The 57671-nt window shown below is 42.1% G+C and carries 52 protein-coding genes (2 of these 52 running past the window's edge); 24 read left to right on the top strand and 28 right to left on the bottom strand.

All coding sequences use genetic code 11. The annotated features are described in order from the left end of the window. The 4 genes in view from OQY15_RS08800 to OQY15_RS08785 are tightly spaced (at most 36 nt apart) and all read right to left on the bottom strand, a layout consistent with a single transcriptional unit that may run on beyond the window. Positions 1 to 535: the start of an amino acid ABC transporter substrate-binding protein gene (locus OQY15_RS08800; protein WP_265790304.1), read on the bottom strand. The gene continues 635 nt to the left of window position 1, outside the view; only the first 535 of its 1170 coding nucleotides appear in the window; its start codon is at positions 533 to 535; its stop codon lies off the left edge, out of view. Between the two features lie 19 nt (positions 536 to 554). Continuing rightward, positions 555 to 2084 carry a glutamine-hydrolyzing GMP synthase gene (gene guaA, locus OQY15_RS08795; protein WP_265790302.1) on the bottom strand — a complete coding sequence of 510 codons (1530 nt, stop codon included), beginning with the start codon at positions 2082 to 2084 and terminating at the stop codon, positions 555 to 557. A gap of 8 nt (positions 2085 to 2092) precedes the next feature. Continuing rightward, complete coding sequence (locus OQY15_RS08790) at positions 2093 to 2512, bottom strand: dCMP deaminase family protein (protein WP_265790451.1); 420 nt, start codon at positions 2510 to 2512, stop codon at positions 2093 to 2095. 36 nt (positions 2513 to 2548) lie between these two features. Further along, the gene (locus tag OQY15_RS08785; RefSeq protein ID WP_265790299.1) at positions 2549 to 4156 is read right to left on the bottom strand and encodes an MFS transporter; all 1608 of its coding nucleotides are present in this window, start codon (positions 4154 to 4156) and stop codon (positions 2549 to 2551) included. A gap of 149 nt (positions 4157 to 4305) precedes the next feature. On the opposite strand from OQY15_RS08785, the gene OQY15_RS08780 reads away from it, so the two are divergent. Next, positions 4306 to 4932, top strand: a complete 627-nt coding sequence (locus OQY15_RS08780) for a LysE family translocator (protein ID WP_265790296.1) — start codon at positions 4306 to 4308, stop codon at positions 4930 to 4932. A gap of 64 nt (positions 4933 to 4996) precedes the next feature. Here OQY15_RS08780 and OQY15_RS08775 read toward each other — a convergent pair whose 3' ends face one another. The 14 genes from OQY15_RS08775 to ubiE all read right to left on the bottom strand — a co-directional run bounded on the left by OQY15_RS08775 (position 4997) and on the right by ubiE (position 18780). After that, entirely contained in the window at positions 4997 to 6898 is a 1902-nt protein-coding gene (locus tag OQY15_RS08775) for a class II glutamine amidotransferase (RefSeq protein ID WP_265790294.1), read from the bottom strand. A 184-nt stretch (positions 6899 to 7082) separates the two neighbouring features. Further along, entirely contained in the window at positions 7083 to 7907 is an 825-nt protein-coding gene (murI, locus tag OQY15_RS08770) for a glutamate racemase (protein ID WP_265790292.1), read from the bottom strand. A 59-nt stretch (positions 7908 to 7966) separates the two neighbouring features. Beyond that, a complete protein-coding gene (locus OQY15_RS08765; protein WP_265790289.1) occupies positions 7967 to 8548 on the bottom strand; it encodes an OmpH family outer membrane protein in 582 nt (193 codons plus the stop codon). A 42-nt stretch (positions 8549 to 8590) separates the two neighbouring features. Beyond that, positions 8591 to 9121, bottom strand: a complete 531-nt coding sequence (locus OQY15_RS08760) for an OmpH family outer membrane protein (RefSeq protein WP_265790287.1) — start codon at positions 9119 to 9121, stop codon at positions 8591 to 8593. 31 nt (positions 9122 to 9152) lie between these two features. Then, positions 9153 to 11738 (bottom strand): POTRA domain-containing protein, encoded by a 2586-nt coding sequence (locus OQY15_RS08755; RefSeq protein ID WP_265790284.1) that lies wholly within the window; start codon positions 11736 to 11738, stop codon positions 9153 to 9155. A 63-nt stretch (positions 11739 to 11801) separates the two neighbouring features. Beyond that, the gene (locus OQY15_RS08750; protein ID WP_265790282.1) at positions 11802 to 12542 is read right to left on the bottom strand and encodes an isoprenyl transferase; all 741 of its coding nucleotides are present in this window, start codon (positions 12540 to 12542) and stop codon (positions 11802 to 11804) included. Positions 12543 to 12664: 122 nt separating this feature from the next. Next, positions 12665 to 13462, bottom strand: coding sequence for a DUF6089 family protein (locus OQY15_RS08745; RefSeq protein ID WP_265790280.1), 798 nt, complete (start codon positions 13460 to 13462; stop codon positions 12665 to 12667). Position 13463: 1 nt separating this feature from the next. Beyond that, positions 13464 to 14345 (bottom strand): NAD kinase, encoded by an 882-nt coding sequence (locus tag OQY15_RS08740; protein WP_265790277.1) that lies wholly within the window; start codon positions 14343 to 14345, stop codon positions 13464 to 13466. A gap of 48 nt (positions 14346 to 14393) precedes the next feature. Next, positions 14394 to 15056: a CBS domain-containing protein gene (locus tag OQY15_RS08735; protein WP_265790274.1), complete on the bottom strand. Its 663-nt coding sequence runs from the start codon at positions 15054 to 15056 to the stop codon at positions 14394 to 14396. 3 nt (positions 15057 to 15059) lie between these two features. Continuing rightward, complete coding sequence (locus OQY15_RS08730; protein ID WP_265790271.1) at positions 15060 to 15824, bottom strand: alpha/beta hydrolase; 765 nt, start codon at positions 15822 to 15824, stop codon at positions 15060 to 15062. Positions 15825 to 15983: 159 nt separating this feature from the next. After that, positions 15984 to 16430, bottom strand: a complete 447-nt coding sequence (locus OQY15_RS08725) for a GatB/YqeY domain-containing protein (protein ID WP_265790269.1) — start codon at positions 16428 to 16430, stop codon at positions 15984 to 15986. 15 nt (positions 16431 to 16445) lie between these two features. Then, positions 16446 to 17201 (bottom strand): SDR family NAD(P)-dependent oxidoreductase, encoded by a 756-nt coding sequence (locus OQY15_RS08720; RefSeq protein WP_265790266.1) that lies wholly within the window; start codon positions 17199 to 17201, stop codon positions 16446 to 16448. Positions 17202 to 17290: 89 nt separating this feature from the next. Then, positions 17291 to 18040 (bottom strand): outer membrane beta-barrel protein, encoded by a 750-nt coding sequence (locus OQY15_RS08715; RefSeq protein ID WP_265790264.1) that lies wholly within the window; start codon positions 18038 to 18040, stop codon positions 17291 to 17293. A gap of 5 nt (positions 18041 to 18045) precedes the next feature. Beyond that, positions 18046 to 18780, bottom strand: coding sequence for a bifunctional demethylmenaquinone methyltransferase/2-methoxy-6-polyprenyl-1,4-benzoquinol methylase UbiE (ubiE, locus tag OQY15_RS08710; protein ID WP_265790262.1), 735 nt, complete (start codon positions 18778 to 18780; stop codon positions 18046 to 18048). Positions 18781 to 18832: 52 nt separating this feature from the next. Here ubiE and yihA point away from each other — a divergent pair, with 52 nt between their 5' ends. The 4 genes from yihA to OQY15_RS08690 all read left to right on the top strand — a co-directional run bounded on the left by yihA (position 18833) and on the right by OQY15_RS08690 (position 24065). Continuing rightward, the gene (gene yihA, locus OQY15_RS08705; protein WP_265790260.1) at positions 18833 to 19462 is read left to right on the top strand and encodes a ribosome biogenesis GTP-binding protein YihA/YsxC; all 630 of its coding nucleotides are present in this window, start codon (positions 18833 to 18835) and stop codon (positions 19460 to 19462) included. Between the two features lie 5 nt (positions 19463 to 19467). Continuing rightward, the gene (locus tag OQY15_RS08700; protein ID WP_265790256.1) at positions 19468 to 20334 is read left to right on the top strand and encodes a UbiA-like polyprenyltransferase; all 867 of its coding nucleotides are present in this window, start codon (positions 19468 to 19470) and stop codon (positions 20332 to 20334) included. A gap of 4 nt (positions 20335 to 20338) precedes the next feature. After that, positions 20339 to 22054: a M3 family oligoendopeptidase gene (locus OQY15_RS08695; RefSeq protein WP_265790254.1), complete on the top strand. Its 1716-nt coding sequence runs from the start codon at positions 20339 to 20341 to the stop codon at positions 22052 to 22054. 61 nt (positions 22055 to 22115) lie between these two features. Beyond that, positions 22116 to 24065, top strand: coding sequence for an amino acid permease (locus OQY15_RS08690; protein WP_265790252.1), 1950 nt, complete (start codon positions 22116 to 22118; stop codon positions 24063 to 24065). Here OQY15_RS08690 and OQY15_RS08685 read toward each other — a convergent pair. Continuing rightward, positions 24062 to 26014: a KUP/HAK/KT family potassium transporter gene (locus OQY15_RS08685; RefSeq protein WP_265790250.1), complete on the bottom strand. Its 1953-nt coding sequence runs from the start codon at positions 26012 to 26014 to the stop codon at positions 24062 to 24064. The genes OQY15_RS08690 and OQY15_RS08685 overlap by 4 nt on opposite strands. Before the next feature lie 164 nt (positions 26015 to 26178). Between OQY15_RS08685 and OQY15_RS08680 the strand changes: the two genes are divergently transcribed. From OQY15_RS08680 to OQY15_RS08640, 9 genes are all read left to right on the top strand, one after another. After that, complete coding sequence (locus tag OQY15_RS08680; protein WP_265790247.1) at positions 26179 to 26697, top strand: T9SS type A sorting domain-containing protein; 519 nt, start codon at positions 26179 to 26181, stop codon at positions 26695 to 26697. Positions 26698 to 26791: 94 nt separating this feature from the next. After that, positions 26792 to 27403, top strand: coding sequence for a fumarylacetoacetate hydrolase family protein (locus tag OQY15_RS08675; RefSeq protein WP_265790244.1), 612 nt, complete (start codon positions 26792 to 26794; stop codon positions 27401 to 27403). A gap of 5 nt (positions 27404 to 27408) precedes the next feature. Beyond that, on the top strand, positions 27409 to 29124 hold the full coding sequence (locus OQY15_RS08670) for a M23 family metallopeptidase (protein ID WP_265790240.1): 1716 nt from the start codon (positions 27409 to 27411) through the stop codon (positions 29122 to 29124). A 4-nt stretch (positions 29125 to 29128) separates the two neighbouring features. After that, positions 29129 to 29593: a thioredoxin-dependent thiol peroxidase gene (gene bcp, locus OQY15_RS08665; RefSeq protein ID WP_265790238.1), complete on the top strand. Its 465-nt coding sequence runs from the start codon at positions 29129 to 29131 to the stop codon at positions 29591 to 29593. Positions 29594 to 29696: 103 nt separating this feature from the next. Further along, positions 29697 to 30542 (top strand): transketolase, encoded by an 846-nt coding sequence (locus tag OQY15_RS08660; protein WP_265790236.1) that lies wholly within the window; start codon positions 29697 to 29699, stop codon positions 30540 to 30542. Positions 30543 to 30609: 67 nt separating this feature from the next. Continuing rightward, positions 30610 to 31566, top strand: coding sequence for a transketolase family protein (locus tag OQY15_RS08655; RefSeq protein ID WP_265790234.1), 957 nt, complete (start codon positions 30610 to 30612; stop codon positions 31564 to 31566). 3 nt (positions 31567 to 31569) lie between these two features. Next, on the top strand, positions 31570 to 32130 hold the full coding sequence (locus OQY15_RS08650; RefSeq protein WP_265790232.1) for an RNA polymerase sigma factor: 561 nt from the start codon (positions 31570 to 31572) through the stop codon (positions 32128 to 32130). Positions 32131 to 32185: 55 nt separating this feature from the next. Further along, entirely contained in the window at positions 32186 to 32848 is a 663-nt protein-coding gene (locus OQY15_RS08645; protein ID WP_265790230.1) for a hypothetical protein, read from the top strand. 10 nt (positions 32849 to 32858) lie between these two features. Continuing rightward, positions 32859 to 33308, top strand: coding sequence for a hypothetical protein (locus tag OQY15_RS08640; protein WP_265790228.1), 450 nt, complete (start codon positions 32859 to 32861; stop codon positions 33306 to 33308). Here OQY15_RS08640 and OQY15_RS08635 read toward each other — a convergent pair. Beyond that, positions 33305 to 34225, bottom strand: a complete 921-nt coding sequence (locus tag OQY15_RS08635; protein WP_265790226.1) for a DUF58 domain-containing protein — start codon at positions 34223 to 34225, stop codon at positions 33305 to 33307. The genes OQY15_RS08640 and OQY15_RS08635 overlap by 4 nt on opposite strands. 50 nt (positions 34226 to 34275) lie before the next feature. On the opposite strand from OQY15_RS08635, the gene OQY15_RS08630 reads away from it, so the two are divergent. Next, positions 34276 to 34707 carry a hypothetical protein gene (locus OQY15_RS08630; RefSeq protein WP_265790223.1) on the top strand — a complete coding sequence of 144 codons (432 nt, stop codon included), beginning with the start codon at positions 34276 to 34278 and terminating at the stop codon, positions 34705 to 34707. Positions 34708 to 34761: 54 nt separating this feature from the next. On the opposite strand, the gene trxA is transcribed toward OQY15_RS08630, so the two are convergent. The 3 genes from trxA to OQY15_RS08615 form a co-directional block, all read right to left on the bottom strand. Further along, complete coding sequence (gene trxA / locus OQY15_RS08625; protein ID WP_265790220.1) at positions 34762 to 35079, bottom strand: thioredoxin; 318 nt, start codon at positions 35077 to 35079, stop codon at positions 34762 to 34764. Positions 35080 to 35152: 73 nt separating this feature from the next. Beyond that, the gene (gene dnaE, locus OQY15_RS08620; RefSeq protein WP_265790218.1) at positions 35153 to 39586 is read right to left on the bottom strand and encodes a DNA polymerase III subunit alpha; all 4434 of its coding nucleotides are present in this window, start codon (positions 39584 to 39586) and stop codon (positions 35153 to 35155) included. 135 nt (positions 39587 to 39721) lie between these two features. Further along, positions 39722 to 40204: a lipocalin family protein gene (locus OQY15_RS08615; RefSeq protein ID WP_265790216.1), complete on the bottom strand. Its 483-nt coding sequence runs from the start codon at positions 40202 to 40204 to the stop codon at positions 39722 to 39724. A 192-nt stretch (positions 40205 to 40396) separates the two neighbouring features. Here OQY15_RS08615 and OQY15_RS08610 point away from each other — a divergent pair, with 192 nt between their 5' ends. Beyond that, positions 40397 to 41335, top strand: a complete 939-nt coding sequence (locus OQY15_RS08610) for a malate dehydrogenase (RefSeq protein WP_265790214.1) — start codon at positions 40397 to 40399, stop codon at positions 41333 to 41335. Beyond that, entirely contained in the window at positions 41335 to 41766 is a 432-nt protein-coding gene (locus OQY15_RS08605; RefSeq protein ID WP_265790212.1) for an aspartyl protease family protein, read from the top strand. Before OQY15_RS08610 ends, OQY15_RS08605 begins: the two co-directional genes overlap by 1 nt. A 49-nt stretch (positions 41767 to 41815) precedes the next feature. Here the strand turns inward: OQY15_RS08605 and gyrB are convergent, their stop codons facing one another. After that, positions 41816 to 43774: a DNA topoisomerase (ATP-hydrolyzing) subunit B gene (gene gyrB / locus OQY15_RS08600; RefSeq protein ID WP_265790210.1), complete on the bottom strand. Its 1959-nt coding sequence runs from the start codon at positions 43772 to 43774 to the stop codon at positions 41816 to 41818. Between the two features lie 176 nt (positions 43775 to 43950). Between gyrB and OQY15_RS08595 the strand changes: the two genes are divergently transcribed. Further along, positions 43951 to 44556: an OmpH family outer membrane protein gene (locus OQY15_RS08595; protein ID WP_265790203.1), complete on the top strand. Its 606-nt coding sequence runs from the start codon at positions 43951 to 43953 to the stop codon at positions 44554 to 44556. 55 nt (positions 44557 to 44611) lie between these two features. Here the strand turns inward: OQY15_RS08595 and OQY15_RS08590 are convergent, their stop codons facing one another. Then, positions 44612 to 45022 (bottom strand): S4 domain-containing protein, encoded by a 411-nt coding sequence (locus OQY15_RS08590; RefSeq protein WP_265790201.1) that lies wholly within the window; start codon positions 45020 to 45022, stop codon positions 44612 to 44614. A gap of 77 nt (positions 45023 to 45099) precedes the next feature. Here OQY15_RS08590 and OQY15_RS08585 point away from each other — a divergent pair, with 77 nt between their 5' ends. The 6 genes from OQY15_RS08585 (at position 45100) to miaA (ending at position 50788) form a co-directional block, all read left to right on the top strand. Continuing rightward, on the top strand, positions 45100 to 45918 hold the full coding sequence (locus OQY15_RS08585) for a 2,3,4,5-tetrahydropyridine-2,6-dicarboxylate N-succinyltransferase (protein ID WP_265790199.1): 819 nt from the start codon (positions 45100 to 45102) through the stop codon (positions 45916 to 45918). Next, the gene (locus tag OQY15_RS08580; protein ID WP_265790197.1) at positions 45918 to 47042 is read left to right on the top strand and encodes a glycosyltransferase family 1 protein; all 1125 of its coding nucleotides are present in this window, start codon (positions 45918 to 45920) and stop codon (positions 47040 to 47042) included. Before OQY15_RS08585 ends, OQY15_RS08580 begins: the two co-directional genes overlap by 1 nt. A 30-nt stretch (positions 47043 to 47072) precedes the next feature. Next, positions 47073 to 47639 carry an L-threonylcarbamoyladenylate synthase gene (locus OQY15_RS08575; RefSeq protein ID WP_265790192.1) on the top strand — a complete coding sequence of 189 codons (567 nt, stop codon included), beginning with the start codon at positions 47073 to 47075 and terminating at the stop codon, positions 47637 to 47639. Between the two features lie 103 nt (positions 47640 to 47742). After that, complete coding sequence (locus tag OQY15_RS08570) at positions 47743 to 49158, top strand: HD domain-containing protein (RefSeq protein ID WP_265790186.1); 1416 nt, start codon at positions 47743 to 47745, stop codon at positions 49156 to 49158. Between the two features lie 41 nt (positions 49159 to 49199). After that, complete coding sequence (locus OQY15_RS08565; RefSeq protein WP_265790183.1) at positions 49200 to 49862, top strand: hypothetical protein; 663 nt, start codon at positions 49200 to 49202, stop codon at positions 49860 to 49862. Continuing rightward, positions 49862 to 50788: a tRNA (adenosine(37)-N6)-dimethylallyltransferase MiaA gene (gene miaA, locus OQY15_RS08560; protein WP_265790182.1), complete on the top strand. Its 927-nt coding sequence runs from the start codon at positions 49862 to 49864 to the stop codon at positions 50786 to 50788. Before OQY15_RS08565 ends, miaA begins: the two co-directional genes overlap by 1 nt. Here miaA and OQY15_RS08555 read toward each other — a convergent pair. The 3 genes from OQY15_RS08555 to rpoB form a co-directional block, all read right to left on the bottom strand. Then, on the bottom strand, positions 50785 to 51099 hold the full coding sequence (locus tag OQY15_RS08555) for a DUF3467 domain-containing protein (RefSeq protein ID WP_265790180.1): 315 nt from the start codon (positions 51097 to 51099) through the stop codon (positions 50785 to 50787). The two genes, miaA and OQY15_RS08555, sit on opposite strands and share 4 nt — an antisense overlap. 102 nt (positions 51100 to 51201) lie before the next feature. Beyond that, positions 51202 to 55488, bottom strand: a complete 4287-nt coding sequence (rpoC, locus tag OQY15_RS08550) for a DNA-directed RNA polymerase subunit beta' (RefSeq protein WP_265790178.1) — start codon at positions 55486 to 55488, stop codon at positions 51202 to 51204. Positions 55489 to 55563: 75 nt separating this feature from the next. Then, positions 55564 to 57671, bottom strand: the 3' portion of a protein-coding gene (rpoB, locus tag OQY15_RS08545; RefSeq protein ID WP_265790176.1) for a DNA-directed RNA polymerase subunit beta. The gene runs 1696 nt beyond the window's last position; the window shows 2108 of its 3804 coding nt (coding positions 1697–3804); its start codon lies beyond the right edge, outside the window; it ends in the stop codon at positions 55564 to 55566.

Here is a 57671-nt window from a genome sequence, read left to right as displayed (position 1 = left end):
TTTTAGCGATAAATCCGGACATTTTTTCTGCATGGAGATCAATATTATTAACTACAGAAATCAGATTGGGATTTAGGAATTCATCGGGATGCGTAGCCGCCAGCGGTGAAACTACCGGAATACCATTGGAAACAGAATAATTGGTGATCTGCTTCACTCCATCCGGAAACACCGGACCAACAATCAGATCGCTGCCCGAGAGCTGCCCGGATTTCATCAGGGAATTCAGCTGTTCAGTATTATCTCTGGTGTCAAGTACTTTCAGCCGAAAGTTTAAACCTGATGCTGCAGCAGAATCTACTCCCATCTTAAATCCCTGGTAAAAATCGATAGCCATAACAGATTTCTCCATTTCGGCCTTTGTACCCGACTGAATATTTGTAGTATTGAGATTAAAGGGAATGAGTAAAGCGATGCTGGCATCAGTAAACTTTTTCTCAGTTTTAACTACTGCTGCCGGTTGAGCTCCTGCATCTTTTTGAGGTGTCTTACGAGTTGTTACCTTTGGCGAACAGGCCATCAGGAAACAACTCATAAAGATTATACACCAAAATTTATTCCCACTCAATTGTTGCTGGTGGTTTTGAACTAATGTCATATACAACTCTGTTAATACCTTTTACTTTATTGATGATTTCATTAGAAATTTTCGCAAGCACCGGGTATGGTAAATGACACCAGTCTGCTGTCATACCATCAACAGATTCCACTGCACGAAGGCAGATCACGTTCTCATAAGTACGCTCATCTCCCATTACTCCAACCGACTGTACCGGAAGGAAGATCGCTCCTGCCTGCCACACCTGGTCGTATAAACCTGCTTCTTTAAGGTTGTCTATATAAATTTTATCAGCGTCCTGAAGGATGGCTACTTTTTCTGCTGTAACATCTCCGAGGATACGGATCGCCAAACCCGGACCCGGGAAAGGATGACGGCCAAGGATAAAGTCTTCAAGACCGAGAGACTTACCAACTCTTCTTACTTCATCTTTAAATAACGTATTTAGCGGCTCCACAACTTTCAGTTTCATGAAATCTGGTAATCCGCCAACATTGTGGTGCGATTTAATGGTTGCCGAAGGACCTTTTACCGAAACAGACTCAATCACATCCGGGTATATCGTGCCCTGAGCAAGCCATTTTACATCCTGAACTTCATGTGCAGCATCATCAAATACCTCGATGAATACACGCCCAATTGCCTTCCGTTTCAATTCAGGATCTTTCACTCCTGCCAGCTGACTCAGGAATCGGTCTTTAGCATCTACGCCCTTGATGTTTAATCCCAGATGTTTATACTGTTCAAGAACAGATTCATATTCATCCTTACGGAGTAAACCATTGTCTACGAAGATACAGTGAAGGTTAGCTCCAATGGCTTTGTGCAGCAGGATAGCGGCTACGCTTGAATCCACGCCACCTGAAAGGCCGAGAACCACCTTATCGTTTCCTAATTTTTCTTTAAGTTCTGCAATGGTCGTCTCCACAAAGGCATCCGCTGTCCAGTCCTGGCTGCATCCGCAGATGTCTACCAGAAAGTTTTCAAGCAGTTGCTTGCCGTCGATACTATGTGTAACCTCAGGGTGGAACTGGATAGCATAGGTTGAGGTATCTTTCACGTGGAAAGCGGCAACCCTTACGCTGTCAGTACTTGCAATCACTTCGAATTCTGCCGGGATGTCTGTGATGGTGTCACCATGTGACATCCAAACCTGAGAACCAATATTGATATTTTTTAATAACTTATTGTCTGCCTGAATATAATTAAGATTTGCTCTGCCATACTCACGTGTTGAAGAACGCTGAACACGGCCTCCGGAATGTTGTGCGAGATATTGGGCACCATAACAAACTGCCAGAACCGGTTGTTTCTGATGGAAACGGGCAAGGTCTATCTGTGGGGCATCTTCCTGAAGAACAGAGTAAGGACTACCAGAAAAAATTACACCTTTAACATCTGCTGTAATTTCCGGAATATTATTAAAGGGGTGTATTTCACAATAAACATTTAACTCGCGAACCCTGCGGGCTATCAACTGCGTAAATTGAGAGCCATAATCTATAATTATGATTTTTTCTAGCATGGCCAAAGTTAGTATTTATTCACCTCAACACCGAATCTTTTTAGGAAATCTACACCTTCATCACTGGGCAGTCCTTTATAGGCTGCATAGGAGTCTTTATAAAACACTACTTTAATGCCTGAGGACAGGATCAGCCTTGCACAGGCAATACATGGGGAGAGTGTTGTATACAATGTTCCGCCTTCAAGTTTAGATCCGTTTCTGGCAGCATAAAGAATTGCATTTTCCTCTGCATGAAGGGCCAGAGAACAACTTCCCTTGGAATCCCGCGCACAACCGGTATCAGGCCATTCCTCATCACAATTGTGGGTCCCGGCCGGAGGGCCATTGTATCCTATAGAAATAATACGGGTATCTTTGGTGAGCACGGCTCCTACCTGTGCCCTTACACAATGAGACCTGGCAGCAAGATCCACCGCCAGGTTCATATAAATATCATCAAATCCAGGTTTTATACGTACCAATTAGTGACCTCCCTCCGCTGCAATACTCTCTAAATTGATACCTTGTTTCTTTAGTACGGCACTCACTTTCCAGGCAAAGAAAATCAGATAAGCAAAACCGATTGCAGGAATAATATACGAGTGGTGTATCCCCTGCGCATCAGCAAGCTTACCCTGTACAGGAGGCAGAATAGCTCCGCCAAGAATCATCATGATCAGAAATGAAGAACCCTGACTGGTATATTTTCCCAGTCCGGTGATCGACAGTGCAAAGATAGATGGCCACATAATAGAACAGCATAAACCACCACTAATAAAGGCCAGCGTAGCTACTTCACCCGTGTTCAGCAGGCCTACAATCATCGCGATTACGCCAAGAGTAGAAAATATAGCCATCGTTTTTGCCGGCTTTTCCTGTCCAATAAAAAACCCTACCACGAGTATCGCTACGCAAATACCATAGATATAGAGGTTGCTTACATCGGTTCCTGTCAGATGGTTTACTAAAAGGATGATACCGAAGGCAACAAAAGGAACAATGACAGTGAGTACGATTTTGGCTACCCTGCTGAGACTAAATGCACTTACAGCGCCCGTCCACCGGCCTACCATCATACTTCCCCAGTACAAGGCAATATAAGGTTGAATATCGGATTCACGGAAACCGCCAAACTCTTTCAGGTTGAGCAGGGCACCAAGGTTACTCTGGATGGTCACCTCTACACCTACATAAGTAAAAAGGGCAATCATTCCCAGAATGAGTTGCGGATATTGCATAGCACCCCACTGATTTAAATTGTCTTTTTTCTTTACATAAACGAAAAGTAATGCACCAATAATGATCACCAGTGAGGAATATACAAAATTAGCTTCTGCAACACCTGTGAGGCGTGATAAGGGTTGCGCAGCAAGCACCATCAGAAAACCGAGAATAATTACTACCAGAGGTCCGTTTGATTTTGGACTGGCCTCCAGTTGTTCATCACTGGTTACCTTTGGCAGGTCGCTGATCGCATAAAAGCCTGCTACCAGCAGAAATAGTCCGGCCAGGGCGTAGTATAAGGTGGTAATTGAAGCGATATCAACGACTTTAGCTACGGCATCGCTTGCGGAGCCGAAAAGCACTATACTCACGATCACCGGCCCCATTAAGCCACCAAAGTTATTGACACCGCCAGCAAGGTTTAACCTGTGTGTGCCGCTTTCAGGGGCTCCAAGTGCTACCACGAAGGGCTGGGCAGCTGTCTGCTGCAGGGAAAAGCCTATTGCGATGACAAAAAACGCAACAAGGATAAAGATAAAGGAGCCTGAATGTACCGCAGGCACCATCAGTAATGCCCCACATGCAGAGATAGCAAGTCCGGCGATAATCCCGTTTTTATACCCCATTTTATTCAGAATATCGACTTTACTGGCCTGGGAGGCAAAGTACAGAATCAGTGAGCCAATAAAATAACCGCCGTAGAAAGTAAAATCAATCAGCTGCGATTCAAATTGTGTAAGGTTGAAATGGGTCTTGCAAAAAGGAATAAATATCCCATTTGACGCGGCCACAAATCCCCAGAAAAAGAACACCGTAATAATTGTGTACAAGGCTGTCCCATAGTTTTTTTGTGTATTGTTATCCATATAAATTGGTTGCTGCAAAGTTTGAGTTTATAAACATAAATAAAATAAACTGTTTGATAAAATGCAGATAGAGCACAATAAATGAAGGAAAAAAAATGGGACTACTTATATATTTAAATCGGATATTAGCACGAAATAGAATGAGTTGAATGATTGAAGCAATATTACAGGGGATTGGTGCGGGTATTTTGTTTTCGTTTTTAACAGGGCCTGTTTTCTTTTCCATGATAAAGACCAGTATAGAAAAAGGTTTCAAAGCCGGCTTTTCTCTGGCAATAGGAGTAGTACTGAGTGACATCATATTTATTACTTTTACGATCTTTAGCTCTCAGTTCGTGAATTACAACCCTGCATACAATAAATATGTGGGGATAGTTGGTGGCCTTTTTCTTTTGGGTATAGGTATATACTACCTGGTCAGTAAAGTAAAAATTAACTACGAGATCTCAGAAATACTCAAAGTAAGCAGAAGCGGTTATATCCTGAAGGGCTTCCTGATGTGCCTGCTGTCACCCACTACCCTTATGTTTTGGGTGGGTGTAGGGGGCTTCGTTTCCGCGCAGTTACACTACGCATTAAATGAAAAGATTGTATTTTTTGTGATCGCAATGGCTACACAGCTGTTTGTTGATTCCCTGAAAACCTATTATGCTGCAAAACTGAGATACAGGATCAAGGAGAAAAATATCAAAGTACTCAACAGGGTAGCCGGGGCAGTAATCATCATTTTCGCAATGCGTATCTTTCTGGAAGTACTCACCAAGTACTACAAATAAAAAAAGGTATTGTGAAATCACAATACCTTTTTTATTAGCGCCATAGAACACGGCTTCAGATTCTTTAGTAAGCTCTCTGGTTGCTTCCTTCTTTCCAGTTAACAAAGGCTTTATTTACCACCTTATTACCACCAGGAGTTGGATAATTACCAGAAAAATACCAGTCGCCCTTATGATTAGGAATTGCAGCATGCAGATTATCCAGGGTCTGATAGATTACTTCTACATCTGCAACCGTTTCTTTAGGAGTGATGATCTTCGCAATTTGTGCCGAGATCTCTTCCTGTTTAAACGGTCTGTATATTTCTTTTACATGGTTTACGATCTGATCTTTTGGCAACAATAAAGAGGCCTTACACTTTTCATAAACCTCATCAATGATATGCGCCATTCCACGCTCTTTCAGCAACTGAATTGCCGCTTCAAAAGCTACAAACTGACCCATCTTAGACATGTCAATACCATAACAGTCAGGATAGCGTATTTGAGGTGCCGAAGATACAATGATGATCTTCTTAGGATGCAGTCTGTCAATGATCTTGATGATACTTTGTCTCAGTGTAGTACCTCTTACAATCGAATCATCAACAGCAACCAGAGTATCAACGTCATTTTTGATGACACCATAGGTAGTGTCATAGACGTGTGCTACCATTTCCTTACGGTCTGCATCAGCAGTAATGAAAGTACGCAATTTAACGTCTTTGATCGCCAGCTTCTCTACCCTTGGAGTCATGGAAAGTAACTCATCCAATTCTTCTGTGCTAAGGTTTTCCTTACGCTCAATCAGTGTTTCTTTCTGGATTTTTCTGATATGTTCATGTAAGCCATCAACTAAACCGTAGAAAGAAATTTCAGCGGTATTAGGAATGAAAGAAAACACTGTATTTTTAAGATCAGATTTCACTGATGCAAGAATCTGATCAATCAGTAATTTACCCAATTCTTTTCTTTCAGTATAAATTTCTGCATCACTTCCGCGGGAGAAGTAGATACGTTCAAAAGAACATGATCTTTTTTCAAGAGGTTCTCTAAACTGCTCCATACTTACTGTACCATCCTTTTTTACAATCAGGGCATGTCCCGGAAGAACTTCTTTCACCTCACCAAAAGGAATGTTGAAAGCAGTCTGAATTGCAGGACGCTCTGAGGCTCCTACAACGATTTCATCATCCTGATAGTAGTAGGCCGGGCGGATTCCCGAAGGATCACGCATAAAGAAAGCGTCACCGTTACCAACGATACCGGACATGGCGTAACCACCATCCCAGGTTTTTGCCGAGCGGCGAAGAATATTTGCGATATTTAGATTATCAGATATTTTGTGAGTGATCTCCACGTTAGACAATCCTTCTTTTTTGTAAGTATCAAAAAGATCCTGATTCTCGTCATCGAGGAAGTGTCCGATTTTCTCTAAAACAGTTACAGTATCTGCCTGCTCTTTGGGATGCTGACCCAACTCATAAAGCTGCTCCAGCAGTTCATCAACATTGGTCATGTTAAAGTTTCCGGCAATCACCAGGTTACGCGTCATCCAGTTATTCTGACGAAGAAAAGGATGGCAGTTCTCAATGGAGTTTTGTCCATGGGTACCATAACGCAGGTGGCCCATTAATACTTCGCCGATAAAACTAACATTTTGTTTGAGCCATTCCGCATCCTGCATCAATTCAGGAGTTTCATTCTGGATGTCTACGAATTTGCTGTGTACATATCCGAAGATATCTGCAACTGCATTCTGGGCCATCGACCTGTAACGGCTGATGTAACGGTGTCCTGGTTTTACATCTAATTTGATTGTTGCAATTCCTGCGCCGTCCTGCCCCCTGTTGTGTTGTTTCTCCATTAAAAGATACAGCTTATTCAGGCCATAAAGCGCAGTACCGTATTTTTTTTGGTAGAATGAGAGCGGTTTTAAAAGACGGATAAAAGCAATTCCGCATTCGTGTTTTATCGAGTCACTCATTGTTTGTGGTTTGAGCCGCAAATTTAGAGTTAATAATAGTATGAACCTAGAAAGAAATACAATCTTTCTTTCAATTGACTGAGGAATAAAAACTGCTCTAATCTCGCTAAAAATGCGTTTTAAAACGGTTTAGCTAAATTGTCCAAAATTAATTTGACGTTATAACTACGAATTGCCCGCCTGATCACCACCGAACACGTGCAGAAACGACATGAGCATCAAAAAAAATAGAAGCATTCTGATTAAAAACCTGTTCATCTCCGGAGGTGAAAAATTGTTTTCTATTCTCTTTTCCCAGCCTGGATTCCATCTCAGGATGACGATCTAAATAATCTGCGAGACTGGAGGCAACAATGTCTCCCTGTGCCACCAGTTTAAAGCCTTCAGGGAGTACTTTGCTTAACTTGGGAACAAGTAATGGGTAATGCGTGCAGGCAAGCAGGATCGTATCAATAGCTGCTGATTTAGTCAATAGCGCATCCACATATTTCTGAACAAAATAATCGGCTCCGGGATTGATATGTTCGTTGTTCTCAATAAGGGGTACCCAAAGTGGGCAGCTCTGCTGGAAGACTTCCAGTTCCGGAAAAAAATGACTGATCTCGATGGGATAAGATTCGGAGTTTACTGTTCCCCGGGTACCCATCACCCCTATGGTATTCGTTTCAGTATAATTGCCAATCACTTCGGCCGTAGGCCTGATGACCCCCAGCACGCGGTGGTCGGGATATTTAAAAGGAAGCACCTTCTGCTGAATGGTACGAAGGGCTTTTGCAGATGCCGTATTACAGGCCAGAATCACCAGGGGACACCCCTGGGCAAACAACCATTCCACACACTCCAGAGTATACTGGTATACGGTTTCAAAAGAGTGATCTCCATATGGTGATCGCGCATTGTCGCCCATATAGATATAGTTATAATCAGGCAGCCGCTCGGCAATTGATTTAAAGACCGTCAGGCCACCATATCCTGAATCAAAAATACCTATAGATTTTGTAACATTCATAGCAAAAAAAACGGAACCAGGTATATACCTGGTTCCGCAATTTAATCATTTTTTGAGGACTATTTTTTCGGAGCTGCTGCTGCAGGAGCTGCAGTTCCAGAAATACCTAATTTAGTTCTAACGGCAGCAGTAACATCATCACCACCTTCCCATGCCAGCAGGTTGTTTGCACCTTGCTGAGCAGAGATATCAAAAATATAAGCAAAGCCTTTTTCTTTAGCTACTGCTTTAACAGCATTGATAAATTTAGTGTTCAAAGGTGCAAGTAATTCACCTTGTTTAGTAGCAATATCCTGTTGAGCCTTTTGAGTAGATTCAGTGATACGTTTTTTCATATCATCCAATTCAGCACCCATTGCCTGTAATTCTTTACCAACAGTTTCTTTGTTTGCTTCACTTAGCGTTTTGTTTTTTGCAACTGCAGCTTCGTATTTAGTCTGGTACTCAGTTTGCATTTTTTCAATCTCAGTTTGTTTCTGTTTTTGCAGCGCTTCTAAAGTAGTAGATGCTGTTTTGGCTTCCGGCATTGCTGCGAAAATCGCTTCAGAATCAATGTGTGCAATTTTTTGCTGAGCACTTGCAACATTAGCAGTAAACACTAAGCCAGCTGCCACAAAAAATACGTTAATTAACTTTCTCATTTCTATTGTTCTAATTGTGTTTTAATATTTATTTAGGTGTGTCTATTTTACTGATGCGTTTGGTTTGTATCCCAATCTGATGATTACGTCATTACTCAAATCATAGTTGCTGCTGGAGTAAATCATCATCGTAGATTCACTGCTTTTGTCAAAAATGAAATCGAGGAACTTAGTTTTTGCAAGATCGGCAATTACCTTTGTTACTTTATCCTGAATAGGTTTCAATAATTTTGTACGCGTTTGGAACAGCTCTCCCTCGGGGCCAAACTTCTGGCGCTGGTATTCCTTTGCATCTTTTTCCTTTTCAATGATATCATTCTCTCTGCGTTTGCGCATGTCATCAGTCAGCAAAACCTGGTCAGCCTGGTACGCCTTATACATCTTATCTATAGCTGTGAAATTGGCATCAGATTCCTTCTGGAATTGCTGCGACAAAGTGTTCAGCTGATTTAGCGACGATTTGTATTCAGGTAGGTTTTTGAGAATATATTCTGTATCAACATACGCAAACTTCTGTGCAAAGACAGCAGATGTTGCGAACATTAAAAACCCGATTAAAATAACCTTTTTCATCTGTGTGTTTTTTGTTTTTATAGGTAATGTATTAATTAAATCCACCCAATTGCTGAGCGATACTAAATGTAAAGGATTGCTTACCGTTATCCTGGATCACACCACTTGAACTTGGAATCGCATCAAATGCATGTCCGTAGTCAATTCCCAACATTCCAAATATCGGTAAAAATATCCTTGCTCCAATACCTGCAGACCTTCTAATGTTAAAAGGATTATAATCCGAGAACTTGTTCCAGGTATTACCACCCTCTGCAAAACCAATCAGGTAAGCTGTAGCCTGCTGACTAGCAATTACCGGATATCTGATCTCCATTACATATTTACTGAAAATCGGACTACCTGAATTGTAAGCAGTATTAGCCTGAGCAGATGTCGTTGCTGTAGCCGGGATCACCACGTTGTTTGCATAACCACGCATTGTGATCAGCTCTGAGCCCTGAAGGAAGTCAAATCCCTGCATACCATCACCACCCAGTTTAAACCTTTCAAATGCAGACTGACCTACCGCCTGGTTGTATGAACCCAGGAAGCCAAACTGTGCCTGTGCTTTTACTACAAATTTACCGGCAAGTCTCTGGAACCATTGTCCTTCAAATTTCCATTTATGGTATTCCGTAAATCTGTACTTCTGTTTATCTGAAGCCGTTGCATAGTTCGTATTGTTAAATAACGAATAAGGTGGCGTTGCTTGTATCGTAAACTTGAAATAAGAACCTTCAGTTGGGAAGATCGGTGAATTTCTTGAGTCCCTGCTCAGCTCTTGTGTTAAGTTGAAGTTATATGATGTACCGGTAGAAAACAAATATCCAGGATAGTTATTCAAAATATATTGTTGTGCATTGATCGAGTGAGTTAACTGGAAATAGTTATCAGGCCACTTCAATACTCTACCCAAACTTACGGTAACACCATTCAAACGGATTCTTTGTCCATTGATTGGATTGTTGTTAGAATCATAGCTTGAACCATAAGACTGTAATGACGTAAAGGCACTCAGACCAAAACTCACCGGTTTTTTACCACCCAGCCATGGCTCAGAGAAAGAGAAACTGTACGACTGGTAGAAACTACCGTTGGTTTGTCCACGAAGACTCAATTTCTGTCCATCACCTTTAGGCAGTGGTTTGTAAGCTTTTGGGTTAAACAGGTTTCTCAGTGAGAAGTTATTAAAGGTAAGTCCGATAGTTCCGATTACACGGCCACCACCAAAACCACCTGATAATTCTACCTGATCTGAAGGTTTTTCTTCTACAGCGTACTCAATATCTACTGTACCATCTGCAGGATTTGGCTTAGGTGTCGGAACAGTTTTAGACTCATCAAAGTTTCCTAACTGACCGATATCACGTACCGTACGTACCAGTAATTCTTTGGAGAATTTATCACCAGGTCTTGTACGCACTGCACGTAAAACAACCCTGTCATTTGTGATGGTATTACCTTTTACAGTGATCCTGCTGTTGGTATACTGCGGGCCTTCATAGATCCTGATCTCAAGGTCTACAGTATCATTATAAATTTTCGTTTGAACCGGCTCTACGTTAAATGTTAGATAACCATCATTCAGGTATACACTGGAAACGTCATCGCTTTCAGCTCCGTTACCATGCAGTTTTACATTCAGTTTTTCTTCACTGAAGATATCCCCTTTTTCGATAGCCAGCACTTTCATCAAGTCCTTCGTCGCATATTTGGCGTTTCCTGCCCAGGTAATATTTCCTACATAATATTTCGGTCCTTCGTAGAGATCGATCTTTATACCAACCGATTTCTCATTGTGTCTGTAAGTCGTGTCACTGATAATCGTCGCATCACGGTAACCTTTCTCCTGCATTTTGGCTACCAGCTTCTCTTTATCTTCCGCGTATTTCTCTTTACTGAATTTACCTGGACCAAAGATCTTGTAAAAAGCCATTTTCTTGGTTTTCTTCATGAACTTACGCAACTGAGCAGGCTTAAAATTCTTGTTTCCGGTAAACTCGATGTCATGTACCTTCACCTTACGCCCTTTGTCTACAAACACCTGTAAAACCACCCCGTTTTCCATGTTCGGATCAGGCTTGGTTTTATATTCAATATTGGTAAAGAAATAGCCTTTTTCGGCAAGATATTTATTGATAATTGTAGTCGTACTATTGTATGTATTTTCGTTGATGATCGTCTTTCCTGATTTTGAATTCAGCTTTTCGGTAACGTCAGTTTTCTGGGATTTACTCAGTCCGTTTAGTTCAAAGGAACTTAACCGAGGTCGCTCAACTACCTGGATATCAAAATAAACTGTATCCTCAACAAGCTTTGCAATATTTAATTCAACATCATCAAACAATCCCTGCGCCCATAATGTTTTAATTGCAGCGGAGGTCGCTTCGCCGGGAAGTAAAATCCTTTCGCCCTTGATTAGTTTCGAAAGTGTAATGATAACTTCTTTATCAATGAACTTTGCACCACTCAGCGTTGTTCCTCCTATAATGTATTCTTTAGGTTGAAAATAATCTAGATCTGTACCGCTTACTTTGAGGCTTGGGGTGACTGGATTAGACTTGGGACGGTTGATCTGGGCCATTGTCGGTAACCCGATCAACAACAATAATATAAGTTGGTATATTCTTTTCATTTACAATCTAAAAAACGTTGCTAAGTTAATTTAAACACATGTTAAAAAGTGTTAAAAGTAAAATTAGTTCAACTGTTCACTAATTTTACCGAAGCGACGTTCGCGCTTTTGATAGTCTACAATAGCTTCAAAAAGGTCTTCCTTCATGAAGTCGGGCCACATCTTTTCTGTGAAATAAAGCTCCCCGTAAGCAATCTGCCATAACAGGTAATTACTGATTCTGTGTTCTCCGCTGGTACGGATCATCAGTTCCGGATCAGGAATACCCGTAGTTGTTAACTGAGAAGAAAATGCTGTTTCATCAATCTCATTGACATCCATTTTTCCTTCTTTAACCAGAGTAGCCAGTTTCCTGGCGGCCTCAACAATTTCCCACTTTGAACTGTAGCTCAGTGCAAGGGTAAGCGTGCAACTGTCATTGCCTGCGGTTTCGTCCATCGCATTCTTCAGGTCATCAATACATTTCTGAGGTAAGGAAGCAATATCACCAATGGCATTCAGCCTGACATTATTCTTATTAAGGGTACCAATTTCAGCATTGATTGTAGAAATCAACAGTTCCATCAATAAATTTACTTCTTCGATTGGCCGGTTCCAGTTTTCTGTTGAAAAAGCATACACTGTTAGATATTTAACTCCGATATCAGTACAGCCTTCTACTACATCTTTCAAAGATACAACCCCACTCTCATGTCCGAATGATCTGAATTTACCCTGATTTTTAGCCCATCTTCCGTTACCATCCATAATGACAGCGATGTGTTTTGGTAAGCGGCTAATATCTATTTGTTCTTTAAATCCCATTATTTGTGCAAATATGGCTAAAATGTCTAACAATCAGAAGAGTTTGTTAGACCACTCCTAAAAGAAGGGTCAAAGTTATAAGTTATTTTGTTTATTTCTCCCATAAACTTTAATGCTAAATTTTAAAATGTAAAGCACTTGTCAGAGATGAAGGTATAAGAAATCCCGATATGGAAGAAAAAGTAGGTGTCATTTTTTCTGAAATCCCCTCTTTGTCCGCCCGGATTCCAGTTTTGTGGTAACTGCGAGGGATTAGACAGGTTAATGGGAAGAGGATGCTGGTTATCAATCCGTCCGTACACATCTGCAAGAGGGTATCTGTCGCCTACATCATCCAGATAATCCGTATGGGCAGTTCTGTATCCAAGCTGCGTCTGCAATCCCCAATGATCAGAAATTCTGTATTTGACTCCGGCACCGAAAGGAACACTCAGGGCATAGTTCCTGTACCGTTTACCTTCGGTCTGATAGTACCTCAGCTCATATTCCTGATCCTGGTAAGTAGCCTTGGGGTTAAACAATACTCCCCCGATACCTGCGAAGATAAAGGGACTAAAATTCTTTGTACCTCCACCTGAAAAATAATCAAAGAAATTGAAATCCACCTGTAGGCTCAGCTCATTTAATGGTGTACTAAAGTTTAGATTTCTGCTCCTGAAATCAGGATTGGAAGAGGTGGCATCATTGTCTTTAACCCTGCCATGGTTGTAGTGAATACCTACCGCCCAATAGGGATCAAGGTTACCTTTTACAAACACACCGAAGGCCGCCCCGCTAAAATCAAAAGGATCTTTGGGGTTAAGGTCGCCCATATATCCTGAAGCCCCAACATTAGCCCCCACTTCCATCACCTGCGCTGTGGCAGTTGCAGAAGACAGGTAGAATAGCACAACAGATAAAAGTATCCTTCTCAACTTCATTTTAATAATTTCGCGTATCAATTCCCCAAAGCAGCTTGTTCCTCAGGGTGGTCAGATAACTTTCGTTGTTCAGCCTGATCAGGTTGACATGAAAGGCTGCCTTATTAATTGTTATCTTCACAGACCTGTCTACAGTCGCAGTCCTGGAATCACAAGATACGAGAAATTTAGTACTCCTGGCTTCTACCTCAAAACGCAGAGACACGTCATCCGGTATAATCACCGGTCTTACATTCAGGTTATGTGGTGCTATAGGAGTAATCGCAAAGTTCTGTGCACTGGGGAAAATGATTGGTCCCCCGCAGCTGAGGGAATATGCCGTAGAACCTGTAGGCGTTGCAATAATTAACCCATCGGCCCAGTAAGAGTTAACAAACTCATCATTCATATACGCATGAATGATCATCATCGCGGTATTGTCGCGTCTGTGGATGGTGATATCATTCAAAGCAAAGTTTTCGTCGCCAAACAAGTGATGCTTGGATTCGAGATTGAGCAAAGTCCTTTTATCAAGAGAGTATTCCTTGTTCACCAGCGCCTGAATAGCATTCCTGATCTCGTTTTTATTGATGCTTGCCAGAAAACCAAGACGGCCAAAATTGATCCCGATAACAGGGATGCCGGAATCCCGCACAAGCGCCAGTGTATCCAGCAAAGTACCATCTCCTCCAAGACTCAGGAGCACATCGGCATTGTTACATAATTCAGGATGATCACAGAAAGTAGCCAGTCCTGCAGGAAGCTTCACTTTATCTTCAATAAACTCGTGGTAATCTTTATGTACGATAGTTTCAATTCCGTATTCCTTCAGGGCATCAAAGACATCCTGCACAAAAGGTAAAACGCTATTGTTAAACTCTCTGCCGTATATTGCAATTTTCATTAGCGTTTATTGTTTTGTTATGAAGACGCTAAGGTAACAAAAAGGAAATTATACATTTAAATAATTCATCAGCGAATTATAACGGTCTTCAGTACCATTGTCAGTGATTGTACTGTTAAATACAGCTTTCACCTGGTAGTTGTAACGCTCAAAGGAAGAAATGATGCCCGAGAGTTCGGTCTTATTGATCTTCAGCGTTACCTCGAGACGCGTAGAGTCCGGGAAGGACTGTACATAGGAGGACAGAATCTGTGCATTGTCGCCCTCAACAATTTGCGCCATGTGAGACAAAGAATTGTTTCTGTTATTGATTTCAAGGACAATAATTCCTCCCGGTTCTTTTACCGCGTAGATTTCAGAAGTGTAATCAATGAGATTGTGGATAGATATAATCCCCAGGTAGTTTTTACTATAATCCAGCACAGGGACTATAGAGAGCTGCAGCTGGTGGAATACCCTGATGACATCATAAATATGGGCATCCTGATAAACAAAGGGATTAAGAATAGTTAATGAAAGTCCCCCGATGGCCTCTTCAGGATGGCGGACTTCCAATAATTCTTCTTCAGCAACGATGCCCAGGAACTGGGTTTCATTCACGATAGGCAAATGATACAGCTTGAACTCAGCCATCCTGTCCAATGCCACCTGAACTATGTCAGACGTCCGCAAGGGAGGGATTGAATTGGATATGAGTTCTGATGCAAACATTGTTTATTTCAATAAAATTCTGTCTAAAAATGTACTCAGGTATGCGTTAAAAACTTCTGGTTGCTCCATCATGGGAGCATGACCACATTTATCCACCCAGTTGAGTTCTGAATTGGGTAAAAGCTGATGAAATTCCTCAGCCACATCGGGCGGGGTCACTTTATCCTGCTTACCCCAGATCAATGAAACCGGGATCGTTATTTTTGAAAGCTCCTTTGCCATATTATGGCGTATAGCAGACTTCGCTAATGCTAAAATACGAATAACTCTTGAACGTTCGTTCACCGATTTGTAAACTTCATCCACCAGCTCTTTTGTCGCAGTTGCAGGATCATAAAATGTAAATTCTACCTTTTCGCGAATATAATCGTAGCTCTCCCTTCTTGGGAATGAACCACCGAATGCATTTTCATACAAACCTGAACTGCCGGTAAGCACCAATGCCTTCACACTTTCCTGATGCGCTGCCGTTACCACTAAGCCTACATGTCCGCCCAGGGAATTTCCTACCAGTACTACCTGTCCAAGTTTTTTGTACTTGATAAATTTATGAACGTATTTAGATAAGCTCTTCACGCCAAGCGTCAGCAGCGGCAAATCATAAATTGGTAAGATCGGCACCAAAACATGGTACTTTTCCTTAAAATAGTCGATCGCTGGCTCCCAGTTACTCAACTCCCCCATCAAACCATGAAGTAATACCAGGGGTTCGCCTTCACCGGCTTCTATAAAATTAAACCCATCCTCTTCTATTACCTCGTATTTCATCCGTTTTTAATTTTTTGTTATTTGATTGCAATATGGAGTTTATGGTTCACAGTTGCTCTCAAATTGTAATGTTGCTAAGTTAGCAGGCAAAAACAATTTACAGCAATATTAACAGTTAATTTTATAAATAATGTTTTACTTATAAATGTTTAACACAATTTATGCCAATTGGCTTTTAACGATCTCGGCAATCAGTTTGCCATCCGCTTTTCCAGCCAGTTCTTTGTTTGCCAGGCCCATCACTTTACCCATATCCTTCACTGAACTAGCACCTGAATCTTTAATGAGAGCAGCAATCAGGGCTTCTACTTCTTCCCTGCTCAGTTGTTTTGGCATAAACTGGCTGATCACTTCAATTTCTTCTTCCTCAATAACTGAAAGATCTTCACGGCCTTGCTGTTTGTATATATCAGCAGACTCTTTTCTCTGTTTAACTAATCTTTGCAGAATTTTAAGTTCGGCTTCTTCATTGATTTCCTCTGAAGATCCTTTTTCCGTTCTGGCCACTAACAATGCTGCCTTAATAGCCCGCAAGCCTCTAAGTTTTGCCTGATCTTTTGCCAGCATTGCTTTTTTTATTTCCTGATCTATAATTGTCGATACCATATTTTTTATGAATTGTTACTTTCTGTTTACTACGTATGAATTAGCCTGTGCGGTTGGCGTAATGATCATATCATTTATATTTACATGTGCCGGCCGGCTTACGGCAAACCAAATTGCATCAGCAATATCCTGCGCAATCAATGGCTCCAGGCCTTCATACACCTTGTCTGCACGTGCTTCATCTCCTTTAAAACGGGTCCTGGAAAACTCAGTTTCTACCATTCCCGGATTTACGGCTGTCACCTTAATCCCATGCGGAAGAAGGTCAATACGCATCCCTTTATTCAGTGCATCTACAGCGTGTTTTGTTGCACAATATACATTCCCGTTTGGATACACTTCTTTACCTGCCGTAGAACCGATATTGATGATATGTCCTTTCTTATTCCTGACCATCCAGCCGGATACTATTTTTGTTACATATAACAAACCTTTTATATTGGTATCGATCATCGTGTCCCAATCATTTACATCGCCCTGGTCAATCGGATCAAGACCCAGACTCAAACCAGCGTTATTTACCAGTACATCCACTTGTTTCCACTCTTCCGGCAAATCGTTCAGTACATCTTCCACAACGTTTTTATCTCTAACGTCCGCAATGAGTGTTTTAATCTCTACAGCATACTTATCTGTAAAATGTTTAGCGATTTTCTCCAGTTTATCCTGTTTTCTGGCAACCAGTACCATTTTGTAGCCCTGTTGTGCAAACAAATGTGCACAGGCTTCGCCGATACCTGACGTTGCTCCCGTAATTAGTGCGGTTTTCATCCTACGTAAATTTTAAGTTAACCAGGACATTTCCTGTGTTGACAGAAATGTCCCTGCAAGGCAAAGCTATGATTTTTTAGGATTGCAGCTTATTCGAAAAATAAACTGAATGTCACATGACGCAACCTTAACCTGTCGATTGGCATATTATAGGGATTTGGCTGATCATTATTCAGCACATTATTCATCGAATAAGATAGCTTAATCTCGGGCGACATCTTGAAGTATTCAAAATACAGATCCATACCAAAGGCAGCCTCATAAGAGAAGTAACTGCGCTTGTTCTTTAAGAGCTTGTATAAAAAATCCTGACCTGAATCGTCCGTCTTTTTTTTAGAGGCTATATCCATAGAATATTTGGCCCCGTAAAGCATATAAGCCCTGAAGTTGTTTCTGCGGTTGGATTTGATTTTAAGGCCCAGCGGAAACTCAACCATAGTAGCAGACACTTTCTGTTCTAAACTGCTGAAAGGCATATTGACCATTGTAGGCTGTTCATATTCATATTCCATGAGCCTGTCTGTAAAAATCAGCGTGGGCGTCATGCGCACATCCAGATGATTATTGATCCTGCCATTTACGACAAACCCGATTCCGAAGCCGGGTGAGGATTTGCTGTATGCAGCGGACAGGGAATCTGTGATCGGTAGTCTGGTATCCGGATCCCGGAAACGTTCCCTCCAGTTAGCCTTTTTCTGAACGATGTAATTGGAATTTGTATACTGAAAAGTAAAACCAAAGTGGATAGGCTCATCATCTACACCGCCGCCCCAGTTCTGTGCGCTGGCAGTGGCGAATGTAAAAAGAAGAATAACCAGCAAAGGTAATTTTATGTTCATCCTTATCAGGCTTTAATCCCCGTGTATATTGCGCTGATACCAAAAGTGAGCGACCTGTGTCTGGTGTCTGTATAACCCACTTTATCCATCAGCTGCGTGAAAGATTTTCCGTCAGGAAAGGCAATTACCGATTCATTTAAATAGGTATAAGCTCTCGCATCCTTAGAAAACAATTTTCCAAATACCGGAAGCAAATGTTTAAAGTAAAAGTTGTACGACTGCTTTACCGGAAAAGCTGTGGGCTTTGAAAACTCCAGTATCACAATCTTTCCGCCGGGCTTAAGCACTCTAAGCATGTCTGAAAGACCCTTTTCCAGATTCTCGTAGTTCCTTACACCAAAGGCTACAGTAATCGCATCAAAATGATTATCCTCAAATTTCAGACCTTCAGAATCTCCTGTCTGCACAGAAAATACATGCTGCAGATTACGCTCCGCTATCTTTTTCCTGGCTACATCAAGCATACCTACGGAGATATCCACGCCAATGATTTTTTCAGGAGCTAAAATCTTAATCGCTTCAAATGCAAAATCACCTGTTCCTGTAGCTACATCCAGCATCACTTTCGGCTTTAATGCCGACAATTCACGGATGGCCTTCTTGCGCCATATAATATCTATACCTGCCGATAAAAAGTGATTCAGAAAATCATAGGTGCCGGAGATGTTGTTAAACATTGTTGCTACCTGTTCCTTCTTTGTGACAGTGGCAGATTGGTATGGAGTTATTTTTTCGTTCATGGTAAGCGTCAAAGATAAGTATTGTTGAAAACTAATTTTCTACCTTTGTCAAATGATTATAAAATCAGCAACATTTATTTGTAGCAACACCAAGATATCGGCCCTGCCGGTTGCCAACATGCCAGAATATGCCTTTATAGGGCGTTCAAACGTAGGAAAATCATCTCTCATCAATATGCTGGTGAACCAGCACGGACTGGCAAAAACCTCTCAAAAGCCAGGTAAAACGCAGCTGATCAACCATTTTTTGGTCAATGAAAAGTGGTATATCGTCGATTTACCAGGTTACGGTTATGCTAAAGTATCCAAAAACAGCCGTGAAAGCTGGGAAAAGTTCATCCGTAACTACATTACGAAGAGAGAAAGTCTGCAATGTGTGTTTGTTTTGATCGACAGCAGGATTCCGCCACAAAAAATTGATATTGAGTTTTGCTGCTGGATGGGAGAAATTCAGATACCTTTCGTCCTAGCTTTTACAAAAACAGATAAACAATCTGCGTCGAAGACAAGTCAGAATATAGCGCTGTTCAAAAAAGAGCTCTCCGGATGGTTTGAGGAAATTCCTCCGATATTTATCACTTCTTCAGAAAAAACATTGGGAAGAGATGAAATCCTTAATTTTATTGACCAGACGAATCTCGATTTTGCAATGCCAATTCTAACACCAAGAGAAGATATATAACCAGCATGAAGAAGTATTTTTCGCTTGTGCTTTTTGCACATTCTGTATTCGCCCTGCCTTTCGCAATGATTGGATTTTTCCTGGGCGTTACTACGACTGAACATCCTTTTCAATGGCTTACCCTTGTGCTTGTTTTGCTTTGTATGGTTTTTGCCAGAAACTCTGCCATGGCTTTTAACAGGTACCTGGACAGGGATATTGATGCTAAAAATCCGAGGACAAGCATGCGTGATATTCCTGCGGGCAGGGTTTCAGCAAATGAAGCACTGATCTTTGTGATCATCAACTGTGTACTGTTTGTCGCTACTACAGCCTTTATCAACCAGTTATGCCTGTACCTTTCACCAGTTGCATTATTTGTGGTCCTGTTTTACAGTTATACTAAAAGATTTACAGCATTGTGTCATATGGTACTCGGACTGGGCTTATCGCTCGCGCCGATAGGTGCCTATATTGCCGTAACAGGCCAGTTTAACATTGTCCCAGTACTGTATTCTCTGGCAGTATTATTCTGGGTAAGTGGTTTTGATATCATCTATGCACTGCAGGACGAGGAGTTTGACAAGGGAGAAAAACTCCATTCCATACCTTCGGCCCTGGGCAGAAAAAATTCTCTGCGTTTATCTGAGGTGCTGCATGTATGCTCCGCACTGTGTGTCATCCTGCCAATACTCTTCACGCCTTTTAGCTGGGCATATTACATAGGTGTAGCCTTCTTCTGTTCGATGCTGATCTATCAGCACCTGCTGGTAAAACCAAACGACATCAGTAAAGTAAACAAAGCTTTTGCAACCACCAACGGACTGGCATCGGTGATCTTCGCCGGATGCTTTTTGCTGGATGTATTTTTAAGAACTGTTTTAAATTTCTAGACCAATGATTAACCTGACAATTCCAAAGAAAATTCGCGCTTACATCCCTCAGGATCTTGAAATCAAATGGGACACCATCTCCCCTATCCTGGATGAACTCCTTAACAGAACAATCAGCAGCGTGACAGAACTGGAGCACTGGCTGAAAGATAAAAGTGAACTCGAAGCTGCACTTGAAGAAGATTTTGCATGGAGATATATCAAAATGACCTGCGATACTGCCAATGAGGAGCTTGTATCCAGCTTTCAGTATTTTGCAACAGAGATAGAACCAAAGATCTCCCCAATCGGGAATCTGCTGAATATAAAACTGGTGGAAAGCCCATTTATTGATGAGCTTGACCAGGACAAATACTTCGTTTATATCAGAGGTATCAGAAAAGCTCTGGAGATATACAGGGATGAGAACATTGAACTGTTCACAAAGATCCAGATCACTGCACAGAAATATCAGGCTGCAAGTGGTGCCATGACAGTGCTGATCAATGATCAGGAATATACGCTCGTGCAGGCTGCCAACTTGATAAAGGATGTCAGCAGAACTGTAAGACAGAATGCCTGGGAACTCATCCAGCAGCGCCGTCTGGTAGACAAAGACAATTTGAACATCATCTTTGATGAGCTGACGGCAATGAGACACCAGGTAGCCCTCAACGCAGGATTTGAAAATTTCAGGGACTATAGTTTCCAGTCCAGGGGCAGATTTGACTACAGCGTTAAAGATTGTTACGATTTCCATGCCGCAATAGAAAATGAGATTGTTCCGATCCTGAAAGAACAGGCAGAAAAAAGAGCCGAAGCTTTAGGCCTGGAAGTTTTAAAACCCTGGGACACGGATGTAGATGTTTCTGGCAAACCTGCGCTCAAGCCTTTTGGCAGCGGCGAAGAGCTGATCGACAAAAGTATTGCTGCATTTACCGCTATTGACCCTAAACTGGGACAGATGCTGGCAATCATGAAAGCGAATAACCTCTTTGATGTAGAAAGCCGCAAAGGAAAAGCTCCCGGAGGATACAATTATCCGCTGGCAGAAACAGGTGCACCATTTATATTTATGAACTCTGCGGGTTCCATGCGGGATCTCACTACGATGGTACATGAAGGTGGACACGCCGTGCATACGTTTCTTACCGCAGACCTTGAACTGAACGACTTTAAACACTGTCCTTCTGAGGTGGCTGAACTGGCTTCCATGAGTATGGAGCTGATCTCTATGGATCAATGGCATATCTACTTCGAGAATGAGGAAGACCTCATCAGGGCGAAGAGGGAACAACTGATCGATGTGCTGAAAACATTGCCATGGGTGGCAGTAATCGATCAGTTTCAGCATTGGATCTACACCAACTATCCGCACAATGCGGCCGACAGAGAAGAGGCTTTTAAACAGATATATACTACCTTCGGGTCTGGCTTTGCCAACTGGGAAGGATTAGATCAGGAATTTGGTAACCTTTGGCAAAAACAATTGCATGTTTTTGAATTGCCTTTTTACTATATTGAATATGGTATCGCACAACTGGGCGCCATCGCAGTCTGGAAAAATTATAAGGAGAATCCTGAAAAAGCAATTCAGCAGTATTTGGATGCACTCGCCCTTGGCTATACAAAACCGATGAACGAAATTTATGAAACTGCGGGTATAAAGTTTGATTTCAGCAGCAGCTATATCAGGGAGCTGGCTTCTTTTGTGAAAGACGAGCTGGATAAATTGGGCTAAGGTTCCCTGTTTTATATTATTATTTATACTTTCAGCAAAACTATAAACGCTTTCACCCATTATGTTTGAAAATCTCTTCAGGAAAAAGTCGGTAACCAAAATATTAGAAGATGCAGAAAAGGGCTATGGCGATCATGCGTCCTTACATAAAACGCTTGGCGTAAGAGACCTTACTGCGTTTGGAATAGCTGCAATCATCGGCGCCGGAATTTTCAGCACTATTGGTAAAGCGAGTGCAGACGGCGGTCCTGCCGTGATCTTCTTATTTATCTTTACGGCTATCGCCTGTAGCTTTGCAGCTTTTGCATACGCAGAGTTTGCCTCAATGGTTCCGGTTTCAGGCAGTGCCTATACCTATTCATATGTGGCTTTCGGCGAACTGGTAGCATGGATCATCGGCTGGTCGCTCATTATGGAATATGCCATTGGCAATATTACTGTGGCGATCTCCTGGTCCGACTATTTTACGGGATTGCTGTCATCGATCCATATACCGGCATTAGGGATAAAAGGTATTCACCTGCCCGACTGGATGACGATGGATTATCTCACCGCCTACAACGGACACATGCATGCACAAGCCTTGCTGAATGCAGGTAAGAGTTATGCCAATCTTGATGAGGCTGTAAGAATCACTAACAACGCATGGGTAACCGCACCTCAGATCGGAAACTTTCATATTGTAGCAGACCTCCCTGCACTGGGAATTATCATTCTTATCACCTGGCTGGTATATCGCGGAATGAAGGAGTCTAAAAATGCCAGTAACGCAATGGTAGTGGTAAAACTGGCTGTGATCCTGCTGGTGCTTTCGGTAGGTGTATTCTACATTGATACTGAAAATTGGAACCCTTTTGCCCCTGACGGCGTGTCTGGTGTACTCAAAGGGGTGTCGGCAGTATTTTTTGCCTACATTGGATTTGATGCCATCTCCACTACGGCCGAAGAATGTAAAAATCCGCAGAAAGATCTGCCAAGAGGAATGATGTGGGCCATCATCATCTGTACTGTATTGTATGTAGCGATCGCTTTGGTTCTTACAGGCATTGTTAAATATGATAATCTCGCCGTTGGAGATCCCTTAGCCTTTGTATTTGATCGCATTAATCTGAAACTGATGAGTGGCATTATTGCGGTAAGTGCTGTTTTCGCGATGGCAAGTGTGCTGCTGGTTTTTCAAATGGGTCAACCAAGGATATGGATGAGTATGAGCCGCGATGGTTTACTCCCAAAAAAGTTCTCAAAGATACATCCGGTCTATAAAACACCATCTTTTGCTACAATCGTAGTAGGCTTTGTAGTTGCCGTACCTTCTTTGTTTATGAACCTGACTATCGTGACCGACCTTTGTTCCATCGGAACTTTGTTTGCTTTTGTACTGGTATGTGCAGGGGTATTGGTACTGCAGAACAAACCTAATATTCAGCGCGGGAAATTCAGGATTCCATATGCCAACTCAAAATTTATTATTCCCATAGTCTTCATCGCTGCCATCGCATCCTCTTTCATTTTTTTTAAAGCTCAAACCATGGCTTTCCTTACCAATGAAGCAAAGGTAAATGATCCAATCAGCTTTATTACTTCGCTTGATAAAACAGAACTTGCTGCAGTTCAGCGTCAGATCAAACTGGAACAGACTCCTTCAGCAATTATCGAACAGAACATTGATACCGAAGCTTACCTGAACGGACTGACTGAAACACAATACAAAAGTTTTATAGAAAAAAGCAATGTCAGTGCGTCCAAAAAATTTGAACATGGCTGGAGTCTTTTTCAACATAAAATCCCGATGTGGATCTTTTTTGTGATATGTGTTGTGGTGACTTACTTCTGTATCACCAAAAATTTATCACTGATACCTGTACTTGGACTGCTCTGCTGCCTGTATATGATGTGCGAACTGGGTATTTCCAACTGGATAGGATTCGGTATCTGGCTGGTGATAGGTCTGGTAGTTTACTTCCTCTACGGATTTAAACATAGTAAACTGAACACGGCAAACCAGGCTTAGAGGGGAAGCCGGTTCAGCTCGATATCATCTGTAGACACAAAATTAAGCGGTACTTTCTCTATCTCCACGTAGCTGGAGTCAAGCCCGAAACTGCGTTCCTCAGACATGCTGAGTTTTTTCAGGACAATATACCAGGCCATGATCGTGCGTTCATACATACTCAGCTTGGAGAACTTAGATAAGTGTTTCTCCAGCAGAATAAATCTGAAATCACCGGCGATCTTATGTTTCTTTAGCGAGGGATACTGGCTCGTAATATCTACCTCGCCATTTTTCACCAGCTGTTCAATAACTTTTCGGTACAACAGGTTTACCCGCTGCTCTACCCTGAAGCCAAGTTTAAAATCGATGCGGATCAGTTTACCAGGTATCAGGAAATCCACGGTATAATCCTGGGTAAAGGGTTCGTCTACTACATCAACATGCACCAGCCAGTATACATCTGCCCGTTTGGGCTCCTTCTGTAAGATGGAATACATGATCTTGGATTCTATTTCATGTTTGAAATTTGCACTGGTAAGGTACACCAGTTGTGAAGAATATTTTGGAACAGCTGTATCTTCGCTCAATTCTCTGATGATCTCAAAATAATCCCCTACTTCCACAAATTTCACAAACCTGTTCTTTATTCTCCGGGCGACAAACCAGCCCCACATTACTGTAAATAAAGCCGCCCCGATCAGCAGCGTCACAAAGCCCCCGTGCAAAAATTTAGTCATGTTACCTGCCAGGAAGGCCAGCTCCAGTGAGATGTACACTCCTAAAAAAATAACTATGGCATAAACCGGAATTTTCTTCATGTACATAAAAACTGCTACGAGAATTGTGGTAGCCAGAAAGGTCATATTGATGGCCAGTCCATAGGCACCTTCCATAAAAATAGATTTCTGAAAGATCATGACAATCGCTAAACAACCGGCACAAAGCAGCCAGTTGATTGAAGGTACATAAATCTGTCCTTTTTCATTGCTGGGGTAATTAATTCTCACTTTGGGCCATAGATTTAGCCTTACCGCTTCAGAAATCAGGGTAAAGGAACCCGTGATCATGGCCTGACTGGCAATAACCGCAGCCACCGTAGCGAGTGCTACCATAGATAAAAGATATGGCGGCGGAACAATCTGATAGAAGGGATTCAGGTTGTTATCGTAATGCGGATGCTGTAATAGCCATACCCCCTGCCCCAGGTAATTGATGATGAGTGTTGCCTTCACAAAAATCCAGCTTACCCTGATATTATTTCTGCCGCAATGCCCGAGATCAGAGTACAATGCCTCTGCCCCTGTAGTACATAAAAAAACACCCCCAAGAATTACGAGTGCCATGGGATTGGTTGTTAAAAGATGCACAGCATAATAGGGATTGAGCGCCTTCAGGATGCTGAGATCCTGTACCACATACACCATCCCTAAAATACCAAGGGTAGCAAACCACAGAAACATGATCGGGCCGAATAACTTGCCAACCAGGCTGGTACCAAATTGTTGGATAATAAACAGAAGAGTAATGATAACCAGTACAATAGGCACCACATGCAGGTAAGGAAATTTAACCTGTAATCCTTCAATGGCAGTAGTGACTGTAATGCTGGGCGTGATAATTCCATCTGCCAGCAATGCACATCCCCCAAGCACGGCAGGGATGACCAGCCACCTGGCCTTTCGCCGTACCAGTGAGTACAAAGAAAAAATTCCTCCCTCCCCATTGTTATCTGCCCGTAACGTAATCACCACATATTTGATCGTCGTTTGTAAAGTCAGTGTCCAGATAATACATGACAGCGCACCCAGCACAGTCATCGGCGTAATGCGCTGTCCCCCATCACTCACAGTATTGAATATTGCCCTCAGCGTATACAATGGTGAAGTACCAATATCGCCATATACAATTCCCAGACTGATGAGTATTCCTGAGGCGGAAAGTTTATTTAAATTTTTTGTTCCAGACACGTTAAAATGTGTTAATTAAAAACGATTTGCAATCATTGATGTTACGTAAACAGGCAACTACCGCAGTATTTAACAGACGCAACTGTTAAATTGTGTTAAATATTGTCTTACCTACAAAATCTTTAATTTTTCTGTGGAATTATTTCTACTTTTGCTGAAGATACATGAATACAAAAACAAAAACGATCTCACTCATTCACTTAATTTGCATCATATGCATCAGTGTATTTTGCAGTGTCTCTGTTTTTGCCCAGCGCTCTGATAGTATTGCCAGTATTTCGAAATACAAAAGGATCATTAAAACTCCTCAGATTAAAGGCGATGTTCCTTCATACAGACCTAATTATACTCCCGGATCACAGATTGCTTCTTACAATAGCCTGATCTCCCATAACAAACCGGGCGGCAGTAAGGCAGATAAAATTCTTTCCGTACTAAGGGTATACCCTAATCCTGTTGACGATCAGATTAATTTTATCCTGCGCCTGGAACGTGAATCCAATATCTCAATCAAGATCATGGACCTGCTCGGAAACGAAGTAGTTACACTTTCAAACGAACGTTTATCTGCCGGAGAACAAACCAAGACTTTCACTATTCCCAACAGACTGAACAGTGGCATCTACTTCCTCCGTTTTGTAGCCGGATCTGAGACTATCGTAAAACGTATTTCCGTTTTATAATTTTCTCGCATTACTTCCTTTTTCGTGGATATAAAGTTACTTTTACGCATCATGCTACCCGCATGCACCAGAAATAACTTGACCATCATTCTATATGAAAGTAATTGCTATCGGCCGCAACTATGCTGCACACGCTAAAGAATTAAATAATCCACTGCCTTCAAGCCCGGTAATCTTCTTAAAACCGGATACCGCTGTACTCAAGGATAACAGACCCTTCTACATCCCGGATTTCTCCTCAGATATCCATTATGAACTCGAAGTGGTTCTCAAGGTTTGCAAAGAAGGAAAACATATTGCTGAGAAGTTTGCTTCCTCCTATTTCGATGAAGTAGGGCTGGGTATAGACTTCACTGCACGGGATATCCAGAGTATCCATAAGGAAAAAGGTTTACCATGGGAACTTGCTAAAGCCTTTGATAACTCAGCTGCCATCAGTCACTTCATTCCCAAAGACAAAATCGAAGATCTGAATAACCTGCAGTTCGAACTGAAAATTAATGGGGAAACCCGTCAAAACGGAAACACAAAGAATATCCTTTTTTCATTTGAGAAGATCATCTCTTTTGTTTCACAGTATATCACGCTGAAAAAAGGGGATCTGATCTTTACAGGAACACCCGAGGGTGTCGGAAAGGTCAACCAGGGCGACAAACTGGAAGCCTGGATCGGCGAGGAACAATTTCTGAATTTTGATATAAAATAACGTTGATGGTTAAATCCGGTTTCCTGCTTTTGCTTTTGAGTGCAGTAACATTTTGTACAAAAGCACAGCAGATCTTTAGTAACAATACCTATCCTTTGGTAGACTTTCGTCCGCCGCTGGACATCCTTCCTCCTGCACTTGCCGGCTCATTCGGCGAACTGCGTGGAAATCATTTCCACTCAGGTATCGACTTCCGTACCAATCAGCGCGAGGGATATCCTGTATATGCTATCGCGGATGGTTATGTATCCCGGGTAAGGGTACAGAACAGTGGCTTTGGACAGGCATTATATCTGACACATACCAATGGTTATACCTCCGTTTATGGTCACCTTTCACGCTTTGCCCCAAAGATTGCCGAGACTGTAAAGTCTATCTCCTATCAGAAAAAGACTTTTGAAATGGACGAATATCCTGCGGCAGATCAGTTTCCGGTACATAAAGGAGATGTGATTGCCTGGTCGGGCAACAGAGGCAGTTCAGGTGGCCCACACCTGCATTTTGAAATCAGGGATTCTAAGACAGAACAAACCATCAACCCGCAGCTATTCGGGATTCAGATACCAGACGATATCCCTCCGGTAATTTATTCACTGTACTTATATAAGCTCAATAAAAAGGTCTTTAACGAATATACGCCCAAACAAGCCTTCCAGGTTACTGGCGGCGGCGGAAAATACCACGTGGCAGCAAACACGATTATTGTAAGCGGTGAAGTAGGCTTTGGTATCACAACAACCGACAGGCACAATGGGCATTCCGGACTGAATGGTGTATATTCGATCGAATTACAGGTAGATGGAAAAACAGTTTTCACCTCTGCTCTTGAGCGTTTTGCATTTGAGAACAGTAAAGGAATCAACTCGCATATTGATTACCCGGCCTTCATGACCAGCCGCAGGAGCATCCAGAAAAGCTTTGTTGATCCGGGAAACCCGATGAAGATCTACTATAACCTGCAGAACAATGGCAGAATAGAATTTACTGATCAGGAAGCTCATGAGCTAAAATATACGATTACAGATTCCAAAGGCAACAAAAGCATCCTCACCTTTGCGGTGAAATCAGACGGCAAATCCATCGCTACTCCTGAAGAACCGGATGGGATTCCATTCTACTATAATAAGGACAATGAGTTTTCTACAGAAAGCGTTAAAGTTGTTGTACCAAAAGGTACTTTGTATAACGACTTCAATCTCGCCTTCAAAGTTAAACCAAGACCCGCCAGAGGCGCCTATTCAGAAGTATATCAGGTACACAATAACCTTACGCCACTGCATGTGGGCTTCAATTTGTGGATTAAAGCGGATGCAAGCCTTGGAAACCTGAAAGACAAAGCCGTAATCGTGAGCAGTGGTGGTTCTTCTCAGGGAGGCATTTTTGAAAATGGTTATGTAAAAGCCAGCCCGCGCAATTTTGGCAGCTATTATATTGCTGTAGATACTGTGGCCCCATCGATCATTCCGGTAAATATACTCGAGGGCAAAAACATGGGCGGCATTCCAAGAATGTTGTTTAAGATCCGCGACAACCTCTCCGGCATCAAAAGTTTTAACGGTTATATTGATGGCAGTTGGGTGCTGATGGAGTTTGATACAAAAACAGCAACCTTATGGCATTCATTTGATAGCCGCACCGGTCCCGGAAAACATCAGCTCAGGCTGGAAGTAGAGGATATGAAGGGCAACATAAAGACGTATTCAATTAATTTTTATAAATAAAGAGATGAGCGAATTAAAAGAAGGTCAGCAAGCTCCTGAATTTTCAGGAAAAGATCAGGATGGTAATACCATTACCCTCAGCCAGTTCAAAGGTGAGAAAGTGGTACTGTATTTTTACCCCAAAGATGATACGCCGGGCTGTACAGCTGAAGCCTGTGATTTCAGGGACAACTATGCAGGTTTAAAGGCCAAAGGAATTACCGTTCTTGGTGTCAGTGTTGATGACGAGAAATCACATCAGAAATTTGTTACCAAGCACAGCCTGCCCTTTACGCTGCTGGCAGATACAGATCAGTCGATCGTCACTGCGTATGGAGTTTGGGGAGAGAAAAACATGTACGGAAAGAAATACATGGGTACTGTCCGCACAACTTTTCTGATCGACGAAGAGGGCAAGATCAGTCATATTATCAAAAAAGTTGACACCAAAAATTCAACAGCACAGGTTTTAGAGCTGCTGGAAAAATGACAGCCTAATTATTTTTAAAAGGCTCTTAAAAGCCTAACATTTAACGAAAAGTGGTAGAATAAACTATATTTGCCATCATAATAGTTACAACAATCCAAATTAAATGAAACATACAATCAATGAATTAGAGGACATTGTTTCTCAGGTACGAAGAGATATTGTTAGAATGGTACACGGCTGTCAGTCAGGACACCCCGGCGGATCATTGGGTTGTGCAGAGTTCTTGACAGCCCTTTATTTTGAAACCATGAACCATTCTCCGGAATTTAAGATGGATGGTATAGGTGAAGACCTGTTCTTCCTTTCCAATGGTCATATTTCCCCGGTATTTTACAGTGTTCTTGCCAGATCAGGCTATTTCGAAGTAAGTGAACTGGCTACCTTCAGAAAGTTAAATTCACGCGTTCAGGGACACCCAACTACTCACGAAGGTTTGCCAGGAATCAGAATCGCTTCCGGATCTTTGGGTCAGGGAATGTCTGTAGCCATCGGCGCCGCATTGACAAAAAAATTAAATAAAGACCACTCCCTGGTATTCAGCTTACACGGTGACGGAGAGCTGCAGGAAGGCCAGAACTGGGAAGCGATTATGTTCGCTCCGCATAACAAAGTGGATAACCTGATTGCTACGATTGATTACAATGGTCAGCAAATTGACGGCCCGACTGAAAAAGTATTGTCTCTTGAAAGCCTTGAAGCAAAATTTGAAGCCTTCGGATGGCATGTGATCACTTCCAGCGGTAACAACATGGAAGAAATCGTTAAATCTTTGGAATATGCCAAATCACTTACTGGTAAAGGAAGACCTATCCTGAATCTGATGAGCACTCAAATGGGTTATGGTGTAGACTATATGGTTGGTTCTCACAAATGGCATGGAACAGCGCCTAATGATGAGCAGCTTGCTTCAGCCTTAAGCCAGAACAAAGAAACTTTAGGAGATTATTAATAGCTCCTGTAACCAGGACATTGACGATTGAAGCATAACGCTTCATCAGCATAAACAAGAAATAGAAATGAAAAAATATACATATACTGAAAAAAAAGATACACGTTCTGGTTTTGGTGTAGGACTGCATGAGGCAGCAAAATTAAATCCTGATATCGTAGCACTGACTGCAGATTTGAAAGGCTCTCTGAAAATGGATGCCTTTGAGAAAGATTTCCCGGAAAGATTTTTCCAGATCGGTATTGCTGAAGCTAACATGATCGGTATTGCTGCCGGAATGACGATCGGCGGTAAAATTCCTTTCACTGGTACCTTTGCAAACTTTTCTACAGGCAGGGTGTATGACCAGATCAGACAATCCGTAGCTTATTCATACAAAAATGTAAAAATCTGTGCTTCACACGCAGGATTGACCCTCGGAGAAGATGGTGCAACTCACCAGATCCTTGAAGATATAGGTTTAATGAAAATGCTTCCGGGAATGGTAGTGATCAATCCTTGCGATTTCAACCAGACCAAAGCTGCTACTATGGCCATTGCAGAATACGAAGGTCCGGTTTACCTGCGTTTCGGAAGACCATCTATTCCTGTTTTTACTGATCCTGATCAGAAATTTGAAATCGGAAAAGCATGGATGGTAAATGAAGGTACTGATGTAACGATTATTGCTACAGGACACATGGTTTGGAAGGCTATCGAAGCCGGAGAAAAGCTTGCTGAGCTGGGTATTGATGCAGAAATTATAAACATTCACACCATTAAACCGTTAGATGAAGAGGCGATCCTGAAGTCACTTCAGAAAACCGGCTGTGTAGTAACCTGCGAAGAACACAATAAATTTGGTGGATTAGGAGAAAGTGTAGCACGTTTGTTGTCTACAGAACTTCCTTCACCACAAGAGTTTGTTGCTGTAAATGACAGCTTCGGAGAAAGCGGAACGCCGGATCAGCTAATGACTAAATACGGACTGGATACAATTAACATTGTAGAAGCAGCTCAAAAAGTAATAAAAAGAAAAAAATAATTGATGAAGCAGGTTGAAGACGACGATATATTAGAAAAATTCTCTAACGAGAGTACACGTAATGAAGCCTTTAACCTGCTTATCTCAAAATACCAGGAAAAGATCTACTGGCATGTCCGCCGTCTGGTAATTGACCATGATGATGCGGACGACCTGGTTCAGGAGGTCTTTATTAAAGTGTGGAAAAGCCTGGCGAAATTCCGCAACGACTCCAAGTTATATACCTGGATTTATCGCATAGCAACAAACGAGTGCATTACCTTTTTGAACAAAAAGAAACAACGCAACCAGACGCCACTTGATGAGGTATCTGATGAACTGTCAGAAAGCCTGGTAGCTTCCTCCTATTTCAATGGGGATAAAATCCAGATGAAACTACAACAGGCATTACTTACCCTACCGGAGAAGCAACGTCTGATTTTCAACATGAAATACTACGATGACCTGAAATATGATGAGATTTCCGCGATCCTTGGAACATCCGTAGGTGCTCTAAAAGCATCATTTCATATCGCCGTTAAAAAAATTGAAGTTTTTATGCTAAATGATGAGATTACTCATTAAACCTTTTGCTGTTTTTTCGATCCATATAGGATATCTAATGACAAAAAATTAAAAAATGAAAGCTGATGAAGAAAACAATGAATGGAAAGCAGAGGCGCCTCACCTGGCTAATCTGCCTGTAGAAAATCCATTTCTTGTTCCTGAAAACTATTTTGATACACTTCCTGACGCGATTACTAATTCTATTTATGTAAGCGGGCTCAAGGACGTTGATGCCGGATCAGGGTATTCCGTTCCGGATCAGTATTTCAGTTCTCTGAAGGACCGCATCCTGGCACAAACTACAGAAGAAGAATTTAATGCTGAGGGTGTATTAAAAAATCTTCCTTCATCAACCGGATTTAATACTCCAGACCAGTATTTCCAGAAGTTACAATCTAAGATTCTGGCGCAGACCACTGAAGAAGCTGCTCCTGTTAAACAATCTAAGATTATACGTCTATGGCATTCTGGTTTATTAAAATATGCCTCAGCTGCCTGTTTTGTATTGGTTGCTGCTTTTGGCTTTTATTTAAACCAGCAAAGTTATAAATCTGCAGCTCCTACAGCGGCAGAAATAGCAAATGAGCAGATGTTGTATGATATGGACGAACAGGATATCATCGATCATGTTGAAGGTGATGCAGCAGATGATCCTAAGGATAAAGCCACGAATGCAGAACTTGAAACCTATATTCTAAGCCACTACTCTCAGTCAGAACTGTCATCAGAACTCTAAATTAATGATCATGAAAAATATACTTGCCGCTACAATTTTATTATTTCTTCCTTTTTTAGTCTCCGCTCAAAGGGATAACGGAAGACGCAGTGAAATCGATGCATACAGAATAAGCTACCTCAAAGAAAAACTTGAACTTACTCCTGAAGAGTCTAAAATCTTCTGGCCCATATACACTGCATGGCAGGCTGAACAATCTGCGCTGCGTAAAGAACGCCGTGAAAAGATGATTAGCTTCAGAAAAATCACTGAAATTGAAGACCTGTCTGACACGCAGGTACAAACCCTCATTACCAATGAGCTTGATTTTAAACAGAAGGATCTTAATATCGAACGTAAGTATTACGGCAGGCTTAAAAGCAGCCTTCCTATCAAAACTATAGGTAAATATTACAGGGCACAGGAAACTTTTAAAAGAGAGTTGCTAAGCAGGTACAGGGACGGCAACAGGAACAACTAATTCATCTTTTTCCTTTTGATCAGATAAGCGGTCAGTATCCCTGAAAAACCTTCACTGATATCTGCCTCCACCAAATCAATTTTATATTGTGCACAGGTAGTCGCAATACGCTGTCTGTAGCTCTGATATGCACTAAGATAGCTGTCTTTTACCGTCGCTGAATTGGCCTTGAGTTCAACTCCTGTTTCCATATCTATGAACTGGTAGGGCCGGTTTTCAAATGCAAAATCTATTTCTTTAGCCTTGTCGCTGATGCTGAAGATAATCACTTCATGTTTGTTAAACTTTAAATGCTGCAGTCCTGCAAATAAGGCCGATTGCTGCTGTTCGTCTTGAAAGGCACTAAGCAGATCGCTGAAGATGATCACCATGGAACGCTGGTGAACAGACTCTGCAACCTGATGCAGGGAGCGCTCCAGGTTGGTCTTCACATTTAGATGTGGCTTCGCTAACACTTGCTCCAGCTGTGCAAATACATACTGCTGATGGCTGGTTGTAGATCTGGCAGGCGTATTTAGCCATAGCTCATCAGTAAACAGGCTTAGGCCAAAGGCGTCACGTTGCTTTTTCAGCAGATAAATCAAGGCCGCCGCAGACTCTACAGAAAAGTTAAGCTTATTGTAGTCACCCTGAGGGAAAAACATGGAAGAAGATGTATCAATTACAAACTGGCAGCGCAAATTTGTCTCCTCCTCATATCGTTTGGTGTATAGTTTCTCTGTTCTGCCAAACAATTTCCAGTCGATATTTCTCACACTATCACCACTGTTGTATGCCCTGTGCTCAGCAAACTCTACAGAAAACCCATGGAATGGGCTTTTATGCAAACCGGTGATAAAGCCCTCTACAACATATTTGGCAAGTAATTCCAGATTACCGTGTAACTGATGTTTAGGCTGGTTTTCCTGAGGCTCCATATTGTAAATTTAACAAAAGAAATATAACTTGCCCCATTAGCCCCTAAGGAATGACTCTGATTTCACCCACAAACCGAATCCTGCTCAGGGGAATTGCAGTTGTGTACCTGCTGTTATTCTGTATAGCTTTTACTTGCTCTGCGTATTACCTGAAGGACGTTATAGCATTACAACCAATACCATTGATCGGTCTGCTCAAATATCTTTTGTTATGCGTACTATTCATCATCCTTGGATTCAATGCCTTGAAGGCGATATCGCTGTTGCCAAAGCACATGGTAAAACTTTACCGCGGCACCACTAATTTCAAGTGGTTATTTATGATTGCGACAGGAATATCCCTGCTGGCAAAACTGGGATTTTTTGATACTGCTGTTTTAAAACATGCTGAGGTAACCAACCTTCAAATCGGAATTTTACTGCTGATGGGCATCTTCTGTTTCTGGACTGACGCGCTGTTGAGTAAAATTACAGAGCCATAAAAAAAGGCCAGCTCAAATGAGTGGCCTTTCCTGCTCGTTATGTATTGTGTTTGATTATAATTGCTTATCTAGTTTTCCGGCTAAAATTGATTTAGGAACAGCACCAACTTGTTTGTCAACAACCTCACCGTTTTTAAAAAATAATAATGCTGGAATATTACGAATACCAAACTGAGTAGAAATCTGTGGGTTATTATCCACATTTACTTTTCCTACTACTGCTTTTCCTTCGTATTCTTTTGAAATTTCATCTACTACTGGACCTACCATGCGACATGGACCACACCATTCTGCCCAAAAGTCTACTAAAACGGGTTTATCTGATTTCAACACAACTTCTTCAAAGTTGGCATCTGTGATTTCTAAAGCCATAATTTGTTATAATTTATTTACGCAAAGATATGATCAATAAAAGTGCCACCACTTATATAATGCCAATATGACATTAATTCAACTTATAATTGACGGCGTGTAATTCTGTCAGACTTTCCAAAAACGTATTATTGGGGTTGATTCTCAACGATTTAGAAGGAAGTTCTAAAGAGATGTTTTTTTCATTATCATATACTGTAAAGTTTAATTTACAATTCTGTTGCTCTGTATTTGCTTTATTGTCCTCAATAATAGAATTTATCTGTGCAATTATATCGTCGTTTATCCGCTGTATAGGAATCTGAATGGTAATACATTTGGCAAATTTATCCCGCAGTTCTGATAACAGTTCGATTGCCGTAATCTTAAACTCCCAGTCGCCCTCCTTGCGGAAACGCTCGCCTACCTGACCACGGATACGCAGAAAATAGCCATCAGTCATGAATTGCTTAAACTTCACAAAATCATCCCCGAAAAGGGCGAGTTCACAACTATCATTATAATCCTCAAAGACCATCGTTCCAAAAGGTTTGCCGGTCTTGGTCATTCTCTGCGCAGAAACAACAACCAGCCCCCCAACAACAAGCTCCCTGTTTTTGAGGGAAGCAAATTCCGCAAGTACTTCCTCGTTGGTGTCCCCCATCCTGACCTTGTTCACGAGCGACAAATGCCTCACAGAATGCTGGCAAAACTCCTTCAGCTCCAGTTTATAGTTATCCAGTGGATGACCGCTCAGAAAGATCCCGATGGCATCCTTTTCGTATTTAAGTCTGTCGATTAGGCCCCATTCATTGGCCACCGGCAACGTTGGCTCATTGATCATGTCTGCAACGGTACCACCAAAGAGAGAAGATTGGGAAGTAGATTCGCTGTTCTGGAAATCATTGGAGAATTTGATCAGCTTCTCTATACCATTCATCTTATCATTGATGGGTACAAAGAAATACTGAGCCCTGTGATAGCCAAAACTATCAAAGGCCCCACTGTACACAAAACTCTCGTAAGCCTTCTTATTTACCGTCCTGGTATTGGAACGTTTTGCAAAATCATACACACTTACATATTTTCCTGCTTTAGTTCTTTCCTCGATGATACTTTCTACCGCTTTCTCCCCTACACCCTTTATGCCTGATAAACCAAAGCGTACTTCGCCATTCACATTCACCGAAAACTTGAGGATAGATTCATTGACATCCGGACCAAGTACCTGCACCCCCATCTGCTTGCATTCTTCCATAAAGAAAGCAACCTGTTTGATGTCACTCATGTTGTTGGTCAGTACCGCAGCCATATATTCTGCCGGATAATGTGCCTTCAGGTAAGCAGTCTGGTATGCGATCCAGGCATAACAGGTCGAGTGCGATTTGTTAAATGCATAGGAAGCAAATGCTTCCCAGTCTTTCCAGATCTTCTCCAGCGTAGCAGGAGAGTGTCCTTTCTCTGCAGCCTGTGCCACAAACTTAGGCTTCATTTTATCCAGTACATCTTTCTGCTTCTTACCCATCGCTTTCCGTAACACGTCGGCCTCACCTTTGGTAAATCCCGCAAGCTTCTGTGATAAAAGCATTACCTGTTCCTGGTATACTGTAATTCCGTAGGTTTCTTTCAGATACTCTTCGCAGGCATCCAAATCATATTTAATCTCTTCTTCACCATTTTTCCGGCGTACAAAACTTGGAATATACTCCAGCGGTCCCGGGCGGTACAATGCGTTCATCGCAATCAAATCACCAAAGACCGTAGGCTTCAGCTCCTTCATGTATTTTTGCATCCCCGTACTCTCGTACTGGAAAATTCCTATCGTTTCACCACGCTGAAAAAGCTCATAAGTTTTTACGTCATCAATAGGGAACTCGTCAGGATCCAGCTGAATCCCGGTACGCATCCTCACCAGTTTCACCGTATCCTTGATCAGCGTCAGCGTTTTCAGTCCCAGGAAGTCCATCTTCAGCAAACCTGCACTTTCCACCACCGAGTTATCAAACTGGGTAACGTAAAGATCCGAATCCTTGGCCATCGCCACTGGCACGTAGTTGGTGATATCGTCTGGTGTAATGATGACCCCGCAGGCATGGATACCTGTATTACGCAATGATCCTTCGAGGATTCTCGCCTGCTGGATGGTCTCTGCACTTAACGTCTTTGAATCAGCGATTTCCTTTAACTCTACTACTTTCTCATATTCATCAGCACGCAGTGCACCTTTCAGTGCCTTTTCATCCAGGTTGAAGATTTTTGCAAGCTTCAGATTGGGGATCAGCTTTGCAATTTTATCCGCTTCAAAAAGCGGAAGGTCAAGCACCCTCGCTGTATCTTTTACAGACGACTTGGCGGCCATCGTACCGTAGGTGATAATCTGTGCCACCTGGTTTGCACCATATTTGGTGATGACGTAGTTCATTACGCGGCCCCTGCCCTCATCATCAAAGTCGATATCAATATCGGGCATGGATACACGGTCAGGATTCAGAAAACGCTCAAACAGCAGGTCGTATTTAATCGGATCGATATTGGTGATCCATAAACAGTAGGCTACCACAGATCCTGCAGCAGAACCACGTCCCGGACCTACCGATACATCCAGGTTCCGCGCTTCGCGGATAAAATCCTGTACAATCAGGAAGTATCCCGGATATCCGGTTTTCTCTATCGTCTGCAATTCAAAGTCAAGACGTTCCTCTATCTCAGGAGTAATCTCTCCATAACGCTTTTTCGCCCCTACATAGGTAAGGTGGCGTAAAAATTTGTTCTCCCCTCTTTTACCACCATCTTCCTCATCCTCTGCAACAACAAATTCCTCAGGAATATCAAACTTAGGTAAGAGGACTTCACGCGCAAGTTTATAAATTTCAATTTTATCAACTACCTCCTGGATATTTAATATTGCCTCCGGCAGATCGGCGAACAAAGTCTTCATCTCCTCGCCGGATTTGAAGTAATATTCCTGGTTGGGCAAACCATAACGGTATCCCCTTCCCCTGCCTATAGGTGTAGCCTGTTTTTCAGCGTCTTTCACACATAATAAAATATCATGTGCATTCGCATCTTTTTTATTAATGTAATACGTGTTATTGGTCGCCACCAGTTTCACTTCATGTTTTCTTGCCAGCGCAACGAGGGTTTTATTCACCACATTCTCGTCGTCCTGATTGTGCCGCATGATTTCCATATAAAAATCAGCACCAAACTGCTCTTTCCACCATAGCAGTGCTTCCTCGGCCTGGTTTTCACCCATATTCAGCAGCTTGCTGGAGATCTCGCCATAAAGGTTCCCGGAAAGCACAATGATATCTTCCTTATATTGTTCAATTACCGCCCTGTCAATCCTTGGTACATAATAAAATCCCTTGGTATAGGCAATGGAAGACATCTTGGCCAGGTGATGATAACCGCGTTTATTCTTTGCCAGCAGGACAATCTGATAACCGTTGTCCTTTCTGGATTTATCAAGATGGTTATCACAAACGAAAAACTCACAGCCAACAATGGGTGTAAGCACCTTCTCTGTGGGAATCTCACCTTTTTCTTGAGCTGCTTTATTTCTAGCCTCAACACCTTTATTATGGTTCAGTACCTGGTTCACAAAGTGAAACGCACCCATCATATTGGCATGATCGGTCATCGCCACAGCTGGCATTTGATCGGCCGCTGCTGCAGCAATCAGTCCCGGAATATTAATGGTAGATTGTAATACAGAAAACTGTGTGTGGTTATGCAGGTGAACAAACGTAGCTTGCTTAAGTTCTTCCTGGTTATCCCTTAGCTCCTGTTTTGAAATGCCAGAACCTTCAGCTTTTTCCTGTCTCCTTCTGATCTCGTCAGAAGCAGCTTTCAGGTTATAATGTTTGAGCCCCGCTCCCTGTATAACTGCCGGGTTATGGGTTTTAAATTCGCGGAGATAATCCTGTTCCTGTTGGAGCTGCTGAGGAGTAAAGACCTCCATTTTTACCAGCTGCAGGAAACATCTTGTGGTAGCTTCCACATCGGCCGTAGCATTATGGGCTTCTGCAAAGGGAACTCCAAAAAGGTAACTGTGCAGTTCGGTCAGGTTGGGTAATTTAAACCTTCCGCCACGTCCTCCGGGGATTTTCAGCAGGTCGGCCGTCACCTCTGTACAGGTATCGAGTACCGGCATCTGGGCCATCGGGCTTTCTATTCCGTACCGGTAAAATTCCGAGCCCATGATGTTGATGTCAAATCCAATATTCTGTCCTACAACAAACTTGGATTTCGAGAGTGCAATATTGAATTTTTCTAATACTTCGGCCAGCTCAATCCCCTGTTCCATGGCCAGTTCCGTAGAAATACCATGAATACGTTCTGCATCATAGGGGATATTAAAACCCTCAGGTTTAACCAGATAATCCTGATGCTCAACGAGATTTCCCATCTCGTCATGTAGCTGCCATGCAATTTGGATACACCTGGGCCAATTGTTTGTGTCACTTACTGGTGCATTATAATTGGCAGGTAAACCTGTAGTTTCGGTATCAAAAATTAAATACATAGACGGGTAATTAGAATCGCTCCTGTCAGCGCAGGATTGATATACAAAATTACATTTTTTTGAATGCCTTTGGTACAAGAAAATTTAAAATGACAAAGACGAAATCAGCTGCAAAGCAAAGCTCAGGACAACATACTAAGTATGAGCGTGTCCCTTTTGGAGCAGTGGTTTATGCTCCTGGGAGATCAGTTTGGAAGTATCATAACCTTTGGCCTTACAGCGCTCAAAGATCTCCTCCAGTAATTCATCAGGCAATTCAGGCTTACGTGCCATGATCAATAAGAATTTATGTTTTGGATGTCCTACCACAACATAGGAATAATCCTCAGCCAGCTCAATTATCCAGTAATCTACCTTTACAGGCCATACAAACTGTGCTTTTAGTTCTGCATTGTTAGTACCCCTTACTACAAAAAGTTTAGATCTCAGGTATTTCACCTCATCCTCTCCCGCCTGCTTGTAGGTGCTGAAAACGGCGTAATATCCATCAGGATGAATCACATAGGTTTCGGTAGTCTCGCGCCATTTTTTGTCCATGAAAGTAGGTATGGAATATAGTGCGTACCATTTCCCTGCATAAGACATTATATCAACTTTTTCTACAGGTGTATTGTCCATTATAACTGTGTTCTGATTGATTTGGCGTTAAGCAAATGTAAATTCTTTCTCATAAAACCACCAATGGAAGATAAAGTTTTAAAAAGCATTTTTTAAATGCTGCCTTAAAATTCATAACTTGGTACAGAAGATCATGTCTTGTTTTCGTGAATAATCACAGAAAGGACTGGCCTGTTATTAAAATAGAAAAATATGAAAATAACAGTTGTTGGCGCTGGGGCCGTTGGTGCTACCTGCGCAGATAATATTGCCAGAAAAGAACTGGCAGAAGAGCTGGTCCTGGTGGATATCAAAGAAGGATTTGCCGAAGGCAAGGCCATAGACATGATGCAAACTTCCGCTTTGCTGGGCTTCAACACAAAAATAAAAGGAGTAACCAATGATTACAGCAAGACTGCCGGCTCGGCTGTCGCCGTCATTACATCGGGCCTTCCGCGTAAACCGGGGATGACCCGCGAAGAACTGATCGGCATCAATGCAGGAATTGTTAAAAGCGTGGCCGAAAACATCCTTCAGTACTCCCCTGAGGCTATACTGATCATTGTCAGCAATCCAATGGATACAATGACCTACCTGTCACTTAAGTCCCTGGGATTGCCTAAAAACAGGATCATCGGCATGGGTGGCACGCTGGACAGCGCCAGATTCAAATACTATCTCAGTGTGGCAATGAACTGCAATGCCAATGATCTGCAGGGATTTGTTATTGGCGGACACGGCGATACTACCATGATTCCCCTTACACGTTATGCTACATACCAAAGTTTAAATGTAACTGATCTCCTGGCTGAGGACGTTCTTGCAAAAGTGGCTGCAGATACAATGGTTGGCGGAGCAACGTTAACAGCCCTTCTCGGAACCTCTGCATGGTATGCTCCTGGTGCAGCAGTATGCGCCCTGGTAGAAAGTATCATCCGTGATGAAAAAAAACTGTTTACCTGTAGTGTCTCACTCGAAGGTGAATACCAACAGACTGATATTTGCCTGGGCGTACCCGTTATCATTGGCCGTACAGGATGGGAAAAAGTGATCGATTATAATTTAACTGATGAAGAACAGCTGACTTTTAATAAAAGTGCAGATGCCGTTAGAAGTATGAATAACGTTCTGAAAGATATGAAACTGATTTAATGCGTACAATTTCCATTCCGCTGACACTCATCAACCTTAATGATGATGGCTTCCACCTATTGGTGGAAATCACTGCATATGGCACTAAACACCTGGCTGTCGTTGACACCGGTGCATCAAGGTCTGTATTTGACAAAGGTTTTATCGAGAGGAACAGTACAGATGTTACTACGGCAGAAGATACCAGTGCAACTACGCTTTTCAGCACCTCTGCAACCATTCAGGCTGTAATCCCAAAACTAAAAATCGGGAAACTCCTCATCAAAAATTACCATACAGTTGCTTTAGATCTTGAAACGGTAAATGAGGCCTATGAACTGCTTGGGCATCCGCGAATCATTGCCATTATCGGCAGTGACATCTTTTATAGTTATCAGGCCAAGATCAATTATAAGAAACTGAAGATTTTCTTTTCGCAAAAAGCGCGGTAAACAAAAAAGGCACCCGTTAACGGATGCCTTTTACTATAATTTAGAAAGACTAGGCGTCAATCTTCGCATATTTCGCGTTTCTCTCGATAAATTCTCTTCTCGGAGCTACTTCATCACCCATCAGCATGGAGAAAGTATGATCACACTCAGCAGCATTTTCAATAGTCGCCTGCATTAAGGTACGGTTAGCCGGATTTAAGGTCGTATCCCAAAGCTGTTCAGCGTTCATCTCACCCAAACCTTTATAGCGCTGGATATGTACACTTTCCTCTTTACCCTGTCCTTTTAATCTTTGTACCGCTGCATCACGCTGGATATCATTCCAGCAGTATTCCTGCTCCTTACCTTTTTTCACCAGGTATAAAGGTGGCGCAGCAATATATACATAACCCGCCTCGATCAATGCTTTCATGTACCTGAAGAAGAAAGTCAGGATCAGTGTAGTAATGTGTGATCCGTCAATATCCGCATCCGTCATGATGACGATCTTATGGTAACGTAATTTTGTAAGATTTAAGGCTTTGTCATCTTCCGGTGTACCGATGCTGACACCCAAAGCTGTAAACATATTTTTGATCTCGTCATTTTCGTAGATCTTATGTTCCATAGCTTTTTCCACGTTCAGGATCTTACCTTTTAAGGGAAGAATAGCCTGGAAGTTACGGTCACGTCCCTGTTTAGCAGTTCCACCTGCGGAATCTCCCTCCACCAGGTATAACTCACATTTTTCCGGATCACTGTCAGAGCAATCGGCAAGCTTACCCGGTAAGCCGGAACCACCCATTACACTCTTACGCTGAACCATCTCACGTGCTTTACGTGCAGCAGCACGCGCAGTAGCTGCAAGGATCACCTTGTTGACGATCATTTTAGCCTCTTTCGGATATTCTTCCAGATAGATACCCAATGCTTCACCAACTGCGATATCCACAGCGCCCATCACCTCAGAGTTACCCAGCTTGGTTTTTGTCTGGCCTTCAAACTGTGGTTCCTGAACTTTTACAGAAACTACTGCCGTCAAACCTTCACGAAAATCGTCTCCGGTAATCTCAAATTTCACATTTTTCAGTAACCCAGATTTATCAGCATACGCTTTCAAAGTACGGGTTAAACCCCTTCTGAAACCGGCAATGTGAGTACCGCCTTCATGAGTATTAATGTTATTTACGTAAGAATGCACATTTTCAGCATAACTGTCATTATACTGCAGCGCAAGCTCTACCGGAATACCATTTTTGATTCCTTCTACATAGATCGGCTCAGCAATCAGCGAAGGACGACCTCCATCCAGGAACTGGACAAATTCTTTTAATCCACCTTCAGAAAGGAAAAGCTCAGAAAGAAACTTTCCGTCTTCACCCACTTCACGCTCGTCAGTCAATGTCAGGCTGATGCCTTTATTCAGGAACGATAACTCTCTTAAACGTGAAGCCAGCGTATCATAACGGTACTCAGTAGTCTGGGTAAAGATTGTAGGATCTGGTGAAAAAGTAATTACCGTACCCCTTTTATCTGTTTCCCCCACAACTTTTACGTCATATTGAGGTTTACCCATTTCATATTCCTGCTCCCAGATTTTTCCCTCACGGTGAACTTCTGCCTTCAGGTGTGTAGACAAGGCGTTTACGCAACTTACCCCAACCCCGTGCAAACCACCGGAAACCTTATAGGTATCTTTATCGAACTTACCACCCGCGTGTAAAACCGTCATAACGATCTCTAATGCAGATTTCTTTTCTTTCTGCATAATGCCCGTTGGAATACCACGACCATTATCTTCTACCCTGATAGAATTGTCTTTAAGAATATTTACAGTGATTTTATCTGCATGACCGGCCAAAGCCTCATCGATAGAGTTATCTACAACCTCATAAACCAAATGGTGCAATCCTTTAACACCAGTATCTCCTATATACATCGAAGGGCGCTTACGCACCGCTTCTAAACCTTCTAATACCTGTATATTATCTGCCGAATAATTTGACTTTGGATCTTTTTCTTCGCTCATATATGTTAATAAAAAATAAGATTCAAATTTAACCATTTATGGGCAATTAACGGCATATTGTGGAGAAATAATTGCAGGAAAATGCACTTTATCGGTCCAAAAAAGCCCACTTATTTAGGATAGTAATTTTGAAATTTTATATTTGCTGAAATTTATTCCTTCATAAATAAACATAGATGAACAGAACATCCTTCAAACTAAGCACACTGGCTACGGCTGTAGCATTAGTTTCAGTAATGGCTTCATGCCAGAATAAAGACGAAAAGGCAACTACAACTACTGCTGCAAAAACTGATGCTCCTGCCGGAAAAAGCGGCGAGCCAATCGTTTATGTGAACTCTGATTCTTTACTTACCAAATACGAATATTTCAAAGACCTGAAAGTTAAATTAGATGGTAAATCTAAATCAGCTCAGGATGACCTTGCAGCAAAACAACAGGCTTTCCAGCGTGAAGTTGCGCAGTACCAGCAAACACAAAACACTTTGCCGGCTGATCAGAGAGCAACTACGGAACAAAGACTTTCACGTAAACAACAGGAGTTACAGGCTTATCAGCAAAATGCAGGTGCAGCATTGCAAAATGAGCAGGCAACAGAACAAGAGAAACTGTACAATAAAATTGCAGACTACCTGAAAGTCTACGCAAAAGATAAAGGATACAAAATGGTTTTAACTTACCAGAAAGGCAACAGCGCAATTTTATTCGCTGATCCATCTCTGGATGTAACCAGTGAGGTTATCGTTGGTCTTAACGAGGGTTATAAAGCTGACAAAAAGTAATCCGCATCAGCGCATATAAAAAATGCCCCTGATTACAGGGGCATTTTTTTTGCTTTTATTCTTCCTTTTTATCCTCATCAAAAAGGTTATCAGTGAGGTCGTCAATCTCCCGCCGGTCGCGCTTTGTGGGCCGCCCGGCACCTCTGTCGCGTGTCATAACCGGGGCATGGAACATTGACTTGTACGCATACGTCTCTTCAACCGGGGTAATATCCTTATATTTTGTTACTGCGATCTTAGACTCTACCCTGGTATACAATAGCTCTACCACTTCTATTACTTTCTTCTCTATACCTTTAGAAACCTGGTACACATCACCTGGCTTTACCACCACAGATGCCTTGATGTTCTGGCCATTCATCTTTACACGCCCGGCCTTACATGCCTCTGTAGCCAAACTCCTTGTTTTGAACAATCTGATTGCCCACAAGTATTTATCTATCCGTAATTTTTCCTGCTCTGCCATAAAAAATCAAAAATACATAAGTAAAAGATCGGTCAATAGATAAAATTGATTTATTTTGTGAAAAAATTAGAATTACAATGAACAAAGAACTGAAGAAGTTAATAGAGGCTGTCTGGGAAGACAGATCCTTATTGGAATATGCTGAATATTGTGAGGCCATCGAATCTGTAGTTCTGCAGTTGGATAATGGAGAAATCCGCGTTGCTGAACCTATATTAAATTCATGGGGAATCAATGAATGGATAAAAAAAGCTGTTATCCTCTATTTTCCAATCAGAGAAATGAAAGAAATCACTAACGGCCCTTTCGTCTTTCATGATAAAATGAAACTGAAAACCAATTATAAAGAACTGGGTGTGCGTGTTGTTCCTGGTGCGAGTGCCCGTTATGGTGCATACTTAGCCAAAGGAGTGATCATGATGCCATCCTATGTTAACATTGGTGCTTACGTTGACGAAGGTACAATGGTTGATACCTGGGCAACTGTCGGATCATGCGCACAGATTGGAAAACATGTTCACTTAAGTGGTGGTGTTGGTATTGGTGGTGTTCTTGAGCCTATTCAGGCTGCACCGGTAATCATTGAAGACAACTGTTTCCTGGGTTCAAGGGCCATCGTTGTTGAAGGTGTGCGCGTAGAACGCGAAGCGGTATTGGGTGCCAATGTAGTATTGACAGCGTCTACAAAGATTATCGACGTAACTGGCAGCTCACCTGTTGAGTACAAAAGCATTGTTCCTGCAAGATCTGTAGTGATCCCGGGTAGCTATACCAAAAAATTCCCTGCCGGTGAATACCAGGTGCCTTGTGCATTGATCATCGGAAAACGTAAAGAATCAACAGACAAAAAAACTTCCCTTAATGATGCATTGAGAGAAAACAATGTAGCTGTTTAATGAATATTGGTTTTGATGGAAAGAGGGCTGCAAATAACCTGACAGGCTTAGGGAACTACAGCAGATCGCTGATCTTACAGCTTTCAGAATTTTTCCATCAAAACCATTACTTTGTATATTCTCCTAAAGTCAAAGCTGCTAAACAGATCAGTGCTTTCTTTGAAAAAGACAATATTCATCTCAAACAACCTGCCGGCAATCAGCCCGGTTTCTGGTGGAGAAGCGTTGGGGTTACCAAACAGCTGAGGAACGACCATATCGACATCTACCATGGTCTGAGCAACGAGATACCTTTCGGATTACATAACGGTCAGCCAAAGACAGTTGTCACCATACACGACCTCATTTTCCTGCGTCTGCCACAGCATTACAGGTATATCGACCGGAAGATCTATAACTTCAAAAGCAAGTATGCCTGCCGTTTTGCAGACCGGATCATCGCCATCAGCGAACAGACAAAAAAGGATATCATCGCCTTTTACCAGACAGATCCTGCAAAAATTGAAGTGATTTATCAAACCTGTGATGATTCCTTCAAAGAATTGCTTCCAGAGTATGTTAAAGAAACTGTACGTCAGCAATACCAGCTGCCGGAAAAATATATCCTTAACGTAGGCACCATCGAAGCACGGAAGAACCTCCTGTTGATTGTCCGGTCACTCAGTGATATTCCGCAGGAATATAAATTAGTTGTCGTAGGAAAAAAACAGGCCTATGCACAGCAGGTTCTTGCAGAAATTGAACGGCTTAATCTGAAAGACAGGGTTATCTTCCTGAAAGACATTCCTTTTTCAGACCTTCCTGCCATCTATCAACTTGCATCAGTATTTGTTTATCCCTCCTTTTATGAAGGTTTTGGGATTCCCATCATCGAAGCCCTTTATGGCGGCATTCCGGTTGTCGCTGCAACAGGATCATGCCTCGAAGAAGCAGGTGGCCCAGACAGCCTGTATGTCGACCCTAATAATGCCGCAGAACTTGCATCGGCAATTAACTCCATTCTGAATGACCCGGAACTGGCAGCTGTGATGAAGGAAAAGGGTCTGGCCTATGCCCGTAATTTTGATAATCAACCGCTGGCTACCCAGCTGATGAATTGTTACGAAGAGCTCTTAAAAAGTTAAATAACTAAGATTATTTAATAAATTTACACCATGCTAAAAACAGAAATTGAAAAAGCATTGGCTGTACTTAAAGATGGGGGAGTAATTCTTTACCCCACGGATACGGTTTGGGGATTAGGCTGTGACGCCACTAATGCCGAAGCTGTAGAAAAGATCAACCAAATTAAAGGACGTGCATCTGATAAAAGTTTTATCATCCTGCTGGACAATGATTCAAAACTGCAGAGTTATGTAAATGAAGTTCCTGAAGTAGCATACGACCTTATTGAATACGCTGAACATCCCCTGACCATCATTTTTGATGGTGCAAAAAATGTGGCAAAAAATGTCATCAGTGCAGATGGCAGCATCGGAGTAAGAGTGATTAAACATGATTTCGTTCAGCAATTGCTCCAGCGTTTCAGAAAACCAATTACTTCGACCTCGGCTAATATCTCAGGTGAACCTACTCCAAAGTTTTTTGATGAGATCGACTCAAAAATTAAGGATGCAGTTGATTATATTGTAGACTGGGAACAGGAACTGAGAACTGAAAGAAAATCTTCAACGATAATGAAATTAAGCCCATCAGGGCAATTTTCCTTTATTAGAAAGTAAGTTTTAGTACTTTTGCAAATTGAATAAACCGGCATCGGTTTAATTATAAGATTTTAACCAGTACAAGCTTGGGATAGCTTTATCCATAAAGAATAAACTCATTTTGAAAAATCATTTAGGACATCCTGTTTTTAAGGTACTTGCTGACATTGCCGCAGAAAGTCATATCGAAGCATATGTGATCGGCGGGTATGTCAGGGACATATTCCTGAACAGGCCATCCAAGGATATAGATATCGTAGTTTTAGGCAACGGCATTGATTTCGCCGAACGTGCCGGTGCCGCGCTGAAAAGTAAGGTTGCAGTATTCAAAAATTTCGGTACAGCAATGCTGAAATACCGGGATCTTGAACTCGAGTTTGTGGGTGCGCGGAAGGAATCCTACAGGGCCGATTCACGAAAACCAATTGTAGAAAACGGGACGATTGAAGACGATCAGCTCAGACGCGATTTTACCATCAATGCCCTTGCTATTTCCCTCAACAAAGATAATTTCGGCCAGCTTGTAGATCCCTTCAACGGTGTGAACGATATTGAAGAAAAGTTAATACGTACACCGCTCGATCCGGAAATCACCTTTTCAGATGACCCCCTGCGCATGATGCGCGCCATACGCTTTGCCAGTCAGCTCAATTTTAACATTGATGAAGCGGCACTCGCAGCGATCACCAAACAGAAAGAAAGGGTTCGTATTCTTTCCAAAGAAAGGATTACAGACGAGCTCAATAAAATTATTCTTTCTCCGGTTCCATCCATAGGATTCAAGTATCTGTTCGACACCGGACTGCTACATTTGATATTCCCTTCAATGGCCGGACTATATGGTGTGGAAGTCATCAATGGGAAAGGGCATAAAGACAACTTTTATCATACCCTGCAGGTACTGGATAACATTTGCGAAGTTACGGACGACTTATGGCTGCGCTGGGCTGCCATCCTCCATGATATTGCAAAACCTGCCACAAAACGCTTTGAGGAAGGCCATGGCTGGACTTTCCATGGACATGAGGACAAAGGTGCCAGAATGGTTCCTCAGATATTCAGTCAGCTTAAGCTGCCCTTAAACGAGAAGATGAAGTTTGTACAGAAACTCGTGCAATTACACCTGCGTCCTATCGTGCTTGCACAGGAAGTTGTCACAGATTCTGCAGTAAGACGTTTGTTATTTGACGCAGGAGAGGATATTGAAAGCCTGATGCTGCTCTGCAATGCAGATGTCACCACCAAAAATGAATACAAGGTAAAGAAATACCGCAATAACTTTGAGCTGGTCAAACAAAAGCTGAAGGATGTTGAAGAAAGAGACAAAATAAGAAATTGGCAACCCCCGGTTACCGGAACAGATATCATGGAAATCTTCGGACTTTCTGCCGGTAAAGAAGTGGGACTGATCAAAAATGCCATTCGAGAAGCAATTCTTGAAGGTGATATAACAAACTCTTATGATGAAGCGTTAGCATTTATGCTCATCAAGGGAAAAGAATTAGGACTGACACCGGTAACGGAACAGCCCAAATAATAAAAATATTTTATAATTTTATAAATAGAAATAAAGCTCAAATGGCAATTTATAGATTTAGAATTAGTTTTGAAGATTACGATGAGGTGGTGCGTGAGATCGACATCAAATCAACACAAACCTTTGAAGATTTGCATAAGGCAGTACACCGTTCTACCGGGTACAGCGCAGAGAAGTCCTCATCTTTCTATGTAAGCTCCGATCACTGGATCAAAGGTGATGAAATCGCATACCTTCCAAACCAAAGAAAAATTGATCGTGGTGTTGCCCTGATGGAAAATGCTAAACTAAGCGCATTTATAGAAGATCCGCACCAAAAGTTCTATTATATCTATAATTTTGACCGTCCCTTCGATTTTCATGTGGAACTGATCAAGATTATCCTGACTACTGATCCCAATATAGAATACCCTGTACTTTTCAAAAGTATTGGTGAAGCACCAAAGATCTTCGATTCTGCAGCCGGCGCAGCAGCAGCGGCGAGTGCTGCCACAGCGGTAGCTGCCTCCAGCGATTTTGATTTCCTTAACGAAATGGATTTTGTTCCTGAAGACACAGAAGAGATCGAGGCAATGGATGGCAGAGGAATCACCACTTCAGATAAAAATGATGATGCCGACGAGGAAGATGATGATGACAATGATGATTTCGCCGAAGGTGATGACTTCAGTGATGAAGAATTTGACAGCAAGGAAGACTACTAATGCCAGTTAATGGCAAAAATAAAACTTTAATTGTAATCGCTGGCCCAACTGCAATAGGTAAAACAGCTTTAGCTATTGAGTTGGCCCGGCACTTCTCTACAGAAATCATTTCTGCGGATTCAAGACAATTCTTTCAGGAGATTTCTATTGGAACAGCTAAACCAGACCCAGATGAACTGGCGGCGGCTAAGCACCATTTTATAGACTCCCATTCTATTACCACCTTTTTTAGCACCGGGGATTTTGAAAAGCAGGCACTGGAAATACTTGCCGGAATCTTCGAACAGAACGACCTGGCGATTATGGTAGGTGGCTCGGGCTTATATCTGGATGCCGTCACTAAAGGACTGGATGAACTCCCTGATACGGATATGCAGATCAGGGAAGAACTCAATACCTTATTTCAGACCGAAGGCCTGGAGCCCATTAAACAAAGGCTTGAAGCAGCCGATCCTGAGTATTTTGCAAAAGTGGATCAGTTTAACCCACAACGAATGATACGGGGGCTCGAATTTTTCCTGTCCACTGGCAAAAAGGTCTCCGGTTTCCTCACCAACAGCAAAAAAGAAAGGCCTTTTAATATCGTTAAAATTGGCCTGAATCTGGAACGTGCACTCCTGTATGACAGAATCAACCACAGAGTTGATCTGATGCTCGCTGCAGGCTTGCTGGATGAAGTAAAAAAGGTTGAGCAGTACAAGGATCTGAATGCACTGAAAACTGTGGGTTACGCGGAGCTATTCGACTATCTTGATGGAAAGCTCAGCTATACGGAGGCAGTAGACAAAATCAAACAGAATACCCGTCGTTTTGCCAAACGCCAGCTGACCTGGTTCCGCCGGGATACAGAGATCAGGTGGTTTGAACCCCAAAGCCCTGCCACCGAAGTACTCCGTTACCTGGAACAGACCTTAAGGCGTGATTAAGCCAGTGCCGTAGGTCCGCCAAAGTTCATCGGGAAACCTGTGGTTTCTTCCTGTGTTTTGATCCTTCCGTTCTGCGCTTCAAACTTCTCAATATTGTCCTGCATTGCCAGCATTAATCTTTTCGCATGCTCCGGCGTCAGAATAATTCTCGACTTCACCTTTGCCTTTGGCAGTCCGGGCATTACCCTGATAAAATCCAGTACAAACTCAGTATTGGAATGGGTGATGATTGCCAGGTTTGAAAATACGCCCTCAGCTACTTCTTCAGAAAGCTCTATATTGATCTGATTTTCGTTGTTTTGATTCTCCATACAGCAAAACTACTTCTTTAAATGCTTAAGCTGTTAACCAAACTTAAAATAAAAAAAAATCCCCCCTGTTACCAGGGGGGATTAATTATTTAATGAAACAGACTATGCTTCTACTTCTTCTTGTTTCGAAGCTAACAGTTTGTCGTATTCTTCTTGTGAACCAACGATGATACGTTCGTAACCACGTACACCAGTACCCGAAGGAATAAGGTGACCAACGATTACGTTCTCTTTCAGTCCTAGCATGCTATCACGTTTACCTGCAATTGCAGCTTCGTTCAGCACTTTAGTAGTTTCCTGGAAGGAAGCTGCAGAGATGAATGATTTCGTACCCAATGAAGCACGGGTGATACCCTGTAATACAGAACTGGCTGTTGCCGATCTTGCATCACGAACCTCGATCTGTTTCAAATCTTTACGTTTTAACTGAGAATTTTCATCTCTTAATTTACGCAGAGAAAGGATCTGACCTGGTTTAACAGTATTCGAATCACCAGCATCAACTACAACTTTTTTGTCATAGATCTCATCATTTTCGATCATGAAGTCCCAACGGTCTACAGAGTTATTCTCTAAGAACGTAGTATCTCCCGGATCTTCAATGTGAACCTTTTGCATCATCTGGTGAACGATTACCTCAAAGTGTTTATCATTGATCTTCACACCCTGTAAACGGTAAACTTCCTGGATACCATTTACCAGGTACTCCTGAACAGCAGCAGGTCCTTTGATTGCTAAGATATCCGCAGGTGAGATTGATCCGTCTGATAATGGCATACCAGCTTTCACAAAATCATTATCCTGAACAAGGATGTGTTTAGACAATGGAACCAGATATTTTTTAACCTCGCCATCTCTCGATTCGATAGTCATCTCACGGTTACCACGTTTCACACCACCTAAGGTTACCACACCATCAATTTCAGTTACTACAGCCGGGTTAGATGGGTTACGTGCCTCAAACAATTCAGTTACACGTGGTAAACCACCCGTAATATCTCTTGTTTTACCAGTTGCACGAGGAATCTTAACCAGGATCTGACCAGTTTTAACAGCTTCTCCATCATCAATTGAAACGTGAGCTCCAACAGGGATGTTATACTGTCTGATCAATTCACCTTTTTTATCCAGTACCCTTACAGAAGGGTTTTTAGTTTTATCACGTGTATCGATAATTACTTTCTCACGGTGACCAGTTTGCTCATCCGACTCTTCACGGAAGGTAACACCTTCGATGATCGCGTCAAATTCAATCTTACCGGCAAATTCCGAGATAATAACCGCATTGTACGGATCCCATGAACAAATCTTATCGCCTTTGGTTACTTTAGCACCTTCTTCAATGTAAAGGAATGAACCATAAGGAATATTGTTGGTCATGATCACTTTACCTGTTCCTTCTTCAACGATTTTAAATTCGCCTGAACGTCCAAGTACAATGTGTGTAGTTCCTTCTTCAGTTTCAGTTTCTACAGTACGTACGTTTTCAAACTCGATGATACCATCAAACTTCGCATTGATCTGAGATTCAGCAGCAATGTTTGATGCGGTACCACCCACGTGGAATGTACGAAGTGTTAACTGTGTACCCGGCTCACCGATCGACTGTGCAGCGATTACGCCGACAGCTTCACCTTTCTGAACACGTTTACCAGTGGCAAGGTTACGTCCGTAACACAATGCACAAACACCCCTCTTGTTCTCACATGTCAGTACAGAACGGATTTCAACACCTTCAACCGGTGATTCGTCAATCGCTTTCGCAATATCCTCATCGATATCCTGACCTGCAGAAACCAATAATTCACCGTTCATCGGGTTAAATACATCATGCAGTGAGATACGTCCCAGAATTCTGTCGTATAACGGCTCAACGATATCCTCGTTATCTTTAAGGGCAGTAGTATACATACCTCTCAAAGTTCCGCAATCTTCAGAATTTACGATCATATCCTGCGCTACGTCATGCAAACGACGGGTTAAGTAACCCGCATCCGCAGTTTTTAACGCCGTATCCGCCAAACCTTTACGAGCACCGTGAGTAGAGATAAAGTACTCTAATACTGACAGTCCTTCTTTAAAGTTGGAAAGAATCGGGTTTTCAATAATCTCACCACCTGAACCTGATTTCTGAGGTTTTGCCATCAGACCACGCATTCCGCAAAGCTGACGAATCTGCTCTTTAGATCCACGTGCTCCTGAGTCAAGCATCATGTAAACCGAGTTAAAGCCCTGGTTATCGCTCGATAACTGCGTCATCACGAATGATGTTAAACGGTTATTGATACGGGTCCAGATATCGATAATCTGATTGTAACGTTCGTTGTTGGTAATGAATCCCATGTTATAGTTATTCCTTACCTCATCAACCTCTGCCGAAGCCTGCTCTAATAAAGCATGCTTCTCAACAGGGATGTTTACATCCTGCAGGTTAAATGATAAACCACCTCTGAATGCCATTTGGAAACCAAGCTCTTTAATATCATCCAGGAATCTGGATGCACGCGCCATACCGGTAACCTTAACTACATCACCAATGATATCTCTTAAAGATTTCTTGGTCAGCAATTCATTGATATATCCTACTTCTTCCGGTACCATTTGGTTAAACAGTACACGTCCAACAGTAGTTTCAGTTAGTCTGTTAACGATACTTCCGTCAGTATCCTTAACATTCACTTTAACTTTGATAAATGCATGCAGGTCGATTCTTTTCTCATTGTAAGCAATGATTACCTCTTCAGGAGAATAGAATGAAGAATCCTGTCCTTTAACCACACGTTTGTCATCAGTTCTACGGCCTTTAGTGATATAGTAAAGACCCAAAACCATATCCTGAGATGGTACAGTAATTGGCGTACCATTTGCAGGGTTCAGAATGTTGTGTGCAGCTAACATCAATACCTGGGCTTCCAGGATAGCAGCATGACCTAACGGTAAATGCACGGCCATCTGGTCACCGTCAAAATCGGCGTTGAATGCAGTACACACTAAGGGGTGTAACTGGATTGCTTTTCCTTCAACCAATTTAGGCTGGAAAGACTGGATACCCAATCTGTGCAGCGTAGGCGCACGATTCAGTAATACAGGGTGTCCTTTTAAAACGTTCTCCAGAATATCCCAAACTAATGGATCTTTTCTGTCTACAATTTTCTTTGCAGATTTTACCGTTTTAACGATACCTCTTTCTATCATCTTACGAATGATAAACGGTTTGAACAGCTCTGCAGCCATATCTTTTGGTAAACCGCACTCGTGTAATTTCAGGTTTGGACCTACAACAATTACCGAACGTGCTGAATAATCCACACGTTTACCCAGTAAGTTCTGACGGAAACGTCCTTGTTTACCTTTCAGGATATCTGAAAGAGATTTCAAGGCACGGTTACCTTCAGTTTTTACTGCATTTACTTTACGTGAGTTGTCAAATAACGAATCCACAGCTTCCTGCAGCATACGTTTTTCGTTACGTAAAATTACTTCCGGTGCTTTGATCTCGATCAAACGTTTTAAACGGTTGTTACGGATAATCACACGACGGTACAGATCATTTAAATCTGAAGTAGCGAAACGACCACCTTCAAGAGGTACCAACGGACGTAATTCCGGTGGAATAACAGGAACAATTTTGATGATCATCCATTCAGGATTGTTCTCAATACGTGTTCTTGCACCACGGAAAGCCTCAACAACCTGTAAGCGTTTTAAAGCTTCGTTTTTACGTTGTTGTGAAGTCTCGTTTGCAGCCTGGTGACGCAGGTTGTAAGATAAAGTATCAAGGTCAATACGTTTCAATAAATCCTCTAATGCTTCAGCACCCATTTTGGCGATGAACTTATTAGGATCTTTATCATCCAGGTATTGATTTTCTTTTGGTAATTTATCTAAGATATCCAGGTACTCTTCCTCTGTCAGGAAATCCATATACTGGATACCCTGCTCTTCCATTAAACCTGATTGAATAACTACATAACGCTCGTAGTAAATGATCAAATCAAGTCTTTTGGTAGGAAGGCCTAATAAATAACCGATTTTATTTGGCAGTGAACGGAAATACCAGATGTGCGCTACAGGAACTACCAGATTGATATGTCCCATACGCTCTCTGCGTACTTTTTTCTCCGTTACCTCAACACCACAACGGTCACAAACAATACCTTTATAACGGATACGTTTGTATTTACCACAGTGGCATTCGTAATCTTTAACCGGACCAAAAATACGTTCACAGAACAAACCATCACGTTCTGGTTTGTATGTACGGTAATTGATAGTCTCAGGTTTTAACACCTCCCCACTAGAGCGCTCTAAAATAGCCTCCGGCGATGCCAAACTAATGGTAATCGAGGTGAAATTGCTTTTTAATTTATTATCCTTTTTGTAAGACATAGCTCTGTTGTTTGAATTTGAAAATTTAAAAAGCCGGAACGGACAGCATCCGTTCCAGCATTAAAAAATTCAACATTAGTCTAACGTAATATCTAAACCTAATCCGCGCAGCTCATGTACCAGTACATTGAATGATTCTGGTACACCTGGAGTCGGCAGGTTCTCGCCTTTTACAATTGCTTCATAAGTTTTGGCCCTTCCGATCACATCATCCGACTTCACAGTCAGGATCTCCTGAAGGATATTAGCAGCACCGAATGCCTCTAATGCCCAAACCTCCATCTCACCAAAACGCTGACCTCCAAACTGGGCTTTACCACCCAATGGCTGTTGTGTAATTAATGAGTATGGTCCGATTGAACGGGCGTGCATCTTATCATCAACCATGTGGCCCAGTTTCAGCATGTAGATAATACCTACTGTAGTTGGCTGGTCAAATTTCTCACCCGTTAAACCATTATGTAAATAGGTTCTTCCAGACGCCGGAACACCAGCTTTAGCGATCCATTCTTCCACTTCATCATGTTTAGCACCATCAAAGATCGGAGTTGCAAATTTTACACCCAGTTCTTTACCGGCCCATGCCAATACAGTTTCATAGATCTGTCCAAGGTTCATACGTGAAGGTACACCCAGTGGGTTCAACACGATATCAACAGGAGTTCCGTCATCAAGGAATGGCATATCTTCATCACGAACGATACGGGCAACAATACCCTTATTACCGTGACGTCCCGCCATTTTATCCCCTACTTTCAATTTACGTTTTTTGGCTACATAAACTTTTGCCATCTGCACAATTCCTGAAGGCAACTCATCACCTACACTGATTGCAAATTTATCGCGTTTATAAGCACCCAGTTCTTCGTTTACACGGATACCATAGTTATGGATCAATAATTTAATCTGATCGTTTTTGTCATCATCGGTAGTCCATTTGTATGGGTTGATGTGAGCAAATTCCAGGTCAGCTAAACTTTTCTGTGTAAACTTAGCACCTTTAGCAAACAGCAATTCTTTGTAAACGTTGTATACACCCTGAGATGTTTTACCGTTAACGATCTGGAATAATTTATCTACCAGTTCGTTTTTAAGATTTGTTGTAGCCAGGTTATATTTCTTGTCTAACTTCTCTATAGCTGCTTTTTCTTCAGCCTTAGTAGTTTTCTTAGCTCTTGAGAATAATTTGGTATCAATTACCACACCTTTGATCGAAGGAGGAGTTTTCAGGGATGCATCTTTCACGTCACCGGCTTTATCTCCAAAGATCGCACGTAATAATTTCTCTTCCGGTGAAGGATCTGACTCACCTTTAGGGGTAATTTTACCGATCAGGATATCGCCTTCTTTAACTTCAGCACCGATACGGATAATACCATTTTCATCTAAATCTTTTGTTGCTTCTTCAGAAACGTTAGGGATATCTGGTGTTAATTCCTCTTCCCCGCGTTTCGTATCACGCACTTCAAGTTCAAATTCTTCAATATGCAATGATGTAAAGATATCTTCACGAACGATACGCTCACTGATTACGATCGCATCCTCAAAGTTATATCCCTGCCAAGGCATGAACGCTACTTTTAAGTTACGGCCCAATGCCAGCTCACCATTTTCAGTTGCATAACCTTCACATAAAACTTGTCCTTTAACAACTTTCTGACCTTTCTTAACGATTGGTTTCAGGTTGATACAAGTATTCTGGTTGGTTTTCTTGAATTTGATTAATTTATAAGTTTTGCTGTCACCTTCAAATGATACCAGACGATCTCCATCGTTTCTCTGATATTTAATGGTGATTTCGTTAGCATCTACATATTCAACAACACCATCGCCTTCAGCGTTGATCAGCGTTCTTGAGTCGCGTGCTACACGGCCTTCCAGACCAGTACCAACAATCGGCGCTTCAGGACGTAACAATGGTACGGCCTGACGTTGCATGTTGGAACCCATCAGGGCCCTGTTCGCATCATCATGCTCAAGGAAAGGAATTAATGAAGCAGCAATGGAAGTAATCTGATTTGGCGCCACGTCCATTAAGTCTAATTTCTCAGGCTCAATAATCGGGAAGTCACCCTCGTAACGTGCTTTTACACGAGGAGTAGTGAAGTTACCTTTATCATCATACTCAGCATTTGCCTGAGCAATAGTTTTTCCGTCTTCATCTTCAGCAGAAAGATAAATTA

The organism is Pedobacter sp. MC2016-15 (assembly GCF_026239695.1).
In the GTDB taxonomy this organism is placed as follows: domain Bacteria; phylum Bacteroidota; class Bacteroidia; order Sphingobacteriales; family Sphingobacteriaceae; genus Pedobacter.
This window is presented reverse-complemented; position numbering and strand designations above follow the sequence as displayed.

What these genes read in the sequence shown, in the direction of transcription:
- guaA (WP_265790302.1), bottom strand. Translation starts at nt 2,084, where the DNA reads ATGCTAGAAAAAATCATAATTATAGATTATGGCTCTCAATTTACGCAG.
- OQY15_RS08790 (WP_265790451.1), bottom strand. Translation starts at nt 2,512, where the DNA reads ATGAACCTGGCGGTGGATCTTGCTGCCAGGTCTCATTGTGTAAGGGCA.
- OQY15_RS08785 (WP_265790299.1), bottom strand. Translation starts at nt 4,156, where the DNA reads ATGGATAACAATACACAAAAAAACTATGGGACAGCCTTGTACACAATT.
- OQY15_RS08780 (WP_265790296.1), top strand. Translation starts at nt 4,306, where the DNA reads ATGATTGAAGCAATATTACAGGGGATTGGTGCGGGTATTTTGTTTTCG.
- OQY15_RS08775 (WP_265790294.1), bottom strand. Translation starts at nt 6,898, where the DNA reads ATGAGTGACTCGATAAAACACGAATGCGGAATTGCTTTTATCCGTCTT.
- murI (WP_265790292.1), bottom strand. Translation starts at nt 7,907, where the DNA reads ATGAATGTTACAAAATCTATAGGTATTTTTGATTCAGGATATGGTGGC.
- OQY15_RS08765 (WP_265790289.1), bottom strand. Translation starts at nt 8,548, where the DNA reads ATGAGAAAGTTAATTAACGTATTTTTTGTGGCAGCTGGCTTAGTGTTT.
- OQY15_RS08760 (WP_265790287.1), bottom strand. Translation starts at nt 9,121, where the DNA reads ATGAAAAAGGTTATTTTAATCGGGTTTTTAATGTTCGCAACATCTGCT.
- OQY15_RS08755 (WP_265790284.1), bottom strand. Translation starts at nt 11,738, where the DNA reads ATGAAAAGAATATACCAACTTATATTATTGTTGTTGATCGGGTTACCG.
- OQY15_RS08750 (WP_265790282.1), bottom strand. Translation starts at nt 12,542, where the DNA reads ATGGGATTTAAAGAACAAATAGATATTAGCCGCTTACCAAAACACATC.
- OQY15_RS08745 (WP_265790280.1), bottom strand. Translation starts at nt 13,462, where the DNA reads ATGAAGTTGAGAAGGATACTTTTATCTGTTGTGCTATTCTACCTGTCT.
- OQY15_RS08740 (WP_265790277.1), bottom strand. Translation starts at nt 14,345, where the DNA reads ATGAAAATTGCAATATACGGCAGAGAGTTTAACAATAGCGTTTTACCT.
- OQY15_RS08735 (WP_265790274.1), bottom strand. Translation starts at nt 15,056, where the DNA reads ATGTTTGCATCAGAACTCATATCCAATTCAATCCCTCCCTTGCGGACG.
- OQY15_RS08730 (WP_265790271.1), bottom strand. Translation starts at nt 15,824, where the DNA reads ATGAAATACGAGGTAATAGAAGAGGATGGGTTTAATTTTATAGAAGCC.
- OQY15_RS08725 (WP_265790269.1), bottom strand. Translation starts at nt 16,430, where the DNA reads ATGGTATCGACAATTATAGATCAGGAAATAAAAAAAGCAATGCTGGCA.
- OQY15_RS08720 (WP_265790266.1), bottom strand. Translation starts at nt 17,201, where the DNA reads ATGAAAACCGCACTAATTACGGGAGCAACGTCAGGTATCGGCGAAGCC.
- OQY15_RS08715 (WP_265790264.1), bottom strand. Translation starts at nt 18,040, where the DNA reads ATGAACATAAAATTACCTTTGCTGGTTATTCTTCTTTTTACATTCGCC.
- ubiE (WP_265790262.1), bottom strand. Translation starts at nt 18,780, where the DNA reads ATGAACGAAAAAATAACTCCATACCAATCTGCCACTGTCACAAAGAAG.
- yihA (WP_265790260.1), top strand. Translation starts at nt 18,833, where the DNA reads ATGATTATAAAATCAGCAACATTTATTTGTAGCAACACCAAGATATCG.
- OQY15_RS08700 (WP_265790256.1), top strand. Translation starts at nt 19,468, where the DNA reads ATGAAGAAGTATTTTTCGCTTGTGCTTTTTGCACATTCTGTATTCGCC.
- OQY15_RS08695 (WP_265790254.1), top strand. Translation starts at nt 20,339, where the DNA reads ATGATTAACCTGACAATTCCAAAGAAAATTCGCGCTTACATCCCTCAG.
- OQY15_RS08690 (WP_265790252.1), top strand. Translation starts at nt 22,116, where the DNA reads ATGTTTGAAAATCTCTTCAGGAAAAAGTCGGTAACCAAAATATTAGAA.
- OQY15_RS08680 (WP_265790247.1), top strand. Translation starts at nt 26,179, where the DNA reads ATGAATACAAAAACAAAAACGATCTCACTCATTCACTTAATTTGCATC.
- OQY15_RS08675 (WP_265790244.1), top strand. Translation starts at nt 26,792, where the DNA reads ATGAAAGTAATTGCTATCGGCCGCAACTATGCTGCACACGCTAAAGAA.
- OQY15_RS08670 (WP_265790240.1), top strand. Translation starts at nt 27,409, where the DNA reads ATGGTTAAATCCGGTTTCCTGCTTTTGCTTTTGAGTGCAGTAACATTT.
- bcp (WP_265790238.1), top strand. Translation starts at nt 29,129, where the DNA reads ATGAGCGAATTAAAAGAAGGTCAGCAAGCTCCTGAATTTTCAGGAAAA.
- OQY15_RS08660 (WP_265790236.1), top strand. Translation starts at nt 29,697, where the DNA reads ATGAAACATACAATCAATGAATTAGAGGACATTGTTTCTCAGGTACGA.
- OQY15_RS08655 (WP_265790234.1), top strand. Translation starts at nt 30,610, where the DNA reads ATGAAAAAATATACATATACTGAAAAAAAAGATACACGTTCTGGTTTT.
- OQY15_RS08650 (WP_265790232.1), top strand. Translation starts at nt 31,570, where the DNA reads ATGAAGCAGGTTGAAGACGACGATATATTAGAAAAATTCTCTAACGAG.
- OQY15_RS08645 (WP_265790230.1), top strand. Translation starts at nt 32,186, where the DNA reads ATGAAAGCTGATGAAGAAAACAATGAATGGAAAGCAGAGGCGCCTCAC.
- OQY15_RS08640 (WP_265790228.1), top strand. Translation starts at nt 32,859, where the DNA reads ATGAAAAATATACTTGCCGCTACAATTTTATTATTTCTTCCTTTTTTA.
- OQY15_RS08635 (WP_265790226.1), bottom strand. Translation starts at nt 34,225, where the DNA reads ATGGAGCCTCAGGAAAACCAGCCTAAACATCAGTTACACGGTAATCTG.
- OQY15_RS08630 (WP_265790223.1), top strand. Translation starts at nt 34,276, where the DNA reads ATGACTCTGATTTCACCCACAAACCGAATCCTGCTCAGGGGAATTGCA.
- trxA (WP_265790220.1), bottom strand. Translation starts at nt 35,079, where the DNA reads ATGGCTTTAGAAATCACAGATGCCAACTTTGAAGAAGTTGTGTTGAAA.
- dnaE (WP_265790218.1), bottom strand. Translation starts at nt 39,586, where the DNA reads ATGTATTTAATTTTTGATACCGAAACTACAGGTTTACCTGCCAATTAT.
- OQY15_RS08615 (WP_265790216.1), bottom strand. Translation starts at nt 40,204, where the DNA reads ATGGACAATACACCTGTAGAAAAAGTTGATATAATGTCTTATGCAGGG.
- OQY15_RS08610 (WP_265790214.1), top strand. Translation starts at nt 40,397, where the DNA reads ATGAAAATAACAGTTGTTGGCGCTGGGGCCGTTGGTGCTACCTGCGCA.
- OQY15_RS08605 (WP_265790212.1), top strand. Translation starts at nt 41,335, where the DNA reads ATGCGTACAATTTCCATTCCGCTGACACTCATCAACCTTAATGATGAT.
- gyrB (WP_265790210.1), bottom strand. Translation starts at nt 43,774, where the DNA reads ATGAGCGAAGAAAAAGATCCAAAGTCAAATTATTCGGCAGATAATATA.
- OQY15_RS08595 (WP_265790203.1), top strand. Translation starts at nt 43,951, where the DNA reads ATGAACAGAACATCCTTCAAACTAAGCACACTGGCTACGGCTGTAGCA.
- OQY15_RS08590 (WP_265790201.1), bottom strand. Translation starts at nt 45,022, where the DNA reads ATGGCAGAGCAGGAAAAATTACGGATAGATAAATACTTGTGGGCAATC.
- OQY15_RS08585 (WP_265790199.1), top strand. Translation starts at nt 45,100, where the DNA reads ATGAACAAAGAACTGAAGAAGTTAATAGAGGCTGTCTGGGAAGACAGA.
- OQY15_RS08580 (WP_265790197.1), top strand. Translation starts at nt 45,918, where the DNA reads ATGAATATTGGTTTTGATGGAAAGAGGGCTGCAAATAACCTGACAGGC.
- OQY15_RS08575 (WP_265790192.1), top strand. Translation starts at nt 47,073, where the DNA reads ATGCTAAAAACAGAAATTGAAAAAGCATTGGCTGTACTTAAAGATGGG.
- OQY15_RS08565 (WP_265790183.1), top strand. Translation starts at nt 49,200, where the DNA reads ATGGCAATTTATAGATTTAGAATTAGTTTTGAAGATTACGATGAGGTG.
- miaA (WP_265790182.1), top strand. Translation starts at nt 49,862, where the DNA reads ATGCCAGTTAATGGCAAAAATAAAACTTTAATTGTAATCGCTGGCCCA.
- OQY15_RS08555 (WP_265790180.1), bottom strand. Translation starts at nt 51,099, where the DNA reads ATGGAGAATCAAAACAACGAAAATCAGATCAATATAGAGCTTTCTGAA.
- rpoC (WP_265790178.1), bottom strand. Translation starts at nt 55,488, where the DNA reads ATGTCTTACAAAAAGGATAATAAATTAAAAAGCAATTTCACCTCGATT.